The organism is Burkholderia sp. BE17, from assembly GCF_009362305.1.
Lineage (GTDB): Bacteria > Pseudomonadota > Gammaproteobacteria > Burkholderiales > Burkholderiaceae > Burkholderia > Burkholderia pyrrocinia_C.
Genome location: NZ_WHNU01000053.1, coordinates 1 through 56,769 on the forward strand (window position 1 = coordinate 1; position 56,769 = coordinate 56,769).

The following is a 56,769-nucleotide window of genomic DNA, read 5'->3' on the forward strand; positions in this document are numbered from 1 at the left end:
CAGCATCAGATCCTGAACCTCGGTCGGCGTCATCGGCCCCTTGACCAACTGGTCCAGCAGTTCCTTGGGCAACTCAGGCAGCGGCCCGCGGGCCGCTGCCTGACGCGCTACGGTTTGCCTCTTCTTCTTCATCGGCATATCCATGACTTTTATACCTCATGATATGCCCCGCCCACGAAATGACGGATAGGTCCGTGCACGACGACCAATTGGCTGCGGTATCGAAGCATCGTTACCTTACGGCTTGGGATCAATTGCAACGGTTCGTGTCGAGCACCGGGCGCTCGCCGATTCCGGTAGTGGAAGAGGTAACATAACCCTAATCAGCCGAGTGGCGACGTCTTTGCTACAGCTGACACCAGCAGAGAAGAAATTGAATCCCGCGTCGGTGGCTTGGTCTGCATCCTGAGTCACGCAAACCTCACTCGTCGGACGGGGTGTGTTGGGAATGTCAAGAAAGAGCCGGGAATCAAATGACTGAGCGGAAGTACCGATTCGAGAAGCCACGCAACCCTCGCCAACATTTGGAGGCGCTTTATGAAGAGCTTTCCTTTTCCAAGCGAGGGTACAACGATAGTCGACCGACCGAAACGTTGAAGGATTACGTTGCGGAACTCCTTAAAGAGGCCCGAGACGCTAAACGACAGAGAGAGTACGAAAAAGAGGCAGAGGAAAGAGACAAGTCGTGGGCAGTGGGTGCGTTGGCAGTATTGGCCTCCGTACTTATATTTGTCGGAATGAGCCGCCAAGGATCATGGCTTGATGACTACCTTTTCGCGATACGACTTTGGGCGATTGGGTTCGCGGCCGTCTTCGTGGGCGTATCCATTGAACGTAGTTCGTTCTTCACGCGGTTATGGGCGTACGGTTTTACTAAGCTTACGGCCTCAATTGCGGTATCTGCCTTGGTCGTATTCAGCACCGGCAAGGCCTCCTCGTTGATCAACGGAGTCTTCCCGGTAGATGCCTCGGCTTTGCCCTTCACAAGGGCGATCGTGGCCGGACTGCTAGCCTTCGAGTACGCGTATCCTCTTCTACTGGTTGTTGCTGTATTCGCAGCAATACACGCACTGGTCCTCTTCGGATGGGTAAAGCTAAAACTTTCAGGCGAAGAGAAATATAACGGACCGCCCATTCAGTCGGTCGCGTTTCTCTTGCTATCGGCCGTAGTGCTAGTGTCCTACGCGAAATGGGTGAACAAGGACTTCTCAAATGATGCGTGGCCGGCCAAGGTATATCGACTTGCACACTTGCTCGACTTCGACGCGAAGTACGAATGCACGAATATCCCCAAGGGATTCTCGGTAGTTTTTCTTGGGCCGGATCATGCTCGCGTGCTGCTTGATCAGAATAACCCACAGACCGAGAATATAGAATCATTTGTCGACGCAGGGACTAGCGGGCAGACTGATATTCCGCAGCGGTTCGATGTTCTTTCGTGCGAGATGCGGACTCAGCTCACTGACGGAGAAAACGGCACAGGTATGAGCGGAACTTCTCCGGCAGACGCGCCCGTTCGATAGCCGAGTGGCGGGGCGCATCAGTCACGTCGACCCCGGTCACGACTGGTTTCCGTGGCAATGTTTGAACTTCTTCCCCGAACCGCAGTAACAGCGTTCGTTGCGTCCAATTTTCCGTGCTGGTGCTGGAAATGCCCACTGCATAGGCGGCGCGTCTTGGCGTAGTCTGGAGATTAGGCGTCTCTGGTTGGCGAGTTCAGCTTGCCCCTCGAAACTAAGCCCAGCCTCGTAAGGCGCGAGCTTTGCCATCTCAGCGGCGGCTTGATCATGATCGCCGCAATATGCCAGCACGACGGCGTACTGGCTTCGCACGGGGACCATGTGCGAGACCAATTTTCGTCCAACCACTGTCGGAAGTAAGTTTCGCTCGAAAACCTCTCGGGCTCCAATGTAGTCGTTCCGGGCCACAAACTCATCGACAAGGTCTTGCCCGACGCGCACAAACGAATCGAGTGCGTTAGCCATGGAATAGAACTTCATCGCATGGATACGGGCGAACGGCGCGCGCCGATCCATCTTGTTCAGAGCGTGTGCTTGTAGATCAAGACAGTCGGCAAGGTGCTTGAGATCATCGGTGTGGTCAGCGTCTTTCCTTAACAGCGGAAAAATCTCTTCTGGATTGCGCAGCATTACATTCCCGAGCTCGAGGCCCAGCACATCGTAATATTCGGCGATCAGCTTCTCCGTAATCTGCGCACACGCGTCGTACTCTTTGAGGTTGTAGAGAGCGTGAGCTGTGTTGTACCGGAAGACTCTGACATGTGCCGGCTTCTCCGGCATCAGCTTGGACACCCGTTCGATTTCGTCGAATACTCGCCCCACGTCACCGAGACGCGCGGCGATATTCATGTTTTTCATCGCTACAGTAAGTCGGTGCTCGTCGTCGAGACCGTGCTGGCTTATTAGACGCTCCATCTCCGCGAGGCGTTCCATCGCCTTTGGGATGTCTTTCCGTTTGAAGTCACCGAATGCCAAGCCGTCGAGTGCTGCGAAGCGCTGCTTCGGATCGATTGAGTCCGAGGCGGCGGCCTTCTCGAGCATGCCGGAGATTTGTTCGATCAACCCCATCTCGTGAAAAATTTCGTCGGTTGCGAATTCGACGAGTGTTTTCACGTCACCAAGATCCGCGAGAATCTGCAAATACAGCGAGAGCTTGGCCAGATCCTTCTGTCTCAAAATAGAGGCAAGGAGCACATCTTTGAGCGCGGATTGTGCTGCGCGTTGGATTCGTTGGCCGAGCCCGTCAAGGTGTACCCGCCCCAGTACCCGCATCGCGTCGTGGACTTTTAGGCGGTCGCCGCCAAAGAGTTCAATTGCGCCGGTAGGCCGAAGGGCTCGAACTACCCTGGCGAACCCGCGCCGGTCAAGGCTGATGGCTCGTTCTAGGAATTTCTCAGCCTCAGCGCGTTCCAGAGGAATGTCCGCCAGGCAAAGAATCGCCAATGTATCTCGGCTCTCGGGAGCCAGACCGCCGAACACTCGCGCCAAAATAATCTCCTGCGCAGTCGGTGTGTCATGGGTCTGCGTTTCAAGGTCGTCGCAAAAGCGCTTGAGTTCTCCACCGTATTGGGTAGCGGTGATCTGTGCAGCGTTCTGTACGTAGAGCGGCAGCCCTGCGGTCAAGACGTGCAGCCGCTCGCATGTTGCGTAGTCCGCGCGGCAACCTTGAACTGCAGCCTCCGCAGCAATTGTATCTGTCGTCCAGCCAGACAAGGGCTCAGGTGTGATGGCAAGAGTGGCTTGCAGTTCTTGCACGGTTGCACCGGGCTGCGCCAGCAAGATGAAATGCGCCTGCGGGATCTGCTGGACGAGGGCACGTAGGCTTTCTGCCGGGATTCGATGTGCATTGTCAATGACAACAGTCGCATCGATCTTATCCGCCTGAAGACGAAGCCCGATAGCGCGCAGCATCTCGGCACCGGACGCGCCTGGCAGCAAAATTCGACCGAGCGCCCCACCACTTTTGCCAAAGAAGCGCCCCGCGAGTTCACGAGCGAGTGGTGTGGCAACCGCGGGCCCGGGTGTGTCGCCCACGTCGAAATAAGCGAGCGCGGCGGAGCTGTGCAGCGCCGTCTGCGCAGCCCACATGGTTTTTCCGGAACCAGAAAAGCCCATGATGACCCGCACGCGCGCATCGGATGCAAGCATGGGCTCCGCCTCCTGCGACCGATAGTGAGGGGGCGGAGCCGGAAAATCCTGAAGCTGCATGGCCAGTTGTTCAAAGAGGTCCGGTAGTTCCCTCGCCTGAAAAGTATGGTCGACTCGCGGCGGCATCCCTGCCGCAGCTGCCATCGCCAGTCCCGCCAATTTCCAAACGAGGGTTTCCGGAGTAAGCGAGCCGAACGGCAGCGCTGCTGCTATTGTGGCGCAAGCCGTGAGGCCCTCGGGTACGTCAATCCACGGCGAAGGGAGGGTGCTATCCGTTGGCGCACTTCCTGGCCAATGGATCGTTGTATCAACTGGCCAATTTTCACTTTTAATACGCCCGGCCAGCTTAGGGCCTGGTTGAACATTGGCAACGATTACGAACGACGCCCCGCCCGTCCGGCTTCCGTTCTCATGTTCTTGCCGGAGTTGCGTAAATCGTTGGATGGCCCCCGTGATGTCGCCTTCCGTCAGCGGTTCCGAGCGGGTTTTCACCTGCACGTAGATGTGTCGGTCGGGAAGAACAATTTCGATATCTTCGTCGGCTTCGACGATGACAGCAGAGGAGCCAGAGCCCGAAGCTAACAACAGACAGCCGGCTGCGTAGAGGTGCTGATAGAGAAATCCTCGGTGGACCGCTTCGATCCGTTTGAGTTGGAGCGAATCTAAGACGATGGGCTGACTAGTCATACGAGCGTCATGTAGGTAGGGTTCTCTCGATTTTTCGCCTTCCAGAGGCGCGCATTTATGTGGCCGTATTCTTCGAACATATCTTCCTTCCTTGCTTTGGGTCGAGTTTATATGCGACTTGCTGGAAGGCGAAATTCCAGGGGAAGCTCAAGAACCTATAACCGTCGCCAGGGTTTTCTGACGATGCCGAGAATTATGGGCACCGCGTGCTGCCGTAGCCCATGCCGCGCATCGATGCGACGGAAGGAAGGCCTCATCGCTTGCCGCAGACGTTCGATGTCCACCTTGAGGGCGGCCCGTGGCGAAATTCATGCGGCAGGCGGGGGCGTGGGTGGCGCTTGAGTGCCCCCTCGCCGCGTGGTGCTTCGTCGCGGTACTGCGGAGTTCGCCGATCCCACCGCATTGCGGGCAGGCTTGTAGTTTGCGGTTTTCAGGAAGTCAGGATCGATGTCGATGCGCGCGAGCGCGACTTGAAAGCCAAGCCCGTTCAAGCCAATGATTGCGTTTTTGAGGGTGATTTTTGAAAAGAACGGCAAGTCCTTCGGAAGCTCCTTCGTGGTTGCGATGGCGTAGACGATCCGATAGTTCTCCGCCTTTGGACGGGCGAGAGGGTCGTGGAGCTTAATCGTGGCAGGGAGCTTTTCGTTGAGCTTGACCCGAAACTGTTCGTGTCGCATGAACGTCTCCGCTGAGACGCTCCCCTGAGCGAAGAGGTGGCTGAGTGTTGCAGAACTCCGATACAACTTCACGTGGATCAGGTCGCGACCATCGTGCACGAGATCGCAAAATTCGATCTTGTCGTAGGCGTTGCCGAACGAGATATTTTTCTTGTCTAGCAGTTCATATCCAGCATTCTCTTTTGCTACGCTCTCGTTGTACAGACCCTCATTGGCATGTTGGTAATCAGGCATCTTCACTGGCTCGGCATCGAGGCGCTTAAAGTAGGAGTCGATTTCGTCGGCAAACTTCCTGCTGACTTCGTACCACAGCCCATTGCGCAGAATGAACGTTTCCTTACCCATCGGAAGTTCCGCATAGAGGCACCGATAGGCGGTCCAGCTCTTGATCGATTGATAATTCGCGTCATTCACGTGTACCGAGATGGACCGCAGTAGCGCCGCGCTTGGCTTTTCTCCTTGCTCGGCGATGTATTCGAGTAACTGGTCGACTTGCAGCGTACGGTGGCGCGCCGTCCTTGACCGCTGGTCGAACGAGTAGCCGGTCTGCATTTCCCAGTCCACGATCTCCGGCTCCCCAAGCCAGAGATTTTCCGGCCTGGGATCTGATCGCAAGGCGTCGGTGAGCGCGTCGTCAAGACATTCGATCATCGTCGAATCGCGGACTCGATGGACATTGTCGATCCAGGCGAATCGCTCGGGCAAAGGCCTGTTCCGGCGGGTGAGCGCCTCGGCTAATATCTTTGGAAGGTCGTCTAGGGTCGCCGGCGGATTGATTGTCAACGCGTCGCGGCCGCTGATGTGTTCGCCGAAAACTGCGACCTCTGATGTTCCGGTGACTGCATGGACCATGTCGAGTTCCGGGTCGATGTTCAAATCGAATATGTCGGCGTCTCGTGCGCTCTGGCTCCGTACGTGTAACGGATTTACTTCGTGGCTCGCTTTGTCGAGGCTGCGGAGTTTTAGTGGATCGATCGAATTGAGCGTTACGCGCAATCCGAAGTCGCGCTCGACCAAATCCAGGTTTATGAGGTGGTGTCCCATCCCGAACGACAGCGCGAAAAGCGCGCCGGCGTGCTGGACTAGCAGGACGGCCCCCTCGGAACGTGTACCTTCGAAAAGGTCGGGCGGCACGTCTTGGTTGAGAACGAGAAATGGAGCCCAGTCGGGCAATTTCGGGCGCGAGCTCTTCTTGGCGTAAAGGCGAGCGACTCCCTCGCTGATTTTTAGATCGTAGGGTGACTTCGCCCGGTCGATCTTAACGATCTGCTCATCAGGCAGTTTTGCGTCCTTGACGAGATATATCGTAAGGTGCTCCCGTCTGGCTTGATGCTCTCTCAACATCGTCCCCGCAATCATTTTGTTTTTCTCGGCATCGCGCCGAGCGGGCACGACGGTGAGGTTAAAAACAGTGCGCCCAGAATTAGGTGCTCGTCAACAACAAATTGCGCTCGCGGGCAGTCGATTTTTTCGCAACATGCAAGCCAAATAAATGAAAGGTTTTCGTAATTAATGGGGTTTGTTACACCCGGGTTTTTATGAGTCTTGCAGCCGAAGCGCAGGCTATGATTGAACGAAAATGCGAATTGCTGAGAACAGCGCGGGTGCCGATGCCTAACGCCAGGACTTTATGCGATCGCGAACGACTATTCGACGAGGTGTGAATCGCGCCGATCGTGTGTGTCCGTGAAATATAGGGAATTCTTGGCACCGACATTCGGAGAGCATGTGAGGTTCTTCAGGTGCCAGCGCCTACGCCAGGGCGTTGGACATGCGTTGAGATAGGGCTACTAGATGCTTAATCTGAGAAACGCAAAGGGTTGCGGGCCCACCCTGCCTGTAACCCTTTATCTCCTTCCATTTGGCAAGTTGATGTCAGCTGGAATAGACGTGCTGCGCCCACGCTTCCATGAGTGGACGTCGCTGTTCTAGCAGATCTGTTCGGTGGTACGCAGCTTCGACCTTGTTCGCAACGGTATGAGCGAGCGCGCGCTCGGCGAGGTCGCGTGCGTAACCGTGCTCGCTCGCCCAATCCCGAAAGCTGGAACGGAAACCATGAGCAGTGGCAAAGCGCTCAGGCGTGTCGCTTTCGGCTTTGACACGACGGAGAAGCGCAGTCAGCGTCATGTCGCTCAACACCTTTTCCCGAGGAGACGGAAAAACGAGGGTGTCGTGCACCTGACGTTCCTTGATGGCTTTGACGAGCAGCAGGGCGTGTTTCGACAGCGGAACCCGATGCGGTTCTTTGGACTTCATGCGGGCAGCCGGAATGTTCCAGATACCCGCATACAAATCGAACTCATCCCAAATCGCACCGCGGACTTCTCCACTGCGAGTCGCCGTCAGGATCAGGAATAGCAATGCGGCACGCGTGCTGTCGCCGGGCTTGTAGTCGACAAGATGAGCGGAGATGAATTTGGGCACTTGCTGCCATGGCATCGCAGGCTGGTGCTCCGGTTTGCTGGACTGTTTGGGGAGGAGGTGGTCCACGACGCTAATAGGGTTTGCCGTGATGTGACCGTGCGCCCACGCCCACTGCATTACTGCGTGCATTCGTTGCCGGGTACGGCTGGCTGTTTCCGCCTTCGTCAACCAGATTGGGCGAAGCACGTCTGCGCAGTCTCCGGGGGAGATTGCGTCAAGCTTGCGGTTCCCCAGTTTGGGAAAGACGTAGGTTTCGAGCGTGCTGATCCATTGCGCGGCATGTTTCTCGTTCTTCCAGCCTGGCTTGAGTTCTTCATGAACCTTTCGAGATGCTTTCTCGAACGTGAGCGCGGCTGCCGCGACCGTGGCCGCTTCGCGTTCCCGGTTGCGCTGGTCGATCGGATCTTCGCCGCTGTCGATGAGCTTGCGCATGGCGAGCGCCTTTTCGCGAGCTTCGGCAATTGGCGTTTCAGGATACGTGCCGAGACCGGCGTCTCGCCGCTTGCCGGTGATCGGACTAGTGAAGCGCAAGGTCCATTTGCAGCCAGATTTGGACGGTGTCAGCAACAGTCCCGTCACCTTTCCATCAAAAACCGGCTTGTCGCCCGGCTTCATTGCTTTTGCTTGTTTGTCGGTTAGCATCGTTCTTTTGGCCCATCATTTAGCCCATCAGCAAGCGCTGGATGGGGTTGGATGGCGATAGGGTAAATTGGATCGTTGGACGGCGCAATATATTGAAAATTAAAAGAATAGTTGGGTTGGGTTGGATGGCGTTGCATGCGGTTTTGGCGGTCTCCGTCTCCGCCAAAAGCGGTGACAAAGCCCCGCAAGTTCTTGGACTTGCGGGGCTTTTTCTTTTTCCGCTGCATCCACGCACAACACACGCGATGCAGCCGGATTTCATCCGCAGGCGGAATTGGCCGAGGCAGCCAGTCAGGCAATGCGTGCTCGACTTGAGCGGCGGTAACGCGCTACATATCGCGTATCGATTGGCGCGACTCAAGGTGACGCTCCTGGCCAGCCCGCATTTCGTTCTGACAGTCCTCTCTCATCGACCTGCCGACGGACTTGTCGACAACCACGAGCGTTACGCGCGGCTGCACGGCTACCGGCATGCGACGGTCGACGGTCGACGGCATGCACGTGTATGGCGAGCGCCGGCAGGTCCTGCACAAGTACCACGCGATCGTCGCGCAGCTCGTCGCGATGGAGCCGGGCGCATTGCTGCTGGTGCTCGACCCGTTCTCCGTCGTGTTCGACCTGCACGCGCTGCCGGATGTCGCATACGGTTTACGATGCGATCGTCACGACGCAGTCGTCGAAGTCGGCGCTGCCCGCCGCAAGTCGCATGATCGATGCGCACCATATCGTCGATGCGATGACGCTCGCGTCATCGCCGGTCTATGCCACGCGCGACAGCCGCTTCGTCCATTTTCCCGCACAACACAACCACTATCGCGCGGTGACGATGCGCGTATGGGATCGTCTGAGTCATCGGCGCTAGCGTGGCCGGGCACATGATCGACGCGGTGCCTGCCGCGACGCCGAAGGGTGGAGCGGCCATTTGCCCGACCTGCATCGAGCACGATCAATCGAAATAAAAATGAAAGCATCGGTGTAAGGCCGGAGGCACCGCGCGATCGCACTCCGGCACGGTTCCAACCATCGTGCTCCAGCGCTCGGAAATGATGCATCGGCGTCAAAATTGCGGCGCTGCGTCGATTTTCACGACATCCCCCAACGCGCAATACGAAAAATTACTCATAAAAATCAGCATTCTGCGCCTGCGCAGAAAATCGACGCGCTGCTGCGCTGCAAAAAATAATCGATCGCCTTATGCTGGTTAACCCGATTGCGCTTGAGCGGCGTCAAGTTTTCACGTGATACCGCTTTACATTTTGCCAACATTGGCGATTCACGAAATCTATCTGTCTATTCGATTTCGTTCCTTTCGTATCGCCTGTCCCCGACGCAGTGCGCGACCTCATCAAGGCCTTGTTGACATGCATTATTTCCCCTTCCTGAGCCTGGCCATCTGGGTTCCGATCCTGTTTGGCGCGTGCCTGCTGCGCGCCGGTTCCGACCGTCATCCACGCCGGACGCGACTGATCGCGCTCGCTGGCGCGCTGGCGGGGCTGGTCGCCGTCGTCCCGCTGGTTGCCGGTTTCGATGCGCATTCGGCCGCGATGCAGTTCGTCGAAAGCCGTAACTGGCTGGCGGCGTTCAATTCGGGATGGCGGGTCGGCATCGACGGCGCGTCGCTGTGGCTCGTCGTGCTGACCGCATTCACGACACTCGTGGTGGTGGTCGCGTCGTGGGAGTCGGTCACGGTGCGCGTCGCGCAGTACTACGCGTCGTTCCTGATCCTGTCGGGGCTGATGGTCGGCGTGTTCGTCGCACAGGACGGGCTGCTGTTCTTCATCTTCTTCGAGGCGACGCTGATCCCGCTTTACCTGCTGATCGGCACGTGGGGGCGCGAGCGCCGCGTGTACGCAGCCGTGAAGTTCTTCTTCATCTCGTTCGCCGGCTCGCTGTTGCTGCTGATGGCGATGCTGTACCTGTACGCGCAGTCGCATACGTTCGACATGGCCGTGTGGCGCACGCTGCAGCTCGGTTTCGCACCGCAGTTGCTGGTGTTCCTCGGCTTCTTCGCCGCGTTCGCGGTCAAGGTGCCGATGTGGCCGGTCCACACGTGGCTGAGCGACGTGTACACGGATGGGCCGACGGGCGCCGCGCTGATGCTCGCGATGCTCAAGCTCGGCGGCTACGGGTTCCTGCGCTTCGCGCTGCCGATCACGCCCGACGCGAGCCACTTCTTCGCACCGGCCGTGATCGCGCTGTCGCTGTTCGCGATCGTCTATGCGAGCCTGATCGCGCTCGCGCAGACCGATCTCGGCAAGCTGCTCGCGTACTCGACGGTCGCGCACATGGGCATCGTCACGCTCGGGCTGTTCCTGTTCAACCGGATCGGCGTCGAAGGCGCGATCGTGCAGCTCGTGTCGTACGGCTTCGTCGCGGGCGCGATGCTGCTGTGCGTGAACGTGCTCGTCGATCGCACGAAGCAGCGCGAGATCGCCGCGTACGGCGGTGTGGCGGGCGTGATGCCGCGTTTCGCGGCCTTCACGCTGCTGTTCGCGATGGCCAACGTCGGCCTGCCGGGCACGTCGGGGTTCGTCGGCGAGTTCATGGTCATCATGGGCGCGATCCGTTTCAACTTCTGGATCGGCGCAATCGCGGCGCTGACGCTGATCCTCAGCGCGTCGTACACGCTGTGGATGCTCAAGCGCGTCGTGTTCGGCAAGGTCGCGAGCCAGCGGATCGCGAAGCTCGCCGACCTGAACCGTCGCGAGATCGCGATGTTCGCGTCGCTCGCGTTGATCGTGCTGGCGATCGGCATCGATCCGAAACCGTTCACCGACGCGATCGATCCGACCGTCGGCAAGCTGATCGACGAAGCCAGCCATTCGAAGGTGCCGGCGTGGGACGGCCCCGCGCACGCGCAGCCGTCGTTCATGGCAGCGACGCACGGCTGATCGAGGCACGCCGCGAGGGCGGGGCGTATCGCACGGCGATGCGGTCGTTGCGCACACATCTATCGCGGTCCGGCGCATGCGGCGCCGGGCCCGCTTCCGGGTGCGTGAAATTGCCCCGCGACAATGTGTCTCACGGCAGATTTTGCAATGATGATTTGCCGCATCCACCGGTTTTTCATCGCACCCGCGCGACGTATGATTCGGCCACTTTCGTGAATCGAATGCGCATCGGGCATACGCAAACGGATTCAATGACCCTCGGGCTGTGTGATGAAAACAAGAGCTTCAAGAGGCTGGTCGGCGCTGATGTCAATCGGCGCGGCACTGAGCCTGTCAGGCTGTAATTTAGATGTACTAAATCCGAAAGGAAGCGTAGGTGCAGCCGAAAAGGCGCTGATCGCGACGTCCACCTGGGCGATGCTGATCGTCGTCGTGCCGGTGATCCTGCTCACGCTGTGGTTCGCGTGGCGTTACCGCGCATCGAATCGCAACGCAACGTACGCGCCGAACTGGTCGCACTCGACCGCGGTCGAAGTCGTGATCTGGACGGTGCCGACGCTGATCATCCTGTTCCTCGGCGTGCTCACGTGGAAGACCACGCACGAGCTCGACCCGTACAAGCCGCTCGAGTCGTCGGTGAAGCCGATCGACGTCGAGGTCGTCGCGCTCGACTGGAAGTGGCTGTTCATCTATCCGGAACTCGGCATCGCGTCGGTGAACCAGCTCGCGATTCCGGTGGGCACGCCGGTGAACTTCCGCATCACGTCGGATTCGGTGATGAACTCGTTCTTCATCCCGCAGCTCGGCGGCCAGGTCTACGCGATGGCCGGCATGCAGACGCGCCTGCACCTGATCGCCGACGAGCCCGGCAACTACGCGGGCACGTCCGCCAACTTCAGCGGCCGCGGTTTCTCCGACATGAAGTTCCGCACGCTCGCCGAGCCGCGCGAACAGTTCGACGCATGGGTGCAGAAGGTGAAGGCGTCGCCGGACCGGCTCGACGCGACCGTGTACGGAACCGTCGCACAGCCGAGCGAGAAGGCGCCCGTGCGCTACTTCTCGTCGGTCGATCCGCGGCTCTTCCACAACATCATCGCGAAATACAACGATGGCCACGTCCTCGACCTGAAGGACGCCGCCTGCGGCACGAAGGGGTAACGCATGTTCGGCAAACTCACACTATCGGCAATCCCGTTCGATCAGCCCATCATCATGGTGGCAGGCGCCTTCATGGGGCTGGCCGTGCTGGGCATTCTCGCCGCGCTGACGATCACCGGCCGGTGGAAATGGCTGTGGACGGAATGGCTGACGACAGTCGACCACAAGAAACTCGGCGTGATGTACATCATCGTCGCGCTGATCATGCTGCTGCGCGGCTTCGCGGACGCGATCATGATGCGCATGCAGCTCGCGCTCGCGTACAACGCGCCCGGCTACCTGCCGCCGCATCACTATGACCAGATCTTCACGGCACACGGCGTGATCATGATCTTCTTCATGGCGATGGTGTTCATGGTCGGCCTGATGAACCTGATCGTGCCGCTGCAGATCGGCGCGCGCGACGTCGCATTCCCGTTCATCAACTCGCTGAGCTTCTGGATGACGGCCGTCAGCGCGATCCTGATCAACATCTCGCTCGTGATCGGCGAATTCGCGCAGACGGGCTGGCTCGCATACCCGCCGCTGTCGGAGCTGCAGTTCAGCCCGGGGGTGGGGGTCGACTACTACCTGTGGGCGCTGCAGATCTCGGGCGTCGGCACGCTGCTGACCGGCGTGAACTTCTTCGTGACGATCATCAAGATGCGCGCGCCGGGCATGACGCTGCTGAAGATGCCGGTGTTCACGTGGACTGCGCTCTGCACGAACGTGCTGATCATGGCGTCGTTCCCGATCCTGACCGCGACGCTCGCGCTACTCGGCCTCGACCGTTACCTCGGCATGCACTTCTTCACGAACGAAGCCGGCGGCAACGCGATGCTGTACCTGAACCTGATCTGGGCGTGGGGCCACCCGGAGGTGTACATCCTGATCCTGCCGGCGTTCGGCATCTTCTCGGAAGTCATTGCGACGTTCGCGAAGAAGCCGTTGTTCGGCTACAAGACGATGGTGTACGCGACCTGCGCGATCATGGTGCTGTCGTTCCTCGTGTGGCTGCATCACTTCTTCACGATGGGCTCGGGTGCGAACGTGAACGCGTTCTTCGGCATCATGACCATGATCATCGCGATCCCGACCGGCGTGAAGGTGTTCAACTGGCTGTTTACGATGTATCGCGGCCGGATCGAATTCACGACGCCCGTGCTGTGGACGATCGGCTTCATGGTCACGTTCACGCTCGGCGGCATGACCGGCGTGATGATGGCGATTCCCGGCGCGGACTTCGTGCTGCACAATAGCCTGTTCCTGATCGCGCACTTCCATAACGTGATCATCGGCGGCGTGCTGTTCGGCTATCTCGCGGGCTTCAACTACTGGTTCCCCAAGGCGTTCGGCTTCAAGCTGAACGAGAAGCTCGGCAAGGCGGCGTTCTGGTTCTGGCAGGTCGGCTTCTACGTCGCGTTCGTGCCGCTCTACGTGCTCGGCTTCATGGGCATGACGCGCCGGCTCAACCACTACGACAACCCGGCCTGGCATCCGTGGCTGCTGGTCGCCGCGTTCGGCGCCGTGCTGATCGCGATCGGCATTGCGTGCCAGCTGCTGCAACTGGTGGTCAGCATCCGCAACCGCAACCTGCCCGAGTACCGCGACACGACGGGCGACCCGTGGGGCGGCCGCACGCTGGAGTGGGCGACCTCGTCGCCGCCGGCCGACTACAACTTCGCGGTGATCCCGCAGGTGCGCACGCTCGACGCGTATGCGGACATGAAGACGCGCGGCGAAGGCCGGCCGAACCCGGCGTCGATCCGCGACATTCACATGCCGTCGAATACCTGCGCGGGCCTCGTGGTCGCGATTTTCAGCCTGGTGCTCGGCTTCGCGCTGGTGTGGCACATCTGGTGGCTCGCGATCGCCGGGCTCGTCGGGATCGTCGCGACGCTGGTGATCTACAGCTCGCGCGATAACGACGGCTATTACATCCCCGCGTCGACGGTGCGGAAGATCGAAGACAAGCAGCCGACCAAGCGCGTGCCTGCGCGTGTCGACGATGTGGAACTGGAGGCCAACTGATGTTGCAGAAAACCTTGAGCGCAACCCTGCTTGAGCACGACGACCATCCGCCGTCGCATTCGGTGTTCGGTTTCTGGCTGTACCTGATGACCGACTGCGTGATCTTCGCGGCGCTGTTCGCGACGTTCGCGGTGCTTGGTCAACAGTATGCGGGCGGGCCGACCGCGAAAGACCTGTTCGACATTCCGGGCGTCGCGGTGGAAACCGCCGCGCTGCTGCTGTCGAGCATCACGTACGGGTTCGCGATGCTCGCCGCGTACAAGCAGAGGCGCGGTGCGCTGCTCGCGTGGCTGGCGGTGACGTTCGTGCTCGGCGCGGCGTTTCTCGCGATGGAGTTGCGCGAGTTCTCGCACCTGATCGCGGAGGGCGCCGGCCCGCAGCGCAGCGCGTTCCTGTCGGCGTTCTTCACGCTGGTGGGCACGCACGGGCTGCACGTGACGGCCGGCCTGCTGTGGATGATCGTGCTCCCAGGGCAGATCGTGTTCCGCGGCGGCGACCTGACCGATCGCGACCTGCGGCGCCTGACGTGCCTGAGCCTCTTCTGGCACTTCCTCGACATCGTGTGGATCTGCGTGTTTTCCTTTGTCTATCTCGCGAGCGTGATCTAAATGGCCCATTCGCATTCGTCTCAACTCGAAGAAGGGCACGGCAGTGTCGGCGGCTACGTCGCCGGCTTCGTCCTGTCGGTGCTGCTCACGGCCGCGTCGTTCGGCCTCGTGATGGGCGGCGTGCTGTCGCCGCATGCGTCGCTGATCGCGCTCGCCGTGCTCGCGTTCGTGCAGATCGTCGTGCACCTCGTGTACTTCCTGCACATGAACGGTTCGTCGGGCCAGCGCTGGAACGTGATGGCATTCAGCTACACGGTGCTGACCGCGGCGATCCTGATCGTCGGCACGCTGTGGGTGATGCACAACGTCAGCATGAACATGATGTCGCGCTGAGCGGCGGCGCGGCGCCGGGTTCGATATCCGCGCGCGTTGATGAAGAAAAGGCGGCACGCAAGTGCCGCCTTTTTGCTTTGTTGCAGCCGCGCCGCGCAAGACGCTCAATGGCGAGACGACGATGGACGCGCCGGGGCGCACAAGCGCGAGCCGGACGGGGTTCGGCAGCCGGCTGGACGAGGGCGGGCCCGGGCAGGCGTCGATTGTTACAAGACGTTAGCGCACGCTTCCCGTTGCGATGCCGCGCATCAGTTCTTACAAACTTGAAATATGCGGGGAAGGTGCTTGCCGCTATAGTCGAATCACACATGACACAACCAGAAGAGGAATCCATGAAGACCTTGCGTGTTGCCTCGCTCTTGACCGGTATGACGGCCTTGCTCGTGTCGGGCGCAGCAATGGCGGGAGTCAATGTCGGGATCAACGTCGGCGTGCCGGCACCGGTTTACGTCGCGCCCGCGCCCGTGTATGCGCCGCCGCCGCCGGTCATCTATCAGCCGGCGCCCGTGTATGCACCTGCGCCCGTCTATGCGCCGGCGCCGGCGATCGTGCTCGGCTGGCACGGCGATCGCTACTGGGACGGCCGCCGCTACTGGGGCCGCGACGAGTGGTATCGCCACCATGGCCGCGGCTGGGGTGGCGACCGCGATCGTGGTCACTGGGATCATGGCCGCCACAACGGCTGGCGCTGATCGACACGCTGCGCCCGCGTGACGCGGGCGCGCTGTCCGTTCGTGAAGAAACCGCCCGCGTGGCGGTTTTCTTTGGGCTCGAAGGATTGAATGGGTAGAATCGTCACACGTTACTACCCTCATTCGACCGACAGGGCCTCTATGACGAAGGGTTCGCCCCGGGCCGCCACCGCGCGCGTCCGCTTCGCCGCGCTGCGTGCCGCACGGGCCGCCGGCCGCGTTGCCGCGGTGTTTGCGATGCAGGCGGCGCTGGCCGCGACGGCCGCGCACGCGGCCTACGCCATCGCGCAGTACGGCGAGCCGAAGTATCCGCCAGGCTTCAAGCATTTCGACTACGTCAACCCCAATGCGCCGAAGGGCGGCACGCTCGTGCTCGCGAACCCGAACCGGCTGACGTCGTTCGACAAGTTCAATCCGTTCACGATGCGCGGCAACCCCGCGCCGGGCATCGACATGCTGTTCGAGAGCCTGGCGACGGGCAGCTCGGACGAACCGGCGTCGGCGTACGGGCTGCTTGCCGACGATATCGACATCGCGCCCGATCGCCGCTCCGTCACGTTCCACCTGAATCCTCGCGCACGCTTCTCGAACGGCGACGTCGTTACGGCCGACGACGTCAAGTTTTCGTTCGACACGCTGAAGAGCAAGCTGGCCGCGCCGCAGTTCGGCGCGTATTTCGCTGAGATCGCGAAGGCCGTGGTCGTGGATCCGGCCACCGTGCGCTTCGAGTTCCGCAGCGCGAATCGCGAACTGCCGCTGATCGCCGGCGGCGTGCCCGTGTTCTCGCGCAAGTGGGGATTGCGCGCGGACGGCTCGCGCATCCCGTTCGACCAGCTCGCGTTCGAGCGGCCGATCGGCAGCGGCCCGTACCTGATGGAGCACTACGACAACGGTCGCACGATCACTTACCGGCGCAACCCTGACTACTGGGGGCGCGACCTGCCGGTGCGGGTCGGCACTCACAACTTCGAGCGAATCGTCTACAAGCTGTACGGCGACGGCGTCGCGAGGCTCGAGGCGTTCAAGGCCGGCGAATACGATGTGCTCGTCGAGTACATCGCGCGCAACTGGGTGCGACGCGACGTCGGCAAGCGTTTCGACAGCGGCGAGCTCGTCAAGCGCGAATTCCGCCAGCACAACGGCGCGGGCATGCAGGGCTTCTTCATGAACCTGCGCCGGCCGCTGTTTCGCGACGCGCGCGTGCGCCAGGCGCTCGATCTCGCATTCGACTTCGAATGGCTGAACCGGCAGCTGTTCTACAGCGCCTACGCGCGTCTCGACAGCTATTTCGCCGACACCGACCTGCAGGCGACCGGCACGCCGGGCGCAGGCGAGCTGAAGCTGCTGGAGCCGCTGCGCGCGCAGCTCGACCCGGCGGTGTTCGGCCCGATGGTCACGCAGCCGGACACGGACCCGCCGGGCTCGCTGCGCGCGAACCTGCTGAAGGCGCGCGCGCTGCTCGCGCAAGCAGGGTGGACCTATCGCGACGGCGCGCTGCGCAATGCGAAGGGCGAGCCGTTCACGTTCGAGATCCTCGACGATGCGGGCGGCGCGATGGAAGGCGTCGTGACCGCGTACCAGCGCAATCTTGCAAAGCTCGGCATCGACGCACGCTTTCGCACGGCCGACTATGCGCTGCTGCAAAAGCGCCTCGATGCGTTCGACTACGACATGACGACGGTCCGCTTGCCGGGCGTGCAGGTGCCGGGCGCCGAGCAGTTCTCGCGCTACGGCAGCAAGTTCGCCGACGAACCGGGCTCCGACAACATCATCGGGCTGAAGTCGCCGGCCGTCGATGCGCTGCTGCACGCGCTCGGCACCGCGCAGACGCGCGACGAGCTGCTCGACGCGACGCACGCGCTCGACCGCGTGCTGATGCACGGCTACTACGCGGTCCCGCAGTGGTACAGCACGACGCACCGGATCGCGTACAAGCGCACGCTCGCCTATCCGCAGACGCTGCCGCTGTACTATTCGGCCGAGGGCTGGGTCGTGTCGACCTGGTGGGCGAAGCCCGCTCACTGACGCGCGCCGGCCCTTCGTCCAACCCAGCCTACCGATCACGAGTCGACGCCCTATGTGGAGCTACATCCTCAAACGCCTGCTGCTGATGATCCCGACGCTCGTCGGCGTGCTGACCCTCACGTTCGCGGTGATCCAGTTCGTGCCGGGCGGCCCGGTCGAGCAGGCCGTGCAGGAACTGCGCAAGGGCGCGACGGAGCAGGGCGCGGTGCCGTTCGGGATGCGTGCGCACACCGGCGTCGACGCGCAGCAGCTCGCGCAGCTCAAGGCGCTGTACGGTTTCGACAAGCCGCCGCTCGAGCGCTACTGGCTGATGCTGAAGCGCTTTGCGCGCTTCGATCTCGGCGACAGCTACTTCCGCCACCAGAGCGTGTGGTCGCTGATCGTGCAGAAGCTGCCCGTGTCGATCAGCATCGGGCTCTGGACGTTCTTCCTCACATACCTCATATCGGTGCCGCTCGGCATCGCGAAGGCCGTGCGCAACGGTTCGCCGTTCGACGTCGCGACGAGCCTCGTCGTGCTCGTCGGTTATGCGATCCCGGGCTTCGTGCTCGGCGTGCTGCTGCTCGTGCTGTTCGGCGGCGGCTCGTTCTGGCAGCTCTTTCCGCTGCGCGGGCTCACGTCGGACAACTTCGCCGAGCTGTCGCTCGCCGGCAAGGTGCTCGACTACCTGTGGCACATCGCGCTGCCGATCACGGCGTCGGTCGTCGGCAGCTTCGCGGTCATCACGATGCTCACGAAGAATGCATTTCTCGACCAGATCCGCCGGCAATACGTGCTGACCGCGCGCGCGAAGGGGCTCTCCGAGCGCAGCGTGCTATGGAAGCACGTGTTCCGCAATGCGATGCTGCCGCTGATCGTCGGTTTCCCGGCCGCGTTCATCGGCGCGTTCTTCACGGGCAGCCTGCTGATCGAGACACTGTTCTCGCTCGACGGCCTCGGGCTGCTGTCGTACGAGTCGGTCGTGCGGCGCGATTACCCGGTCGTGCTCGGCACGCTGTACCTGTTCACGCTGATCGGGCTCGCGACCAAGCTGATTTCCGACCTTTGTTATGTGTGGGTCGATCCGCGCATTCAATTCGACAACCTGGAGCGCTGACATGAAACCGTCCGTCTGCATGCCCGGCGTCACCGGGCGAGGTGCGCGATGAACCGGGCCGTCGTGTCGTCCCGCATCGACGTGGCGCGCGCGCGTGTGTCGCCGTCGCCCGCGCGCCGTGTATGGCAGCGCTTCCGGCAGCAGCGCCTCGGCTACTGGAGCTTCGTGATCTTCGTCGTCGCGTTCGCCGCGAGCCTCGCGGCGCCGCTGTGGTCGAACGACAAGCCGCTCGTCGTGCGCTATGACGGTCAATATTATTTCCCGCTGTTCCATGCGTACCCGGAGACGACCTTCGGCGGCGATTTCCCGACGCCGGCCGACTATCTCGATCCGTATGTCCGCAAGCGGCTCGAGGCGCCCGGTAACTTCGTCGTCTACCCGCCGAACCGCTATTACTACGACACGCTGAACTACTTCTCGAACGTGCCGAACCCGGCGCCGCCGTCGCGCCAGAATTGGCTCGGCACCGATGCGCAGGGGCGCGACCTGCTCGCGCGGCTCGTGTACGGGTTCCGCGTGTCGGTCGAGTTCGGGCTGATCCTGACCGTGATCGGCACGCTGCTCGGGATCGCCGCCGGCGCCGTCCAGGGCTTCTTCGGCGGTCGCATCGACATCGTCGGGCAGCGGCTGATCGAGATCTGGAGTTCGCTGCCCGAGCTGTACCTGCTGATCATCTTCGCGTCGATCTTCGAGCCGAGCTTCCTGTTGCTGATCGTGCTGCTGTCGCTGTTCGGCTGGATCGGGCTGGCCGATTACGTGCGCGCGGAATTCCTGCGCAACCGCACGCAGGACTACGTGCGCGCGGCGCGCGCGATGGGGCTCACGAACTGGCAGATCATCTGGCGCCACGTGCTGCCGAACAGTCTCACGCCGGTGATCACGTTCCTGCCGTTCCGGATGAGCGGCGCGATCCTCGCGCTGACGAGCCTCGATTTCCTCGGGCTCGGCGTGCCGCCGCCGACGCCGAGCCTCGGCGAGCTGCTCGCGCAGGGCAAGGGCAACCTCGACGCATGGTGGATCTCGCTGTCGACGTTCGGCGTGCTGGTCACGACGCTGCTGCTGCTGACCTTCATGGGCGACGCGCTGCGCAACGCGCTCGACACGCGGATTGCCGATTCGGTGCGCGCGGCGGGAGGCCAGCGATGAGCGAAACGGTCGTATCGACGCACGACGAGCCGCTGCTGTCGCTCGAACGTCTGCATGTGCGCTTCGGCGACACGGTCGCGGTGGACGACGTGACGCTTGCGATCGGCCGCGGCGAGCGCGTCGCGCTCGTCGGCGAGTCGGGTTCGGGCAAGAGCGTGACCGCGCTGTCGATCCTGCGGCTGCTGAGCGACGCCGACGTGAGCGGCGCGATCCGCTTCGCGGGGCAGGATCTTGCGGCCAAGAGCGAGCGCGAGATGCGCGGGCTGCGCGGCTCGGACATCGCGATGATCTTCCAGGAGCCGATGACGGCGCTCAACCCGCTGTATACGATCGGCGTGCAGATCGGCGAGACGATCGTGCTGCACGACGGCGTCTCGGCCGTCGAGGCGCGCAAGCGCGCGATCGCGCTGCTCGCGCGTACGGGCATCGCGGAACCCGACAAGCGTGTCGACAGCTACCCGCACCAGTTATCGGGCGGCCAGCGGCAGCGCGCGATGATCGCGATGGCGCTCGCGTGCCGGCCGCGGCTGTTGCTGGCCGACGAGCCGACCACCGCGCTCGACGTGACGATCCGTGCGCAGATCGTCGACCTGCTGCTGGAACTGCAGCGCGAGGAAGCGGAAAAGCGCGGGATGGCGATCCTGCTGATCACGCACGACCTGAATCTGGTGCGGCACTTCGCCGACCGCATCGCGGTGATGGAGCACGGCCGGCTCGTCGAGAGCGGGCCGGTCGAGCGGATCTTCGCGGAACCCGAGCATCCGTATACACAACGGCTGCTGAACAGCCGGCCGCAACGCACGGTCGCGCCGGTGATGCCGATCGCGCCCGTCGTGCTCGACGCGCGCCATGTGAGCGTGCAGTTCGCGCGCAAGCGGCCGGGCTTCGCCGGCTGGTTCGGCACGGTGCCCGTGACGGCCGTCGCGGACGTGTCGGTGTCGGTGCGGCAGGGCGAGACGCTCGGCATCGTCGGCGAATCGGGGTCCGGGAAATCGACGCTCGCGATGGCGCTGCTCGGGCTGCAGAAGACGGCCGGCGGCGAGATCGAATTCCAGGGGCGCGCGCTGTCGACCTATCGCGGCCGCGAACGGACGGCGCTGCGCTCGAACATGCAGGTCGTCTTTCAGGATCCGTTCAGTTCGCTTTCTCCGCGTCACACGATCGAACGGATCGTCGGCGAGGGGCTCGAACTGCATCGCCCGGAAATGACACCCGATGCGCGCCGCGCGAAGTCGCTCGCGGTGCTGCGCGAAGTCGGCCTCGATCGCACGGTGCTGCACCGTTACCCGCACGAGTTCTCGGGCGGGCAGCGCCAGCGGATCGCGATCGCACGCGCGCTGGTGCTGGAGCCGCGCATCCTGATCCTCGACGAGCCGACTTCCGCGCTCGACGTGTCGATCCAGCAGCAGGTGCTGAAACTGCTCGCGAATTTGCAACAGAAATACAACCTCGGCTATGTATTCATCAGCCACGACCTCGAGGTGATCGGCGCGATGGCGCACCGCGTCGCGGTGATGCAGGACGGCGCCGTCGTCGAGTCGGGAGACGTGACCGACATCTTCACCAGACCGTCACATCCTTACACACAAAAGCTGTTGAAAGCGGTCTGGAAAGCGTGATAGGCGTCCAATGGTCTGACCATCTCGATTGTATTTTTTAATTTGTTTTGACAAACGATTACGCGCTGGCTAGTATCGACCGAAATTTTCCGCCAATCAGCTGATTTTTAAGCACATTCCATCGACCAATGCAGCATCGATCCCTGACCCAGGCATGCGCGCGCACCATCGCCGGGCTGTTCATCGGCGCCCTGTTCGCAGCAGCTCCCGGCGCGTTCGCCGACGAAGTCAGCAGTTTTAACCAGAATGTCACGAATTCGACTCAAATCGGGTCGAGTTCCTCCGCCCAGCAGACCAGCGCGCAGCCGTCGGGCGGCGGCGCGAAGTCGTTCCTCGCCGGCATGGCGGGCAAGGCAGGCGACGTCGTCGTCGGCGCGCTGAACATGATCGGCGTGCGCTATCGCTGGGGCGGCAACTCGCCGGATTCGGGCCTCGACTGCAGCGGCTTCGTCCGCTACGTGTTCCAGGACACGCTCGGCATGTCGCTGCCGCGTCGCGCGGAAGAGATGAGCCGGGTCGGCGAGAAGGTAAGCATGAGTAACCTCAAGCCGGGCGACCTCGTGTTCTTCAACACGATGCGCCGCACGTTCTCGCACGTCGGCATCTATATCGGCGACAACAAGTTCGTGCATTCGCCGTCGACGGGCAGCACCGTTCGCGTCGACGATCTCGACAGCGGCTACTGGGAAAAGCGTTTCACCGGCGCGCGCCGTCTCGAGTCGGAGTTCCCGATGAAGGCAGAAGATCTGCGCCAGCGCGTGCGCGCGACGATCGGCGACGATTCGGCGAACGGCAACAACTGACGTTCGCCGGTCAGCTGGACCGGATTGAAAAAAACCCTGTCACCGAAAGGTGGCAGGGTTTTTTGTTTTGGAGCCGGCGCAGGCAGCGAGGCGAAAGTCGTTCCGGCGGCAGCGGGGCGGCGGCGCGTGCCGTCCCCCGTCCCGTCCCGCGAATGGCGTGCTTCTTACGCGGCGGCGGCCAAGCCGCGCGCCGTCGCGAGCTTGCGCTGCAGTTCCGGCATGATGCGCGCGACCGCTTCCTCGCCCGCGAGAATCGCCGCGTTGCGCTGGTTGAAGTCGCTGCCGCCCATGGCCGCGAGGTTCGGGCGGATCACGACGTCCGCGTATTTGTCGAGCTCGTAGGTCTTGATCGTCTGGCCCATGATCGTGAAGGTCTGCAGCAGCATCTCGATCGGGTTGCTGGTCGCCGCGCCGTCCGGCCGGGCCGAGATGTCGACCGCGATCACGAAGCTCGCGCCCATCTTGCGCGCGTACGACGCGGGCACCGGGCTCACGAGGCCGCCGTCGACGTATTCGCGGTTGCCGATCTTCACCGGTTCGAACACCGACGGCACGCTGCACGACGCGCGCACCGCGAGCCCCGCATTGCCTTGCTGGAACAGGATCGGCTGGCCGCTCTGCAGATCCGTCGCGACGATGCCGAGCGGCTTCGCCATCTTCTCGATCGGCCGGTTGTTGAGCGTCTTGTTCAGGAAGTTCTGCAGTGCGACACCCTGCAAGAGGCCGCGCGAGCGGAACGGCAGCGCCCAGTCGCTGATCGCCGCCTGATCCATGTCGAGCGCGATCTTGTTGATCTGCAGCGCGCTCATGCCGGACGCATAGAGTGCGCCGACCACCGAGCCCGCGCTCGTGCCCGCGACGATCTCGATCGGGATGCCGCGCGCCTCGAGCGCCTTCAGCACGCCGATGTGCGAGAAGCCGCGCGCGGCGCCGCCGCCGAGCGCGATGCCGATCTTCACGGGCTTCTCGTTCGGCTGCGCGAGGTTGGATCCGTTGTCGGGACGGGACTTGCCGCCGAATGACGTACAGGCGGCGAGGCTGGCGGACGCGCACGCGATCGTGAAGTGGCGGCGCGACAGGCGAGGGGACGACATCGAATGGTTCTCCGGCGGCTTGGCGGCGGGTTACACGGCCCGCGGCGGCGATAGGTTCCGAGCGGCCGCGCGGCAGGTTCCGTGCGACCGGCGCCGCGCCGGTTGGCGGCCGCGGCGCGCACATCATAAAGCAAGCGGTGCGCTTGGCGCGATGTCAGGCGCGAGTATAATTCCGGCTTCTTTCCCGTTCCGGGCGTCGCCGGCCCCGTTGCTGTCCGGGCTGCCGCGTCGATCCCGCGTCGAATCATTCATGCGCCCCAGGCGTTCGAGTTACCGTTTATGACCCGTCCTGTCCGTACCCGCTTCGCGCCGAGTCCCACCGGCTTCATCCACCTCGGCAACATCCGCTCCGCACTCTATCCGTGGGCGTTCGCCCGCAAGATGAACGGCACGTTCGTGCTGCGCATCGAGGATACCGACGTCGAGCGCTCGTCGCAGGAAGCGGTCGATGCGATCCTCGAGGGGATGCAGTGGCTCGGCCTGGATTTCGATGAAGGCCCGATCTACCAGATGCAGCGGATGGACCGCTATCGCGAGGTGCTCGCGCAGATGCTCGAGAAGGGCCTCGCGTACCCGTGCTACATGTCGGCCGAGGAACTCGACGCGCTGCGCGAACGCCAGCGTGAGGCCGGCCTGAAGCCGCGCTACGACGGCACGTGGCGTCCGGAGCCCGGCAAGGTGCTGCCCGAGCCGCCGGCAGGCGTGAAGCCCGTGCTGCGCTTCCGCAATCCGCTGACCGGCACGGTCGTGTGGGACGACGCCGTGAAGGGGCGCGTCGAGATCTCGAACGAGGAGCTCGACGACCTCGTGATCGCGCGCCCGGACGGCACGCCGATCTACAACTTCTGCGTAGTGGTGGACGACATGGACATGGGCATCACGCACGTGATCCGTGGCGACGACCACGTGAACAACACGCCGCGCCAGATCAACATCCTGAATGCGCTCGGCGGCGAGGCGCCCGTCTATGCGCACCTGCCGACCGTGCTGAACGAGCAGGGCGAGAAGATGAGCAAGCGGCATGGCGCGATGAGCGTGATGGCGTATCGCGATGCGGGCTTCCTGCCCGAAGCGGTCGTCAACTATCTCGCGCGCCTCGGCTGGTCGCACGGCGACGCGGAGATCTTCTCGCGCGAGCAGTTCGTCGAATGGTTCGATCTCGAGCATCTCGGCAAGTCGCCCGCGCAGTACGACCACAGCAAGCTGAGCTGGCTGAACGCGCATTACATCAAGGAAGCCGACAACGCGCGCCTCGCCGCGCTCGCGAAGCCGTTCCTCGACGCGCTCGGCATCGACGACGCGGTGATCGCGACGGGCCCGGCGCTCGACGCCGTGGTCGGCCTGATGAAGGATCGCGCGACGACGGTCAAGGAGATCGCGGAAGGCGCCGCGATGTTCTACCGCGTGCCGGCACCGGAAGCCGATGCGCTCGCGCAGCACGTGACCGATGCGGTGCGGCCCGCGCTGGCCGATCTCGTCGTCGCGCTGAAGGCGGCCGACTGGACGAAGGAGGCGGTGTCCGCTGCGCTGAAGGCGACGCTCGGCACGCACAAGCTGAAGATGCCGCAACTCGCGATGCCGGTGCGCCTGCTGGTGGCTGGTACGACGCACACGCCGTCGATCGATGCGGTGCTCGTGCTGTTCGGTCGCGACGTCGTGGTGTCGCGCATCGAGGCCGCGCTGGCCTGAGGTTCGTGCGTGAGCGAAGCTGTCCGCGCGTGAGATCGCGGTAGCTTCGCAAAAAATTTCGCTCGAATCGCAAAAAGGGTATTTACAAGTTCAAAGTCGGTCCATATAATCTCATTTCTGTTCTGCAAGGGGGTATAGCTCAGCTGGGAGAGCGCTTGCATGGCATGCAAGAGGTCAGCGGTTCGATCCCGCTTACCTCCACCAACAGAACAAATTGGATTGGTTTGCGAAGCAGTAGTGGTAGTAATAAATGCTTCACAGAATGATCTAAAGCAGTTAGAATTTCGGCCTTCGCTGTTGATGAGAAGTGAATAGCGAAAGTCAGACAGATCTGAAAAGATTATGTCCCCTTCGTCTAGAGGCCTAGGACATCACCCTTTCACGGTGAGTACAGGGGTTCGAATCCCCTAGGGGACGCCAGATTCAGCGGCGTTTCGTAGAAGTGTCGCGAGGCTTGCAGGAACGTAACCGACGTCCTGCAGGTTGGGTAAGGAAGTTGGAGCGGTAGTTCAGTCGGTTAGAATACCGGCCTGTCACGCCGGGGGTCGCGGGTTCGAGTCCCGTCCGCTCCGCCAGAACGAAGCCCGTTCAAGACGTTTTTGAGCGGGCTTTTGTATTAAAGATGTAAGCAGTACGTTGTCCCCTTCGTCTAGAGGCCTAGGACATCACCCTTTCACGGTGAGTACAGGGGTTCGAATCCCCTAGGGGACGCCAGATTCAGCGGCGTTTCATAAGAAGTGCCGCAACGCTTGCAGGAACGTGAACGATGTCCTGCAAGTGGGGTGAAGAAAGCTGGAGCGGTAGTTCAGTTGGTTAGAATACCGGCCTGTCACGCCGGGGGTCGCGGGTTCGAGCCCCGTCCGCTCCGCCAGAACGAAGCCCGTTCAAAGAACGTTTTTGAACGGGCTTTTGCATTAAGGATGTAAGCAGTACGTTGTCCCCTTCGTCTAGAGGCCTAGGACATCACCCTTTCACGGTGAGTACAGGGGTTCGAATCCCCTAGGGGACGCCAGATTTCGGCGTCGTTCGAACAAACGATGCGCCGGCAGGAAGCAACCGACGCCTGCCAGGCAAGCAGCAAGACTGGAGCGGTAGTTCAGTCGGTTAGAATACCGGCCTGTCACGCCGGGGGTCGCGGGTTCGAGTCCCGTCCGCTCCGCCAAACAAACGAAAGTGCCCGCCTTGTGCGGGCATTTTCGTTTGTGCGTTCGGTTGTTGCGCCCGTTCTCGGGCGCGTGGCCGCAGATCGGAGGAAGCCGCCTGCGCGGCTTCCGGCGGGACTCGAAGGGCTGCGCTTGCAAGCGCAGCCGCGGCCTGCGGGATGCAGGCGAGTCCCGTCCGCTCCGCCAGGAAATTGAAGAAGCCCGCCCTTGTGCGGGCTTCTTCATTTGCGTTTCCGGTTGCGTCCGTCGGGCACTCCGATCCGGGTATCGGGCGCCATATCGCTACGAGAAATTCGCGATTGCATCCGTGCGCGACTGCGCTATCGTGGCGGGATGCGTTCTTGACCCCTGCGCGATGCTCGATCCGACCGACCTGCGACTCCTGTATCAGCTCCGGCCCGCGGAGCCCGACGATTTCCCGTTTGCCGAAGCGCTGACGCACGGCAACATGGGCGGCTACTACAAGCGCCATGGGCTCGTGTGGCGCAGCGATCTGTTCTATGCGAGCTGGCGCGAATCCGAGAACTTCATCCTCGAAGCCGACGGCGAGCGCATCGGCGTGCTGCGCGTGACCGAGGAAGGCGACTCGCTGCATATCCGCGATGTCCAGATCGCGGCCGGCCATCGCGGGCAGGGCGCCGGCACCTACATGCTCGACATGTCGCACCGCTGGGCGCGTGCGCGCGGGCTGCACGAACTGCAGTTGCGCGTGTTCGTCGACAATCCCGCCGCGCGTCTCTACCTGCGCATGGGCTACCAGGTAGCCAGCCCGCGGCTCGCGCAACTCGGTGCGATCCGCCACATGGTGCGGCCGGTCTGAAGACCTGATGATCCGGAGCGCAGCGCTCAGCGGAAGGCGTCGATCGCGTCGTCGTCCGGCGTTTCATCGTCCGCAATGGGACCTTCCGCGCCGCGGTGCTCGTAGCCGCGCAGCATGAACGCGCGCGGGCTTTCGCCGAATGCACGGCGGAACATCGCCGAGAACGCGCTTTGGCTCTGGTAGCCGAGTTCGCGCGCGATATGCGACAGCGGGCGCCCCTGGTTCAGCAACGGGATCGCCCGCGCCAGCAGCGCCTGCTGGCGCCACTGCGAAAAGCTCACGCCCAGTTCCTGCTTGAAGAGCCGCGAAATCGTGCGCGTGCTCGCACCGACCTCGCTTGCCCAGTGTTCGAGCGATTCCGCATGCGCCGGTTGCGCGAGTACCGATTCGCACAGCGTGCGCAGCCGTTTCTCGTCGGGCATCGGCACCGCAAGCGGCAACGGCTCGGCATGGCTCAGCTCGTCGAGCACGAGCCCGCACAGCAGCCGCTCGCGCGCGGCGCTTAGGTCGCGCGCGTCGAGTGCGACGATCAGTTCACGCAGCAATCCCGTCACTTCGACGACGCGGCACGCGTCGAGCCCGTCCGGTACGATCGACTCGTCGATATACAGCGTGCGCAAATACGCTTCCTCGACGATCACGACCTCGTGCGTCACGTGCGGCGGCACCCAGATCGCGCGGGACGGCGGCACCATCCACGTCGTGCCGGTCGTCGCGACGCGCAGCACGCCGCGCGACGCGTACGCGAGCTGCGCCCACGCATGCGTGTGCAGCGGGATGCGGCGGCCGGCGTCGACTTGCCGCGCGCGCACGCGCATCGGATGGACGGCGGTCGGCGCGAATTCGGGCGGGATGTCGATGACGTCGTACGGGTTCGATGCGTCGGCTTGGGCGGGCGGATTCATGGACGGTTCGGGCGGCGCGGCGGCGATGTCGTTATTTTAGAAGGCGCCGCGCGAGCGCATGCGGCGGTTTGTCGGGCGATCATGCCGTGTTCAAATGAACTTTGTATGGGGCCGGGCGAATTCGGCGCGGCTGCCCGGGGCCGTGCGCTTGCCGGTCAGAACCATCGGGTCGATCCGGTGGTCTATCGATGCGTGCGCAATTTCGCACGAATCGCGCGCGAACACGGCAACACACGAATCGAAGAGGAGAACCACGATGCGCTACGTATTCGTCTACGGCACCCTGAGAGCCGGAGAAACCAACGACATCGGCCATGCGGCCGCACGGCATGGGATCGCCGCGCCGACGCTGCTTGGCGCGGTCGCGCTGCCGGGCGAACTGTACGATTTCGGCACCTATCCGGGGATGGTTGCCGGGCCGGCCGGCAAGTCGCTGGTCTGGGGCGACGTCTACGAGGTCGATGAGCGGCTCGTTCCCGTGCTCGACGAGATCGAGCGCGTCTATCCGGGCGTCGACACGCTGTTCAGGCAGGAAGAAGTGACCGTCGAACTCGGCGGACGCCAGTATGCATGCCTGTATTATCCGGTCGCCGCCCATGCGGCAGCCGGGCGTCCGCGCATCGCGTCGGGCGACTGGGTCCAGCACCGGCGCGAGCGGGAAGCCGCCTGAGCGTCCGCGCGGCAGTCGGTTTCGCCGCAAAGGAAAAGCGCCCCGCGGGGCGCTTTTTTCGTGCGGTCGTCGCGTGCGACCGGCGACGGCACGTGGCCGGCCGACGGTCGCGGCGGGCCGCTTCGTCAGATTTCCTCGTACAGCGGCAGCGTCAGGAATTCGGTGAAGCCTTCCGACGTCGACATCTGCTCGAAGATCGCCGCGGCGCGCTCGTACGGCTGCGTGTTGCCGCCGACCGAACGCTTCACGTTGTCGAGCTCGACCTTCGTGTATTCGCGCACGAGTTCGGCCGTGACCTTGCGGCCGTCGTCGAGCACGCCCTTCGGCGAGCGGATCCACTGCCACACCTGCGAGCGGGAAATCTCGGCGGTGGCCGCGTCTTCCATCAGGTTGTGGATCGGCACGCAGCCGTTGCCGTCGAGCCATGCACCGAGGTAGTGGATGCCGACGTTGATGTTGTTGCGCAGGCCGGCTTCGGTGATCGGCGCTTCAGGCTGGAAGTCGAGCAGGTTCTTGCCTTCGACCTGAACGTCGTCGCGCTGCTTCGCGATCTGGTTCGGCTGGTCGCCGAGCACCTTGACGAACTCTTCCATCGCGATCGGCACGAGGCCCGGGTGCGCAACCCAGCCGCCGTCGTAGCCGTCGGTCGCGTCGCGCTGCTTGTCCGAGCGCACGCCGCCCATCGCCTTGTCGTTCGCTTCCGGATCATTCTTGATCGGGATCAGCGCGCTCATCCCGCCGATCGCCGGCGCGTTGCGCTTGTGGCAGGTCTTCAGCAGCAGCAGCGCGTACGCGCGCATGAACGGCACCGTCATCGTGATCTTCGAACGGTCGGCGAGGCAGAAATCGCGGTCGCTCTTGAACTTCTTGATCGCCGAGAAGATGTAGTCCCAGCGGCCGGCGTTCAGGCCCGAGCTGTGCTCGCGCAGTTCGTACAGGATCTCGTCCATCTCGAACGCGGCGAGGATCGTCTCGATCAGCACCGTCGCGCGGATCGTGCCGCGCGGCACGCCGACCGCTTCCTGCGCGGCGACGAAGATATCGTTCCACAGGCGCGCCTCGAGATGGCTTTCCATCTTCGGCAGGTAGAAGTACGGGCCCGAGCCGCGCGCGAGCAGCTCCTTCGCGTTGTGGAACAGGAACAGCGCGAAATCGAAGATGCCGCCGGACACACGCTGGCCGTCGACCGTCACGTGCTTCTCGTCGAGGTGCCAGCCGCGCGGCCGCACGATCAGCGTCGCGACCTTGTCGTTCAACCGGTACGACTTGCCGTTCTGCTCGAGCGAGATCGTGCGGCGAATCGCGTCCTTCAGGTTGATCTGGCCGTCGATCTGGTTCGTCCAGCTCGGCGCATTCGAATCCTCGAAGTCCGTCATGTACGAATCGGCGCCCGAGTTCAGCGCGTTGATGATCATCTTGCGCTCGACGGGGCCTGTGATCTCGACGCGGCGGCATTGCAGGTCGGCCGGCAGCGGCGCGACCTTCCAGTCGCCTTCGCGGATCGCGCTGGTATCGGCCAGGAAGTCCGGGCGCTCGCCCGCGTCGAGGCGTTTCGTGCGCTCGGCGCGCGCCTGCAGCAGCGCCTGGCGGCGCGGTTCGAACGCGCGGTGCAGCGCTGCGACGAGTGCGAGCGCATCGGGCGTCAGGATCGCTTCGTAACCCGGCTTGATTTCGCCGGTGATCGTCATGCCTTGCGGCAGCGTGATCGGGGTGCTCATGAGTCTCATCTCCTTGGTCGGTCAGTTGCGGTTTCGGTGAAGGGGGAAGGCGGCAGCTGCGAGCGTCATGCACCCGGGCCGGGGCGCGTGCGGTTTGCGTGTCTGCCGGACGGAGCCGGGGTGGCGAGGAATGCGAGCAGGTCGGCCATGCCGGTGCCCGTGCCGTCGGGCGGCGCGCCGAGTTCCTCGGCGGGCGCGCCGGTGCGGTTGAGCCAGAACGTCGTGTAGCCGAACCAGGCGGCACCGGCGACGTCCCACGCGTTAGACGACACGAACACGATGCCGCGCGGGCTCGGCCCGAACGCGGCGGTGCCGAGCGCGTAGACGGCCGGACTCGGCTTGTAGGCGCGCACGGTGTCGGCCGACAGCACGCGATCGAACAGCCCGGACATGCCGGCGCTCTTGATCGCGATGTCGAGCATCTGCGGGTTGCCGTTCGACAGGATCGCGAGCGGCGGGCGCGGCTCGAGCCCGCGCAGCTTGCGCAGCGCGGGCACCGTATCGGGATAGGTGGACAGGCACGCGTATTCGTCCATCAGCCGTTTCTCGGCCGCGCTGTTCAGCGCGAGGCCAAGCGCGCGCGCGGCGAACCGCAGCGCGTCGAGCGTGATGTCCCGGAACGGGCGATAGCGGGCGCCGGCCGGATCGGCGAGCGTGCGCAGTTGCGAGTATTCGATTTGCTTGCGTCGCCACAGCTGCGACAACCGTTCCCCGTGACCGGGAAACATCTGCTCTGCCGCGGCCACGACCGCATGCACGTCAAACAACGTGCCGAATGCGTCGAAGAGGATTGCGTCGGGAGAGGAGAGTGTCGTTGTGGCCGACATAGCCTTGCGCTCCAGTTTCAGAGGTCGGGTCGATTCTATTCGTGATCGTAGATACTTAAAAAGACGCTAATCATCACTTGATCTTTTACTTTCATATACCTAATCTTGAGCGGCTTAAGCTATTTGAAGGGCGGCGGTGCCGTCCCTGCGAGTCATGGACCGGTTCAAACAGATCGAAACGTTCGCCGCGGTCGCGGCGAAGGGCAGCCTGTCGGCGGCCGCGCACGCGGAAGGCGTCGCGCCGGCGATCATCGGCCGCCGCCTCGACGCGCTCGAGGAGCGGCTCGGCGTCAAGCTGCTGGTGCGCACGACGCGCAAGCTGACGCTGACGTTCGAGGGGTCGGCATTCCTCGAGGATTGCCAGCGGGTCATCAACGACATGCAGAACGCCGAGGCGAGCGTGTCCGCCGGCGGCGTCAAGGCGAGCGGCCACCTGCGCATTTCCGCGCCGGCCGGCTTTGGCCGGCGGCACGTCGCGCCGCTCGTGCCCGAGTTCAGCGGCGGGCATCCGGACGTGTCGGTCACGCTCGACCTGTCCGACCGGATGGTCGACCTCGTCAACGAGGGGTTCGATTGCGCGGTGCGGCTCGGCGAGCTGCCCGACTCGTCGCTGGTGTCGCTGAAGCTTGGCGAGAATCGCCGCGTGTGCGTCGCGTCTCCCGCGTATCTCGCGCGGCGCGGCACGCCGGCCACGCTCGCGGAACTGGCGCGGCACAACTGTCTCGCGCTTGCGGCGAACGCTAACCAGCAACGCGGCTGGGCGTTCCAGGAGGACGACAAGGTCGTGTCGATCCGCGTGAACGGCACGATGGAATGCTCGGACGGCGCGGTGCTGCACGAGTGGTGTCTCGCCGGCCACGGCCTGGCATGGCGCTCGTGGTGGGAGGTCGGCGAGGACATCGCGGCCGGCCGGCTCGTCAGCGTGCTCGACGCATTCGCCGCGCCGCCGATCGGCATCCACGCGGTGTTTCCGCAGCGCCGCCACCTGCCGCTGCGCGTGCGCCTGTTTCTCGATTACCTGAAGCACACGTACGAGCGGCCCGGTTATTGGGGCGCGTAGACCGCGCGTGCCCGCGCGTTTCCGATATGAGGACGAACCCGCTGCCGGTGCCGGTTGCGCGGTTTCGCACACTACAATCGTAGGAGACATGACCGACGCGTGGCGGCCGGCTCGGACGGGATCGCGGCGCGCGGAGTGCGATTGACGAAGGAGGGCGCGATGTTCCGGCACATCCTCGTTCCAACCGACGGTTCCGAACTGTCGCAAAAGGCGATCGACGGCGCGATCGACCTGGCTCGCGCGGTCGGCGCGCGCGTGACGGCCTACGCGTGCCTGCCGCAGTATCCGTACTCGCCGTTTTCCGAAGTGATCATCGAGCCGCCCGCCGATTTCCGTGCGCGCAGCGAGCGCGAGGCGCGCGCGCACCTCGACGAGGTCGAATCGGCCGCGAAGGCGGCCGGCGTCGTATGCGACACGTGGACCAGCGTGCATCCGTCGCCGTATCTCGGCATCATCGAGGCGGCCGAACGCGGTGGCTGCGACGTGATCTTCATGGCGTCCCACGGACGCCGCGGGCTCGGCAGCCTGCTGATCGGCAGCGAGACGCAGCGTGTGCTGACCCATACGAAAATTCCGGTGATCGTCTATCGATAGAGCGGTGCCTGCTGTTGCGGCCGAGCGGGCGGCAGCAGGATCGGCACCGCAGAAAAAGGGCGCGCCGGACGAAAGCCGGCGCGCGTCGTTGCGGCGGCCGGTCGCGCGATTTGCATCGCGCGCCTGCCGTCTCCTCCCTGATTTTTGTCTTGTTGCCGAAGTCGTGGCGCCTGCGCGCGTTACGCGACCTTCTTGCCGTCGAAGAACTGTTCGTCTTCGGTCGAGCCGTGCAGCGCGGTCGTCGATGCTTCGCGCTCGACCGTCTGCGTCACCGCGTCGAAGTAGCCGGTGCCGACTTCACGCTGATGCTTGACGGCCGTGAAGCCCTTGTCGGCTGCCGCGAACTCGGCCTGCTGCAGTTCGACGAACGCGCTCATCTGCGTGCGGGCATAGCCGTGCGCGAGGTTGAACATCGAGTAGTTCAGCGCATGGAAGCCGGCCAGCGTGATGAACTGGAACTTGTAGCCCATCGCGCCGAGTTCCTTCTGGAACTTCGCGATCGTCGCGTCGTCGAGGTTCTTCTTCCAGTTGAACGACGGCGAGCAGTTGTACGACAGCAGCTTGCCCGGGAACTGCTTGTGGATCGCTTCCGCGAACTTCTTCGCGTACTCGAGATCCGGCTTGCCCGTTTCGCACCAGATCAGGTCGGCATGCGGCGCGTACGCGAGACCGCGCGAGATCGCCTGCTCGAGGCCCGGCTTCGTGCGGAAGAAGCCTTCCACCGTGCGCTCGCCCGTCAGGAACGGCTTGTCGTTGTCGTCGACGTCGGACGTGATCAGGTCGGCCGCTTCCGCGTCGGTACGTGCGACCAGCACCGTCGGCGTGCCCATCACGTCGGCCGCGAGACGTGCGGCCGACAGCTTCGCGACGGCTTCGCGCGTCGGCACGAGCACCTTGCCGCCCATGTGGCCGCACTTCTTCACCGAAGCGAGCTGGTCCTCGAAGTGAACGCCCGATGCGCCTGCCTCGATCATCGCCTTCATCAGTTCGAACGCGTTCAGCACACCGCCGAAACCGGCTTCCGCGTCGGCCACGATCGGCGCGAAGAAGTCGACATAACCTTCGTCGCCCGGGTTCTTGCCTTCCGACCACTGGATCTGGTCGGCGCGCGTCAGCGTGTTGTTGATGCGCTTCACGACGAGCGGCACCGAGTTCGCCGGGTACAGCGACTGGTCCGGGTACATTTCGCCCGCGACGTTCGCGTCGCCGGCCACTTGCCAGCCGGACAGGTAGATGGCCTTCAGGCCGGCCTTCACCTGCTGCATCGCCTGGTTGCCGGTCAGCGCGCCGAGTGCGTTGACGAACGGCTCGTTGTTGATGAGGCTCCACAGCTTTTCCGCGCCGCGCTTGGCCAGCGTGTGCTCGATCGGGATCGAGCCGCGCAGGCGAACGACGTCCTCGGCCGAGTAGCCGCGCTTGATGCCCTTCCAGCGCGGATCAGTTTCCCATTGCTTTTGCAGTTCCTGTGCCTGTTGCTGACGCGACATGATGAGCTCCTTGATGCGGTGTGTTGCCTAATGGGTCGAATCTGACGGTGCGGATGCTGTTCTCGAAGCGGGAAGCGGTGCGTTCCGTTTCGTGAAGTCTTGTATAAGAGTCTAGGCAAATCGACGGGAACGAAACAGGGGCAGTCTCAGGAAGTGTGTAAATTTTTAGTTGTTTTAAATCAATGATTTGAATTTGTTATTTCGGGATAAGAAATGCTCTTTCCCATCCTGCAATCGTATGGGTTGTGCCACGCAACATGATTTTTTACGACGCAAAAAAATTTTCCGCATCGTGAAATGTGTGTCGGGGCGAAAAAAACCGGCGCAGGTGCGCCGGTCGGCTGGATTGGCGGGACGGCCATCCGTGGGGCGGCCAGCGGCCGCCCGTGCGTGCTTACGACGCGGAATTGCTGCGGCGCGGGCCGCTGCTGCGCTGGCCGTCGCGACGCGGGCCGCCGTCGCGGCTGCCGCTCGGCTTGCCGCTCCAGCCGCCGCCATTGCCGCCGCCGTAGCTGCGGCCGTTGCCGCCATTGCCGCTGCCCGGCTTGCCGCCGAAACGCCGGCCGCCGCCGTTACCGCCGCCCGGACGGCCGCGGCCGCCGTTGCCGCCGCGCGGGGGCGCCGACTTGCGCGGCTCGAAGCCTTCGATCACGTTGACCGGCAGCGGCGAGCGCACGAAACGCTCGATGCGCTTGAGCGCGCCCTGTTCCGCGTGGTGCACGAGGCTCACCGCGGTACCCGAACGGCCCGCACGGCCCGTACGGCCGATGCGGTGCACGTAGTCTTCCGCGAACTTCGGCAGGTCGTAGTTGAACACGTGCGTGATGCCCGGGATGTCGATACCGCGTGCCGCGACGTCGGTCGCGACCAGCACGCGCACGCGGCGCTCGCGCAGCGCACGGATCGTGCGGTTACGCGCGCCCTGCGGCAGGTCGCCGTGCAGCGCGGCCGATTCGAAGCCTGCGTCGGCGAGACGGCCGGCGAGCTGGTCGGCGTCGATCTTGGTCGCCGTGAAGATGATCGCCTGGTCGAGCGCGTCGTCGCGCAGCAGGTGATCGAGCAGGCGATCCTTGTGGTCGCGGTCGTCGACGTAGTGCACGGTCTGCGCGATGTTCGCGCGCGACTCGAGGCGCTGCTGGATCTCGATGCGCTCGGGATCCTTCAGCAGGCGGCTCGTCAGCGAACCGATCTTGCCGTCGAGCGTGGCCGAGAACAGCATCGTCTGGCGCGTCGCGGGCGTCGCGGCGACGATCGTTTCGATATCGTCGATGAAGCCCATGTCGAGCATGCGGTCGGCTTCGTCGAGCACGAGCATCTTCAGCTCGGACAGGTCGATGCGGCCGCGCTCGAGGTGGTCGAGCAGGCGGCCCGGCGTGGCGACCAGGATTTCGGGGTTCTTCGCGAGCAGCATCAGCTGCTGGCCGTAGGCGACGCCGCCGAGGATGCTGACGGTGCGCAGGCGCTTCAGGTGCTTGCCGTAGGTCGATGCGGCCGTGGTGACCTGCATCGCGAGTTCACGGGTCGGCGTCAGCACGAGCAGGCCCGGGCGCGCGACGGGTTGCGGGCGGCGCGCGCGGCGGTCGCCCTGGTTCGGTTCGCGCGGCGCGCGCGGTTGCTGCGCCAGCGTCTTCTGGAGCTGCGCGAAGCGTTCGATCGCGGGCAGCATGAAGGCGGCCGTCTTGCCCGAACCGGTCGGGCTCGACACCAGCAGGTCGCGGCCGGCGATGCCGGCCGGAATCGCGCGCTGCTGGACCGGCGTCGGCTTCACATAGCCGGCGGCCTGCAGCGCGGAGACGATCTCCGGCGACAACCCGAGCGACGCGAAGCTCGGCTCGTCCGACGCCGGTTCGACCGCGGCCGGTACGGCGGCGTCGTCGAGACCGAGCGCCTGGTCGGCGATCGCGTTGAGCGGGCTGGAGTTGATGCTCGAAGTCATAACAATCCTTGAAACACAGTGGGTGAAACGTCGGCGCCAATCGCGCATACCCAAGTCGTCGGATTCAGCGAGCAAATCGGGAAACGGGTGCAATCCGCCGAACAGTCGGCGGATGAGGCATTAGAAGCTGTTTTGGGTGCGGCGCGCTTCAGGAGCGGGGCCGCCAGCCTGATAAGTGACGACCGCGAGGGTCGAAGCAGGAGGGGACAGGTTCTAAACCGGATTGGAGCTTAACGCTACGAGGCGTCGGGCCGGAACGGCATGCGAGCCGAGCGCGGGGGTGACGCAGGCCGTATTATAAAGAGATTTGCTGCGCTGCGCCACTGATTTGATTGCCTATTGCGAAGGGCGTGGTTCGGTCAGGAAGCCGTGCCGTTTTTCAGCGATTCGACGAGTTCGATGTATTGCTGCTTCGCGGCATCCTGCGACGTGCCCTTCAGTGCATCCCATGCGTCGTACTTGTATTTGCCGACGATGTCGGTGAAGCCCGGCTTGTCGCCGTGCGCGTCGCCGTCGGTCGCCTGCTTGAAGAGCGCGTACAGGCGCAGCAGGGTCAGGTTGCCCGGCCGTTCCGTCAGTTGCTTGACGTCGATCTGGGCCTGGTCGAATTGGGCGGTGAGTTCGCTCATCGGGTGTCTCCGTAAGGGTTTCAGGTCGGGCGATCTTAACAAGCGGACCGCCGCGCGGGGTCGAGCGATCCTTCCAAACCGCCACCGGCGCCGCGCGCGTGCACGGATCGGGCCTGATCGCCCGTGGGAGCGGGGCGCCGCATTACAATGTCGGCCATGACGCAAACAGTGCTCCTCGCCATCGATACGTCGACCGAATACTGCTCGGTCGCGCTGCTGCGCTCGGCTCATGCCGATGACGCCGTTTCCACCCCGCAAACCTGGGTCCGCCACGAACAGACGGGCGCCGTGTCGAGCACACGCGTGCTGCCGGCGATCCAGGAGCTTTTCGCCGAATCCGGGCTGACGCTCGCCGATTGCGACGCGATCGCGTTCGGCGCCGGCCCCGGCTCGTTCACGGGCCTGCGCACCGCGACCGGCATTACCCAGGGCCTCGCGTTCGGGGGCGGGCTGCCGGTCGTGCCGATCGGCACGCTGCTCGCGTGCGCGGAGCACGCGCGGCTGCGCGCGCCCGGCACGACCCGCGTGCTTGCCGCGCTGGACGCGCGGATGGACGAAGCCTACTGGGCGGACTTCGCGTGGGATGACAGCGCCGGCGACTGGCGCACGCTGCATCCGGCGTCGCTCGATGCGCCGGGCGCCGTCGGCGTGCCCGACGCGCCGTTCACGCTCGCGGGCAATGCGGCTGCCGCGTTCGGCGCGCAATTGCCGGCCGCGGCGCGCGCGGCCGTGATCGACGGCGAAGCATTGCCTCATGCGCTGGCGGTCGCGCATGCCGCGCTGCGCGCGTTCCGCGCCGGGCGCACGGTGCCGGCCGACCAGGCAGCGCCCGAATACGTGCGCGACAAGGTCGCGCAGACGACTGCCGAGCGGATCGCGGCACGGACCGCGCAGACGGGCGGGGCGAAGGGATGACGGGTGTACTGCTGAGCGACCGCTATCTGGCGCCGATGACGGATGCCGATCTCGACGAGGTCGTCGCGATCGAGCAGGTCGCGTACGAATTCCCGTGGAGCCGCGGCAATTTCGAGGATTCGTTGCGCAACGGCTATCTGGGCGTGTGCCTGCGGCACGTGACGGGTTCACTGATCGGCTATTGCGTGCTGATGCCGGTGATCGACGAGATGCATCTGCTCAACCTGTGTGTCGCGCCGGACGCGCAGCGCGCGGGCGCGGGCCTCGCGCTGCTGCGCGAGGCCGTGCGCATTTCGCGCGCGGAGCGGCTCGACGGTGTGCTGCTCGAGGTGCGGCCGTCCAATCCGCGCGCGATTCATCTGTACGAGCGTTTCGGCTTCGTGACGATCGGCCGGCGCAAGAACTACTATCCGGCGAAGCATCGCAGCCGGGAGGACGCGATCGTGATGCGTCTGACGCTGAACAAGGACGAGGGGGACGCACATGGCGTGGGCTGAAGCGGCGCTCGAGGAAATGGGCCTCGCGCAGATCTGGGTGCGGCGCGGGCAGCGCGAGGACGAAGGCGCGGCAGCCGAGGCGCCCGCCGTGGCGCAAACCGGTACGGCGGACGACGTCTCCGCCGCGGCCGCGGCCGATCGGCCGGCGCGCGCGGTGCGTGCCCCGGTGCAAGACGATGCGCCGCCGGCTGCCGCGCGTGCCGCCGCGGCGTCGCCGGCTCGCGAGCCGGGCGTACCGGCATCGGGCATACAGGCATCGGGCGTACCGGCTCCGGGCATACCGGCTCCGGATGCACCGGCGCGTCGTGTCGTCGATGGTGATCGCACGCTCGCGCCGGCGGCTTCAGCCGATGCAATGCCGCCGATGGACGACGCGCCGCCTGTCGGAGAAGACGATTTCGCGTGGTTCGACGCAGCGCCGCCGGGCGAGCCCATGCCGGCAGCCGAACCGCGTCCCGCCGGAACGCCGGTTGCGATGCTCGACTGGGATGCGCTGGCCGCGCGCGTGCGCGACTGCACCCACTGCCGGCTGTGCGAGAAGCGGACCAACACCGTGTTCGGCGTCGGCGACCGTGAAGCGGACTGGATGCTGATCGGTGAAGCGCCGGGCGAGAACGAGGACAAGCAAGGCGAACCGTTCGTCGGCCAGGCCGGCAAGCTGCTCGACAACATGCTGCAGTCGCTGGCGCTCAAGCGCGGCGACAACGTGTACATCGCGAACGTGATCAAGTGCCGGCCGCCCGGCAACCGCAACCCGGAACCGGACGAGGTCGCAAGCTGCGAGCCTTATCTGCAGCGCCAGGTCGCGCTCGTGAAGCCGAAGCTGATCGTCGCGCTCGGGCGCTTCGCCGCGCAGACGTTGCTGAAGACGGACGCCAGCATCGCGTCGCTGCGCGGCCGCGTGCATGAGTACGAAGGCGTGCCGGTGATCGTCACCTACCACCCGGCGTACCTGCTGCGCAGCCTGCAGGACAAGTCGAAGGCGTGGGCCGACTTGTGCCTCGCACGCGACACGTTCCGGCGCGCAGAGGGTGGCGACGCGAACGGGCCGGCCGGGCAATGACGACCGGCGCGGCGTTCGCATTCGTCGATACGCTGCGTGACGCCGCGGTTCGCGATCTGGGCTGGCTGCTCGCGAGCCCGAGCCTGCTGACCGCGGCACCCGGCGCGCCGCTCGCGCAACCGTGGCCGGATGCGGTCGGACGGTCGGCCGTCGAGGCATGGCTCGCCGCGCTCGATGCGGCGCCCGAGCCGCTGCACCTCGCGCTCGCCGGGGTGCGGCCCACCCGGCTCGGCCGCTATGCCGAATGCCTGCTCGAGTATTTCCTCACGCACGGGCCGTCGCTGCGGCTCGTCGCGGCCAATCTTCCGCTGCGCAGCAACGGCCTGACGCTCGGCGAAGTCGATTTTCTCGTCGACGCGCCGGGCGGGCAGCGCCTGCACTGGGAACTCGCGGTGAAGTGTTATCTGTGCGCGCCGGTGTGCGACGGCGCGTCGCTCGCCGACTTCGTCGGGCCCAATCTCGTCGACCGGTTCGACCGCAAGCGCAGCCGGCTGCTCGACCACCAGTTGCGGCTCGGCGATCGCGCCGGGTTTGCGCTGCTCGGCTACGGCGCGCCGTCCGACGCACAGATGTTCATCAGGGGCTGGCTGTTCTATCCGCACGGCACGCCGCTGCCGTCGGTGTCCGCCGAAATCTCGCCGGATCACCCGCGCGGTTTCTGGCTGACGCATGCGCAGTGGCCGGCGTGGGCGGCCGCGCAGCGTGCCGGCGTTGCGTGGAGCGTGTTGCCTCGGCTCGCTTGGCTTGCGCCGCGCCGCGTTGCCGCCGGCGCGGGCTTCGAGCCCGAACCGCTCGCGGCCGCACTCGAGCTGCCGCCCGTGCTGGCGGCGCGTCAGGCCCCCGACTTGATCGGCATTTATGAGAAGGGCGGCGATGGCACGTGGCGCGAGACGGCGCGCGGCTTCGTCGTGCCGGACGACTGGCCGGCGCGTGCGCAGGCGTTCGCGGCGCAGGACGACTGACGCCGCGTCAGGCGACGCTTACCACCAGCGATGGAAGTGATGAACCGGGCCGACGCCGTGGCCGACGTCGAGGCGGCCGCTCGCGGCGATCGCGCCGGTCAGGTAGGTCTTCGCTTCGTGCACCGCGCTTTCGAGGTCGGGCTGCTGCGGCAGCAGCGCGGCGATCGCCGACGACAGCGTGCAGCCCGTGCCGTGCGTGTTGCTGACCGGCACGCGCGGGCCGTCGAGCCGCACGGTGTGCGCCGCATCGACGAGCCAGTCGGGGCTCGCGGCCGCGTCGGGCAGGTGGCCGCCTTTCATCAGCACGGCGCGCGCGCCCGTCTGCAGCAACGCGCGGCCTTGCCGGACCATGTCGTCTTCGGTGGTCGCGGCTGCGTCGCCGAGCAGCGCGGCCGCTTCGGGCAGGTTCGGCGTGACGACCGTCGCCAGCGGCAGCAACGCATCGCGCAGCGCGTCGACCGCGTCGGGCGCGAGCAGCGCATGCGAACTCTTCGAGATCATCACCGTGTCGAGCACGACGAAGCGCGGCGCGTAACGGCGCAGCGCGTCGGCCACCGCGTGCACGATCGCCGCGTTCGCGAGCATCCCGATCTTGACCGCGTCGATGCGGATATCGCTGAACACCGCGTCGAGTTGCGCGGTTACGAACGCGGCGTCCGGCGCGTGCACGCCCGTCACGCCGCGCGTGTTCTGCGCGGTCAGCGCGGTGATCACGCTGGCGCCGTACGTACCGAGCGCGGAAAACGTCTTCAGGTCGGCCTGGATGCCAGCGCCGCCGCCCGAATCGGAGCCGGCGATCGTCAGGATGTTGGGTATCGGGTGCGTCATGATGGCAACGCGCCGGTTCGAGGACCGGCGCTGGCGGGCGGAAACGGAAAGTGTAGCGTCAGTGCCGCGCTTCGCCGATCAGCGCGACCGAGTCGAACTGACGCTGGTTCGCCTGGTGGCGGCGCATCACGAGCCACATCGTCAGGCAGACGAACGTGCCGAACAGCACGATCACGACGCCGACCGGCACGTCGAGCCACACGAGCACCGCATACAGGCACAGCATCACGAGCACCGACAGGTTCTCGTTGAAGTTCTGCACCGCGATCGAATGGCCGGCCGACAGCAGCACGTGGCCGCGATGCTGCAGCAGCGCGTTCATCGGCACGACGAAGTAGCCCGACAGCGCGCCGACGCACATCAGGAAGATGTACGCGACGATCAGGTAGACGGGCATGCGCAGGTGGCCGAAGTGCACGGCCCAGTTCGACGGGAACAGGTCGCGCGTGTAGAACGCCATCAGCATCACCGCGATGCCCATGATGATGCCGACGGGCAGCACGGTCAGCGACTTCTTCAGCGGGATCCGGGCGGCGGCGGCGATCGCGCCGGCCGCGACGCCGACCGCGACCACGGCCTGCAGGATCGCGCCTTCCGACAGAGACATGCCGAGCGACACCTCGGCCCATTTCAGCACGATGAACTGCAGCGTCGCGCCGGCGCCCCAGAACAGCGTCGTGACCGCCAGCGAGATCTGGCCGAGCTTGTCGCGCCACAGCACCATGAAGCAGTCGGCGAAATCCGTAAGGAGCTTGACCGGGCCGCGTTCCTGCTTCGGATAGCGGGCGCCCGTATCGGGAATGCGCAGGTTGAACAGCGCGGCGATCACGTAGATCGCCATGATGATCGCCATCGCCGCTTCGGCGGGCGTGCCGATCCAGCCGGGCGTGTGCGCGATCACGTGCGACGCGATGTGCGGGCTGATCAGCGCGCCGCCGAGCACGGTGCCGAGAATGATCGAGCTGACGGTCGTGCCTTCGATCCAGCCGTTCGCGGCGACGAGCCGATCGGCCGGCAGCAGCTCGGTGAGAATCCCGTATTTGGCGGGCGAGTAGGCCGCCGCGCCAAACCCGACGATCCCGTACGCGATCAGCGGGTGGGCGCCGAACAGCATGATCATGCAGCCGACCACCTTGATCGAGTTGGTGATGAACATCACGCGCCCCTTCGGGCGCGAATCCGCGAAAGCACCGACATACGCCGCCAACACCACATAGGACAACACGAAGAACAGCTTCAGCAGCGGTGTCATCCAGTTGGGGGCGTGGAGGTCTTTCAGCAGGGCGATGGCGGCGATGAGAAGCGCATTGTCGGCCAGCGACGAGAAAAACTGCGCGGCCATGATGGTGTAAAAACCTTTTTTCATCTGATGCGATGCTTTCGTCGCTGCGGCAGGGCCGCGTAGGCCGCCTGATATGCGATCGGCTTATTCCGTTCGAAATGGGTTGTGCGCACGGCTTTATAACATGAAAATACGCCAATTCGGACTAGCAAGATTCCCCGATCGTTCCGCAAGTTGTCGGCTTCGGTGCTCAAAAGGCGCGGTAAGCTGCTGATTCGCAAGCGTCTTTACGTAAATTTCCCATGCCGCGCCCGATCTCCGCCACCATCCACACCGCCGCTCTCGCGAACAATCTCTCCGTCGTCCGCCGCTTTGCCGGCCCGTCCAAGGTCTGGGCGGTCGTCAAGGCCAACGCGTACGGCCACGGTCTCGCCCGCGCGTTTCCCGGCCTGCGCGGCACCGACGGCTTCGGCCTGCTCGACCTCGACGAGGCCGTGAAGCTGCGCGAACTCGGCTGGGCCGGCCCGATCCTGCTGCTCGAAGGCTTCTTCCGGTCGACCGACATCGACGTGATCGACCGCTACAGCCTGACGACGACCGTCCACAACGACGAGCAGATGCGGATGCTGGAAACCGCGCGGCTGTCGAAGCCCGTCAACGTGCAGCTCAAGATGAACAGCGGGATGAACCGGCTCGGCTACGTGCCGGAAAAATACCGCGCGGCCTGGGAGCGCGCCCGCGCGTGCCCCGGCATCGGCCAGATCACGTTGATGACCCATTTTTCGGACGCGGACAACGAGCGCGGCGTCGCCGAGCAGCTCGCGACGTTCGAGCGCGGCGCGGAAAACATCGCCGGCGCGCGCAGTCTCGCGAATTCGGCCGCCGTGCTGTGGCATCCGGATACGCATTTCGACTGGGTGCGGCCGGGGATCGTGCTGTATGGCGCGTCGCCGTCCGGGCTGTCGTCCGATATCGCCGACACGGGGCTGAAACCCGCGATGACGCTCGCGTCCGAACTGATCGCGGTGCAAACGATCGGGAAAGGCCAGGCCATCGGCTATGGCTCGACGTTCTCCGCGCAGGCGCCGATGCGGATCGGCGTCGTCGCGTGCGGCTACGCGGACGGCTACCCGCGCGTCGCGCCCGAAGGCACGCCCGTGATCGTCGACGGCATCCGCACGCGGATCGTCGGCCGCGTGTCGATGGACATGATCACCGTCGACCTGACGCCGTGCCCGCAGGCCGGCGTCGGCGCGCGCGTCGAGCTGTGGGGCAATACACTGCCGATCGACGACGTCGCCCGTCATTGCGGCACGATCGGCTACGAGCTGATGTGCGCGGTCGCCGGCCGCGTGCCCGTGCGCGCGGAATAAGGGCGTTGCGCGTGGCCAAACAGAAAACCGTCTATGTCTGCAGCGAGTGCGGCGGACAGACCCCGAAGTGGCAGGGGCAGTGTCCGTCGTGCCAGGCCTGGAACACGCTGGTCGAATCGGTCGCCGAGTCGCCGTCGGCCCACCGTTTCCAGTCGCTCGCGAAGCGGGCGCCCGTCCAGCGCCTCGTCGACATCGAAGCGGCCGACGTGCCGCGCTTCTCGACCGGCATCGGCGAATTCGACCGCGTGCTCGGCGGCGGGCTGGTCCCCGGCGGTGTCGTGCTGATCGGCGGCGACCCGGGCATCGGCAAGTCGACGCTGCTGCTGCAGTCGCTCGCCGACATCGCGAGCGAGCGGCGCGCGCTCTATATCAGCGGCGAGGAGTCGGCCGCGCAGATCGCGTTGCGGGCGCAACGGCTTGCGCTGCTCGACGGCGGTACGCCGGCGGCCGAACTGCAGTTGCTCGCCGAGATCCAGCTCGAAAAGATCCAGGCCGCGATCGACGCGGAGCGGCCGGACGTGGCCGTGATCGACTCGATCCAGACCGTCTATTCGGAGGCGCTCACGTCGGCGCCGGGCTCGGTCGCGCAGGTGCGCGAATGCGCGGCGCAGCTCACGCGCATCGCGAAACAGTCGGGCACCGCGATCATCATGGTCGGGCACGTGACGAAGGAGGGCAACCTTGCCGGCCCGCGCGTGCTCGAGCACATCGTCGACACGGTGCTGTATTTCGAGGGCGACACGCATTCGTCGTTCCGGCTCGTGCGCGCGTTCAAGAACCGCTTCGGCGCGGTCAACGAACTCGGCGTGTTCGCGATGACCGAGCGCGGGCTGCGCGGCGTCGCGAATCCGTCCGCGCTGTTCCTGTCGCAGCACGAGCAGGTCGTGCCCGGCTCGTGCGTGCTCGTCACGCAGGAAGGCACGCGTCCGCTGCTCGTCGAAATCCAGGCGCTGGTCGATACCGCGCACGTGCCGAACCCGCGCCGGCTCGCGGTCGGGCTCGAACAGAACCGGCTCGCGATGCTGCTCGCGGTGCTGCACCGGCACGCGGGCATCGCGTGCTTCGACCAGGACGTGTTCCTCAATGCAGTGGGCGGCGTGAAGATCACCGAGCCGGCCGCCGATCTCGCGGTGCTGCTCGCGATCCATTCGTCGATGCGCAACAAGGCGCTGCCGAAGGGGTTGTTCGTGTTCGGCGAAGTGGGGCTGGCGGGCGAGATCCGGCCGTCTCCGCGCGGGCAGGAGCGGCTGCGCGAGGCGGCGAAGCTCGGCTTCACGGCCGCGCTGATCCCGAAGGCGAACGCGCCGAAACAGCCGATCGAAGGGCTGAACGTGATGGCCGTCGAGCGGCTCGAGCAGGCGATCGACCGCGTGCGCGATCTCGAGTGATCGGCCCGGCAGCTGCGCGGGCCGTGGCTGTCGGCGATCTGTCGCGTAATTCTCTGTAAAGAATATGTAGGCTGCTGTAACCCGCCGGACATCGCTTTTCCCTATCCTTTGCCGGATTGTCGAACCGCGCAATGCGAAGGGAACCTATGTTGAAATCGTATGGGGAAGCGCCGGGCGGACGCCTTTACAACCTGCGCGGCTGCCGCGTGTCGGAGCCGATTCGCCAGCCCTGGGGCGGTGGATGCCGGATCGTCGAATGGATCGACGAGGAAGGGCGCCTGGCGCGCAAGGTCGTGTCCGAGGACGTGACCGAAGCGGAGGTCGCCGCGGCGATCCGGCGGCCGACCGAAGGGCGCCGGTACCTGATGGGCGACGACGAGCAACTGCCGCGCGACACGCTGCCGCGGCGCTGAGCCGGCAGGCGGCCTGCGAATCGACGAACAAGGGCAGTAACAAGGCCGGGCCAGTGCGCCCGGCCTTGTCGTATCCGGGCCCGGCAAGGGCCCGATGGTCGGTCGAAGAGCCCGTGCCGCCAGCGGGCCGGGCTGGCGGCGCCGGCCGGCTGCACTGCAGTCGCGTTCAGCCGATCTGTTCGAGCTCTTCGTGCGCGGCGAGCCAGTCGGCCTCGATCGTTTCGAGACGCGTGTTGACGTCCCCGAGCTTGCGGATCGCGTCGGTCAGCTCCGTCTTGCGCGCGGCCTCGTAGCTCGCCGGATCGGCGACGAACGCGTCGAGGCGCGCCTTCTCCGCGTGCAGCGTCTCCATTTCCTTTTCGAGCTTCGTGATGCGCGACTGCAGCGGTTTTTTCAACACCGACAGGCGCTGCCGCTCCTCGGCGGCCTGACGCTTCTGGTCCTTGCGGTTCGCCGCGGCGCCCGCGCCCGACGCAGCCGCACTGTCGGCCTTTGCGGCCGCGCGCTGCTCGGCCGCATGCTGCAGCAGCCAGTCGCGGTAGTCGTCGAGGTCGCCGTCGAACGGCTGCAGCCGGTGCTTCGCGACCAGCATGAACTGGTCGGTCGTCGCGCGCAGCAGGTGGCGGTCGTGCGATACGAGGATCAGCGTGCCTTCGAACTGCGCGAGCGCCATCGTCAGCGCGTGGCGCGTTTCGAGATCGAGGTGGTTCGTCGGTTCGTCGAGCAGCAGCAGGTTCGGCTTCTGCCAGATGATCAGCGCGAGCGCGAGGCGCGCTTTCTCGCCGCCCGAGAACGGGCCGACGGCGCTGGTCGCCATGTCGCCCGAGAAATTGAAGCCGCCGAGGAAGTCGCGCAGCTCCTGTTCGCGCGTATCGGGTGCGAGCCGCGCGAGATGCGCGAGCGGCGAATCGTCCTCGCGCAGCGTTTCGAGCTGGTGCTGCGCGAAATAGCCGATCGTCAGCCCCTTGCCCTCGCGGACGTCGCCCGACAGCGGCGCGAGCGTGCCGGCCAGCGTCTTGATCAGCGTCGACTTGCCCTGGCCGTTCGCGCCGAGCAGGCCGATGCGCTGCCCGTTCTGGATCGACAGCGCCACGCGTTCGACGATCGGGATGTCCGTGCCGTTGTCGGCATGGTAGCCGCAGCGGACGTCTTCCATCACCATCATCGGGTTCGGCGCGGCGTCGGGCGTGCGGAATTCGAACGTGAACGGCGACGCGATGTGCGCAGGCGCGATCAGCTCCATCTTCTCGAGCGCCTTCATCCGGCTTTGCGCCTGCTTCGCCTTGGTGGCCTTGGCCTTGAAACGGTCGACGAAGCTCTGCAGGTGTTCGATCGTCTTCTGCTGCTTTTCGTATGCGCTTTGCTGCAGCGCCAGTTGCTGCGCGCGCAGCACTTCGAATTGCGAGTAGTTGCCGCCGTAGCGCTTCACCTGGCGGTTTTCCAGGTGCAGCGTGACGTTGCAGATCGAATCGAGGAATTCGCGGTCGTGCGAGATCACGACGAGCGTGCCGGGGTAGCGGTGCAGCCAGTCTTCGAGCCAGACGATCGCGTCGAGGTCGAGGTGGTTGGTCGGTTCGTCGAGCAGTAGCAGGTCGGAGCGGCACATCAGCGCCTGCGCGAGGTTCAGGCGCATGCGCCAGCCGCCGGAGAAGCTGGCGACGGGCTCGCGTGTCTGGGCGAGCGTGAAGCCGAGGCCGAGCAGCAGCGCTTCGGCGCGGGCGGGCGCGGTGTAGCCGTCGGCATCGGCGAAGGCCGCGTGCGCGTCGGCTTCGGCGGCGCCGTCATGCGCGGCGGAAGCGGCGGCGATGCGCGCCTCGATCTCGCGCAGTGCGGCGTCGCCGTCGAGCGTGTAGTCGAGCGCCGAGCGGTCGACCGCGGGCGTTTCCTGCGACACATGGGCGATCCGCCACGACGGCGGCATCGAGAAATCGCCGGCGTCCGAGTGCAGCTCGCCGCGCAGGACCGCGAACAGCGTCGACTTGCCGGCGCCGTTCGCGCCGATCAGGCCGGCTTTCTCGCCGGGATTGAGCACGAACGAGGTCGACTCGAACAGCGGCTTGGTGCCTCGCGCAAGGCTGAACTGATTGAAACGGATCACGGCGGAAATGACTGGCCAAAACCGCTATTCTAGACTGCGCGCCGCTCTTGCCGGACATCGGCCGCTCGGCGGATGTCGCAACGGCCCGATTTCGCCTAGACTCCACGTCGATCCGGTTTCGTAAAAGGAGTGCCCGATGTCCACCCTGTATTCGTTCAGCGCAGAGACGCTCGCCGGCGCGCCGGTTTCGCTCGACGCGTATCGCGGCAAGGTGCTGCTGATCGTCAACACCGCGAGCGAGTGCGGTTTCACGCCGCAATACGCGGGCCTGCAGAAACTGTACGACCAGTACGCCGCGCGCGGCTTCTTCGTGCTCGGCTTCCCGTGCAACCAGTTCGGCAAGCAGGAGCCCGGCGACGCCGCGCAGATCGGCGCGTTCTGCGAACGCAATTACGGCGTCACGTTCCCGATGTTCGCGAAGATCGACGTGAAGGGCGATCATGCTCATCCGCTGTACCGCTACCTGACCGACGAGGCGCCCGGCATTCTCGGCCTCAAGGCGATCAAGTGGAATTTCACGAAATTCCTGGTCGACCGCGAAGGGCACATCGTCAAGCGCTACGCGCCGTCGACCAAGCCCGACGAAATCGCCGCGGATATCGACAAGCTGCTGTAACGGCGGAGGGGCGGCGTGCGCCGCGCCGGTGCGGATCGCGCGGAGGCTGCCGTCCGCCCGGCGGCTACAGGATCGGCGCGAACAGCCGCGCGACGTGCATCGCGATCCGCCGCCATGCGGGCGACTGGCGGTATTCGTTCGCATCGACCTCGTATGCCTGCGCGAAGTCGGCATCGAGCATCGTCTCGACCTCGTCGGCGAATGCGCGGTCGACGGTCAGCACCATGATCTCGAAGTTGAGTCGGAACGAGCGATTGTCGAGATTCGCGCTGCCGATCGCCGCCGCGATGCGGTCGATCAGCACGACCTTCTGGTGCAGGAAGCCGGGCCGGTAGCGGAACACCTTGACGCCCGCGTCGATCAGGTCGCGCGCGTACAGCTTCGATGCCTCGAACACCACGTAGTGATCGCGCCGGCTCGGGATCAGGATGCGCACGTCGACGCCGCGCATCACCGCGAGCTTCAGCGCGGAGATCACGGCTTCGTCGGGGACGAGGTACGGCGTGGTGATCCAGATCCGCTCGCGCGCCGCATTGATTGCCTCGACGAAGAACAGCGAGCCGGTTTCCTGCTTGTCGGCCGGCCCCATCGGCACCGCGAGGCAATGCATGCCGTCGCCGGGCTGCGCGGGCGGCGGCAGCGCGAGCGGCGGCAGCTTCTGTGTCGCCCAGTGCCAATCTTCGGCGAACACGTACTGGATGCTTGCGACCACGGGGCCGCGAATCTCGATGTGCGTGTCGCGCCACGGCGACAGGCGCGGCTTCGCGCCGAGATATTCGACGCCGACGTTGTGGCCGCCGACGAATGCGCGATTGCCGTCGACCACGACGATCTTGCGATGGTTGCGGAAGTTGAGCTGGAAGCGGTTGACGAACTTGCGATTGGTCGCGAACGGATGGACCTCGACGCCGCCACGGCGCAATGTGTCGACGTAGCTGTGCGGCAGGTCGAAGCTGCCGATGCTGTCGTACAGCAGGCAGCAGCGCACGCCGGCCGCCGCACGCGCCAGCAGCGAGTCGCGCAGCATCTGGCCGAGCGCATCGTCGCGCACGATGAAGAACTGGACGACCACGTAGTCGCGCGCGCCATCGATCGCCGACAGGATCGCCGAGAACGTCGCGTCGCCGTTCACGAGCGTGCGCACCGAATTGCCGCCGAGGAACGGCATGCCGCCGAGCCGCGTGAGCGCGAGCACGGCGGCCTGGCCGAGCGCGTCGGCGGCCGGCCCGTCGGTCGCGTTGGCAGCATCGGTACTGAGCCACGGCGAGCGCGGTGTGTGCGTGCGCAACAGTTCCAGCTCGTGGCGCCGGGCGTCGACGTAGCCGGAGAACTTGCTGCGGCCGAGGAACAGGTACGGAATGAGCGTCAGGTACGGCATCGCGGCGAGCGACACGGCCCACGCGATCGCGCCTTGCGACGTGCGCGTGTTCATGATCGCGTGGCACGCCGCGACGATCCCGAGCACGTGGATGGTCAGGATCAGGGTGCCGAGATGTAGCCAGTCGAGGGTCATGGGCGCGTGACGGACTCCTGAGGTCGTGCGGCGCGGCGGCCGCTTACGCGCATCTTACCCAACCGTGCGGCGCAGCGGTGCGCCTTGTCGCACGGAAGGGGAGCCGGGAGGCTCAGGCCTTGCGCGGCAGGTCCGACGCCTGGATCAGGAACACGGTGTCGTCGCCCGCGCTGGTGGGCAGCCACGTGAGTTCGAGGCCGCCGAACGCGGCTTCGACGTTCTCGCGCTCGTTGCCGATCTCGACGACGAGCACGCCGTCGTCGTGCAGCCAGCGGTGCGCTTCGGCGACGATGCGTCGCACGATGTCCATCCCGTCGTCGCCGCCCGCGAGCGCCATCTCCGGCTCGTGCCGGTATTCGGGCGGCAGCGCGGCCATCGACGACGCGTTCACGTACGGCGGGTTCGTCAGGATCACGTCGTAACGTGTGCCGGGGTCGGTGCGGAATGCCGGCAGCGGCGCGTAGAGGTCGCCGCGATGCAGCGCGATGCGGTCTTCGAGGCCGTAGTCGCGCACGTTGATCTCCGCGACTTCGAGTGCCTTGTCGGACAGGTCGACCGCATCGATCTCGGCGTTCGGGAACGCGCTTGCCGCGAGGATCGCGAGGCAGCCGGAGCCCGTGCACAGTTCGAGCACCGCGCCGACCTGCTCGGGATCGGCCACATACGGTTGCAGCCCGTCGTCGAGCAGTTCGCCGATGAACGAGCGCGGCACGATCACGCGTTCGTCGACGTAGAAGCGGTGGCCTTGCATCCAGGCTTCGTGCGTGAGATACGCGGCCGGCACGCGGTCGGTCGCGCGCCGTTCGATCACAGCGAGCACGGCCGCGATTTCGTCGGGCAGCAGCCGCGCGTCGAGGAACGGCTCCAGCGTGTCGAGCGGCAGGTCGAGCGTGTGCAGCACGAGGTAGGCCGCTTCGTCATACGCATTGTCGGAACCGTGGCCGAATGCGAGCTTCGCCTTCGAGAAACGTGTGACCGCGTAGCGCAGCAGGTCGCGAACAGTTGCAAAAGGTGTCGTCATGCGAGGCTCCATCAGGCGATCAGTTGTTCGAGCACGCGGCGGTACACGTTCTTCAGCGGGTCGACGAAGCGCACTTCGATGTGCTCGTCGATCTTGTGGATGCTGCCGTTCGGCGGGCCGAATTCGATCACCTGCGGGCAGATGCGCGCGATGAAACGGCCGTCCGACGTGCCGCCGGTGGTCGACAGTTCGGTCGTGATGCCGGTCTCGGTGCGGATCGCATTCTCCAGCGCATTCGACAGTTCGCCGCGCGGCGTCAGGAACGGCAGGCCGCTCACCGACCACTTCAGCGTGTATTCGAGGCCGTGCTTGTCGAGGATCGCGTGCACGCGTGCCTGCAGGCCCTCGACGGTGCTCGCGGTCGAGAACCGGAAGTTGAACAGCAGGTCGGCATGGCCGGGGATCACGTTGGTCGCGCCGGTGCCTGCGTGCAGGTTCGACACCTGCCAGGTGGTCGGCGGGAAATATTCGTTGCCTTCGTCCCACTGCTCGGCAGCGAGTTCGGCGAGCGCCGGCGCGAGCAGGTGGATCGGGTTCTTCGCGAGGTGCGGATACGCGATGTGGCCCTGCACGCCCTTGACGACCAGCTCGCCCGACATCGACCCGCGGCGGCCGTTCTTGACGACGTCGCCGAGTTCGGCGGTCGACGTCGGCTCGCCGACGATGCAGTAGTCGAGGCGTTCGCCGCGCGCCTGCAGCAGCTCGACGACCTTGACGGTGCCGTCGGTGGCCGGGCCTTCCTCGTCGCTCGTGATCAGGAACGCGATCGCGCCGCGGTGGCCGGGATGGGCCGCGACGAATTCCTCGGACGCGACGACGAACGCCGCGAGGGATGTCTTCATGTCGGCCGCGCCGCGACCGTACAGCTTGCCGTCTCGATGGGCGGGAATGAACGGCGGCGAGGTCCACTGCTCGAGCGGGCCGGTCGGCACGACGTCGGTGTGGCCCGCGAACGCGAGCAGCTTGCCGTCGCGGCCGTCGGCGCCGCGCTTGACGGCCCACAGGTTGGTCACGCCGTGCGACGCGATGGTCTCGCATTCGAAGCCGAGCGCGGCGAGGCGACCGGTCATGATCTGCTGGCAATGCTGGTCGTCGGGCGTCACGGACGCGCGGGCGATCAATTGTTCGGTAAGGGCTAGGGTGGCGGACATGGTTCGGACCACTTTCGATAAAAAATGCCGGCACGGGGGCCGGCAGCGACAAGACGTCGGGCTGCGCCTTCAGGCGCAGCGCGGGCAGCCCTATGCGGCAAACAGCGCCGCGTATTGATCGGCCACGAAGCCGAGCGATTTCACGCGGCCGTTGACGACGAGCACGGGGCGCTTGATGACCGACGGCTTGTGGATCATCAGCGCGACCGCGCCGGTCTTCGTTTCGGCGGCCGCCTTCATCGCGTCGTCCAGGCCGCGCCACGTGGTGCCGCGCTTGTTCACGAGCGCGTCGAGCGACACGTCCTTCAGCCAGTCTTCAACCAGCGGCGCGCTGACGCCGAGCTTCTTGAAATCGTGGAACTCGAATTCGACGCCGTGATCGTCGAGCCACACGCGGGCCTTCTTCACGGTGTCGCAGTTCGGAATGCCGTAGACGACCACGGTGTGCGGCTTCGCCATCAGTCGCCCCGCAGCAGCTCGTTCAGGCCGACCTTCGCGCGGGTCTTCGCGTCGACCTTCTTGACGATCACCGCGCAGTACAGGCTGTGCGAGCCGTCCTTCGACGGCAGGTTGCCGGCGACCACGACCGAGCCGGCCGGGATGCGGCCGTAGCTGACTTCGCCCGTCTCGCGGTCGTAGATCTTCGTGCTCTGGCCGAGGTACACGCCCATCGAGATCACCGAGTTTTCCTCGACGATCACGCCTTCGACGACTTCCGAGCGCGCGCCGATGAAGCAGTTGTCTTCGATGATGACGGGGTTCGCCTGCAGCGGCTCGAGCACGCCGCCGATGCCGACGCCGCCCGACAGGTGCACGTTCTTGCCGATCTGCGCGCACGAACCGACCGTTGCCCACGTGTCGACCATCGTGCCTTCGTCGACGTAGGCGCCGATGTTGGTGTACGACGGCATCAGCACGACGTTCTTCGCGATGAACGAGCCGCGGCGCGCGATGGCCGGCGGGACGACGCGGAAGCCGCCCGCGGCGAAGTCCTCGGCCGTGTAGTTCGCGAACTTCGACGGCACCTTGTCGTAGAACTGCGAGTAGCCGCCGGCGGGCATCGGCGCGTTGTCCTCCAGGCGGAACGACAGCAGCACGGCCTTCTTCAGCCACTGGTGCACGGTCCAGTTGCCGTCGATTTTCTCGGCGACGCGCAGCGTACCCTTGTCGAGTTGCTCGATCGCGTGCGCGACGGCCTCGCGGACTTCGGCGGGCGCGGCCTTCGGCGACAGCTCGGCGCGGTTTTCCCAGGCGGTATCGATGATTTGCTGAAGTTGTTGCGACATGTTCGTTTTCGCAGGAGATGGATGGAATTGATCGGGATGGACGATTACCGCGCGAGAGAACGGCAGAAATCGACGATGCGTTGCGCGCCCTCGACGCATTCGGGGGTGCCCGCGACGAGCGCGATCCGGATGAAATCGCGGCCCGGATTCGACCCGTGCGCATCGCGCGCCAGGTACGAGCCGGGCAGAACCGTCACATTATAGTCGGCGTACAGGCGGCGGGCGAACTCGGTGTCCGACAGCCCGGTGCGCGACACGTCGGCCCACAGGTAGAACGCCGCGTCGGGCAGCTTCACGTCGATCACGTCGGCGAGCATCGGCGTGACCGTATTGAACTTCTGCAGGTACAGCGTGCGGTTCTCGCGCACGTGCGCCTCGTCGTTCCACGCGGCGATGCTGGCGTGCTGCCAGACCGGCGACAGCGCCGCGCCGTGGTACGTGCGGTACAGCAGGAATTTCTTCAGCAGTGCCGCATCGCCGGCAACGAAGCCCGAGCGCATGCCCGGCACGTTCGAGCGCTTCGACAGGCTCGACAGCATCACGAGCCGCTCGAAGCCGCGGCCGAGGCGGTGCGCGGCCTCGAGGCCGCCGAGCGGCGGCGCCGCTTCGTCGAAATAGATTTCCGAATAGCACTCGTCGGACGCAATCACGAAACCGTGGCGGTCGGACAGCGCGAACAGCTCGCGCCAGTCGTCGAGCGTCAGCACGGCGCCCGTCGGGTTGCCCGGCGAGCACACGTACAGCAGTTGCGTGCGCGCCCAGACGTCGTCGGGCACGGCCGCGTAGTCGCACCCGAAGTTGCGGGCCGGGTCGCTGTTCGCGAAATAGGGCTCGGCACCGGCCAGCAGCGCCGCGCCTTCGTAAATTTGATAGAAAGGATTCGGACAGAGTACGATCGCCTTCTCGCCGTGCCCGGACGGGCGCGCGTCGATCACGGTCTGCGCGAGCGAAAACAGCGCCTCGCGCGACCCCGACACGGGCAGCACCTGCGTGGCCGGATCGATCGCCGGCAGCCCGTAGCGGCGCTCGAGCCAGTGCGCGATCGACGTGCGCAGCGCGTCCGAGCCGGCGGTGGCCGGGTACGACGCGAGGCCGTCGAGCGCGGCCACCACGGCGTCGCGGATCAGCGCCGGGGTCGGGTGCTTGGGCTCGCCGATGCCGAAGCTGATCGGTTTGAGGTCGCCGGAGGGCGTCACGTCCTTGAACAGGGCGCGCAGCTTTTCGAAGGGATAGGGCTGGAGCGAGTCGAGTCGAGGATTCACGGGCGAAGCGGCCATCGCGGCCGGTTGGAGCGAAAGAAGCGGCGGGCGTGCCGCGCGGCTGCGAACGGGCGCCGACGGCGCGCGGGTCGCAACGAACGATTATAGCGTGACGGAATGCGGTCACGGCCCGCCGGAACGGCGGCCGGGCCGGTCGAATAAAGGGTATCGAACCAAATGAACAACGCGGTACGCGGCAGCCTGCCGGCGCTGGCCATCCTGATCGGCGCGTCGGTATGGGGCCTGATCTGGTATCCGCTGCGGATCCTCGCGTCGCTCGGCGTGACGGGCACGCTGGCGAGTGCGCTGACGAGCCTCGTCGCATTCCTGTTCGTGATCGTCGCACGGCACCGCACGATCGCGACGCTGCGCTGGCACTGGGTGCTGCCGGGCATCGCGGTCACGGCCGGCGTGACGAACCTCGGTTTCGTGTGGGGCACGATCCACGGCGAGGTGCTGCGCGTGATGCTGCTGTTCTACCTGACCCCCGCATGGACCGCGATCTACGCGCACTTCCTGCTGCGCGAGCGGCTGACCTGGGCGGGCGCAGGGCTGGCAGCGCTGTCGATCGGCGGCGCGATGCTGATGCTGTGGTCGCCGAAGCTCGGCTTGCCGCTGCCGGCCAACCCGGCCGAATGGGCCGGTCTCGCGGCCGGGCTGAGTTTCGCGATGAGCAACGTGCTCGTGATCAAGGCGAGCCGCGAGCTGCCCGGGATGTGCGCGGAGATGCGCACCGCGACGCTGTTCGGCGGCGCGGCCGTGTTCGGCGCGATCGCGTCGTTGTTCGAAGGGCTGCCGGCCGCGCCGGCGGGCGGCCAGCTCGGCGTCGCCGCGCTGATCATCGCCGCGATCGGCGTGACGATGGCGGCGAACAACCTGCTCGTGCAATACGGCCTCGCGCGGGTGCCGGCGAACCGCGCGTCGATCATCATGCTGTTCGAGATCGTGATCACCGCGCTGTCGGCGTGGGTGTTCGCGAACGAGCTGCCGACCGCGCGCGAGTGGGCGGGCGGCGTGTGCATCGTGCTGGCGACGCTGCTGTCGAGCCGGGTCCATCGTGCAGCTCCAGCACCGGGCAAACCCGGCGACGGTCGGGACGGCGCACGCGCGATGGTATGATGGAAGCCGTTTGCGGGGCCAACGCTGTATGCGCGCGGCCCCGCTTTTGAATTCCGGGGCGCATCGCGCGCATGGGCCGTTCGGCCCCGCACAGCACGGCCCCGTCCGTTTCACACCTTCTTCACATCCGATACCGCCGTGCGTCTGAGCTCGATCAAACTCGCTGGCTTCAAATCCTTCGTCGATCCCACGCATTTCCAGGTTCCGGGCCAGCTCGTCGGCGTGGTGGGCCCGAACGGGTGCGGCAAGTCCAACATCATCGACGCCGTGCGCTGGGTGCTCGGCGAGTCGCGCGCCTCCGAGCTGCGCGGCGAATCGATGCAGGACGTGATCTTCAACGGCTCGACCGCCCGCAAGCCTGGCAGCCGGGCAAGCGTCGAGCTGATCTTCGACAACTCCGACGGCCGCGCGGCCGGGCAGTGGGGCCAGTACGGCGAAATCGCCGTGAAGCGCGTGCTGACGCGCGACGGCACGTCGAGCTACTACATCAACAACCTGCCGGCACGCCGCCGCGACATCCAGGACATCTTCCTCGGCACCGGCCTCGGGCCGCGTGCGTACGCGATCATCGGGCAGGGCATGATCGCGCGGATCATCGAGGCGAAGCCGGAAGAGTTGCGCGTGTTCCTCGAGGAAGCCGCGGGCGTGTCGAAGTACAAGGAGCGCCGCCGCGAAACCGAGAACCGCCTGCACGACACGCGCGAGAACCTGACGCGCGTCGAGGACATCGTCCGCGAACTCGGCGCGAACCTCGAGAAGCTCGAGGCGCAGGCCGTCGTCGCGAACAAGTACAAGGAACTCGTCGCCGACGGCGAGGAGAAGCAGCGCCTGTTGTGGCTGCTGCGCAAGAACGAGGCTGCCGGCGAGCAGCAGAAGCAGTTGCGCGCGATCGAACAGGCGCAGATCGACCTCGA

48 protein-coding genes, 7 tRNA genes and 1 pseudogene (1 of these 56 only partly in view) are annotated in these 56,769 nt (G+C 65.1%); 35 read left to right on the forward strand and 21 right to left on the reverse strand.

Annotated elements, in window-relative coordinates; translation table 11 throughout:
• Window positions 1-132: pseudogene (locus GD429_RS34305) on the reverse strand (IS256 family transposase); the annotation flags it as partial.
• A gap of 461 nt (window positions 133-593) precedes the next feature.
• Between GD429_RS34305 and GD429_RS34310 the strand changes: the two are divergent.
• The gene (locus GD429_RS34310; protein ID WP_152863888.1) at window positions 594-1,523 is read left to right on the forward strand and encodes a hypothetical protein; all 930 of its coding nucleotides are present in this window, start codon (window positions 594-596) and stop codon (window positions 1,521-1,523) included.
• A 36-nt stretch (window positions 1,524-1,559) separates the two neighbouring features.
• Here the strand turns inward: GD429_RS34310 and GD429_RS34315 are convergent, their stop codons facing one another.
• The 4 genes from GD429_RS34315 to GD429_RS40765 all read right to left on the reverse strand — a co-directional run bounded on the left by GD429_RS34315 (window position 1,560) and on the right by GD429_RS40765 (window position 8,397).
• Window positions 1,560-4,355 (reverse strand): dsDNA nuclease domain-containing protein, encoded by a 2,796-nt coding sequence (locus tag GD429_RS34315; RefSeq protein ID WP_152863890.1) that lies wholly within the window; start codon window positions 4,353-4,355, stop codon window positions 1,560-1,562.
• A gap of 308 nt (window positions 4,356-4,663) precedes the next feature.
• Window positions 4,664-6,391, reverse strand: coding sequence for a TIGR04141 family sporadically distributed protein (locus GD429_RS34320; protein ID WP_152863892.1), 1,728 nt, complete (start codon window positions 6,389-6,391; stop codon window positions 4,664-4,666).
• Between the two features lie 516 nt (window positions 6,392-6,907).
• Window positions 6,908-8,098 (reverse strand): tyrosine-type recombinase/integrase, encoded by a 1,191-nt coding sequence (locus GD429_RS34325; protein WP_152863894.1) that lies wholly within the window; start codon window positions 8,096-8,098, stop codon window positions 6,908-6,910.
• Window positions 8,092-8,397, reverse strand: a complete 306-nt coding sequence (locus GD429_RS40765) for a hypothetical protein (RefSeq protein WP_193727276.1) — start codon at window positions 8,395-8,397, stop codon at window positions 8,092-8,094. Before GD429_RS40765 ends, GD429_RS34325 begins: the two co-directional genes overlap by 7 nt.
• Window positions 8,398-8,732: 335 nt before the next feature.
• Between GD429_RS40765 and GD429_RS41405 the strand changes: the two genes are divergently transcribed.
• The 12 genes from GD429_RS41405 (at window position 8,733) to GD429_RS34385 (ending at window position 22,479) form a co-directional block, all read left to right on the forward strand.
• Window positions 8,733-8,960, forward strand: a complete 228-nt coding sequence (locus tag GD429_RS41405; RefSeq protein WP_227791953.1) for a hypothetical protein — start codon at window positions 8,733-8,735, stop codon at window positions 8,958-8,960.
• Window positions 8,961-9,459: 499 nt separating this feature from the next.
• Window positions 9,460-10,989, forward strand: coding sequence for a complex I subunit 4 family protein (locus tag GD429_RS34335; RefSeq protein ID WP_152863896.1), 1,530 nt, complete (start codon window positions 9,460-9,462; stop codon window positions 10,987-10,989).
• 270 nt (window positions 10,990-11,259) lie between these two features.
• Window positions 11,260-12,147: a ubiquinol oxidase subunit II gene (cyoA, locus tag GD429_RS34340; RefSeq protein WP_152863898.1), complete on the forward strand. Its 888-nt coding sequence runs from the start codon at window positions 11,260-11,262 to the stop codon at window positions 12,145-12,147.
• A 3-nt stretch (window positions 12,148-12,150) separates the two neighbouring features.
• A complete protein-coding gene (gene cyoB, locus GD429_RS34345; RefSeq protein WP_152863900.1) occupies window positions 12,151-14,157 on the forward strand; it encodes a cytochrome o ubiquinol oxidase subunit I in 2,007 nt (668 codons plus the stop codon).
• Entirely contained in the window at window positions 14,157-14,765 is a 609-nt protein-coding gene (gene cyoC / locus GD429_RS34350; protein ID WP_152863902.1) for a cytochrome o ubiquinol oxidase subunit III, read from the forward strand. The genes cyoB and cyoC overlap by 1 nt, the downstream gene beginning before the upstream one ends.
• On the forward strand, window positions 14,766-15,098 hold the full coding sequence (cyoD, locus tag GD429_RS34355) for a cytochrome o ubiquinol oxidase subunit IV (protein ID WP_059450405.1): 333 nt from the start codon (window positions 14,766-14,768) through the stop codon (window positions 15,096-15,098).
• 332 nt (window positions 15,099-15,430) lie between these two features.
• Window positions 15,431-15,790 (forward strand): hypothetical protein, encoded by a 360-nt coding sequence (locus tag GD429_RS34360; protein ID WP_152863904.1) that lies wholly within the window; start codon window positions 15,431-15,433, stop codon window positions 15,788-15,790.
• A 141-nt stretch (window positions 15,791-15,931) separates the two neighbouring features.
• Window positions 15,932-17,815, forward strand: a complete 1,884-nt coding sequence (locus GD429_RS34365; protein WP_152863906.1) for an extracellular solute-binding protein — start codon at window positions 15,932-15,934, stop codon at window positions 17,813-17,815.
• A gap of 52 nt (window positions 17,816-17,867) precedes the next feature.
• Window positions 17,868-18,911: a microcin C ABC transporter permease YejB gene (locus GD429_RS34370; protein ID WP_152863908.1), complete on the forward strand. Its 1,044-nt coding sequence runs from the start codon at window positions 17,868-17,870 to the stop codon at window positions 18,909-18,911.
• Between the two features lie 48 nt (window positions 18,912-18,959).
• Entirely contained in the window at window positions 18,960-20,057 is a 1,098-nt protein-coding gene (locus GD429_RS34375) for an ABC transporter permease (RefSeq protein ID WP_152863910.1), read from the forward strand.
• A complete protein-coding gene (locus tag GD429_RS34380) occupies window positions 20,054-21,676 on the forward strand; it encodes an ABC transporter ATP-binding protein (RefSeq protein WP_152863912.1) in 1,623 nt (540 codons plus the stop codon). The genes GD429_RS34375 and GD429_RS34380 overlap by 4 nt, the downstream gene beginning before the upstream one ends.
• Before the next feature lie 128 nt (window positions 21,677-21,804).
• The gene (locus GD429_RS34385; RefSeq protein WP_152863914.1) at window positions 21,805-22,479 is read left to right on the forward strand and encodes a C40 family peptidase; all 675 of its coding nucleotides are present in this window, start codon (window positions 21,805-21,807) and stop codon (window positions 22,477-22,479) included.
• Window positions 22,480-22,643: 164 nt separating this feature from the next.
• Here the strand turns inward: GD429_RS34385 and GD429_RS34390 are convergent, their stop codons facing one another.
• Window positions 22,644-23,573, reverse strand: coding sequence for a patatin-like phospholipase family protein (locus GD429_RS34390; RefSeq protein ID WP_152863916.1), 930 nt, complete (start codon window positions 23,571-23,573; stop codon window positions 22,644-22,646).
• A 279-nt stretch (window positions 23,574-23,852) separates the two neighbouring features.
• Between GD429_RS34390 and gltX the strand changes: the two genes are divergently transcribed.
• The 9 genes from gltX (at window position 23,853) to GD429_RS34435 (ending at window position 27,245) form a co-directional block, all read left to right on the forward strand.
• Entirely contained in the window at window positions 23,853-25,262 is a 1,410-nt protein-coding gene (gene gltX, locus GD429_RS34395) for a glutamate--tRNA ligase (RefSeq protein WP_152863918.1), read from the forward strand.
• Window positions 25,263-25,390: 128 nt separating this feature from the next.
• Window positions 25,391-25,466 (forward strand) — tRNA-Ala (locus tag GD429_RS34400).
• Between the two features lie 140 nt (window positions 25,467-25,606).
• A tRNA-Glu gene (locus tag GD429_RS34405) sits at window positions 25,607-25,682 on the forward strand.
• A 78-nt stretch (window positions 25,683-25,760) separates the two neighbouring features.
• A tRNA-Asp gene (locus tag GD429_RS34410) sits at window positions 25,761-25,837 on the forward strand.
• Window positions 25,838-25,900: 63 nt separating this feature from the next.
• A tRNA-Glu gene (locus GD429_RS34415) sits at window positions 25,901-25,976 on the forward strand.
• A gap of 80 nt (window positions 25,977-26,056) precedes the next feature.
• Window positions 26,057-26,133: transfer RNA gene (locus GD429_RS34420), tRNA-Asp, on the forward strand.
• A gap of 65 nt (window positions 26,134-26,198) precedes the next feature.
• Window positions 26,199-26,274, forward strand: a tRNA-Glu gene (locus GD429_RS34425).
• Window positions 26,275-26,347: 73 nt separating this feature from the next.
• Window positions 26,348-26,424 (forward strand) — tRNA-Asp (locus GD429_RS34430).
• A 356-nt stretch (window positions 26,425-26,780) separates the two neighbouring features.
• Entirely contained in the window at window positions 26,781-27,245 is a 465-nt protein-coding gene (locus tag GD429_RS34435; RefSeq protein WP_152863920.1) for a GNAT family N-acetyltransferase, read from the forward strand.
• 26 nt (window positions 27,246-27,271) lie between these two features.
• On the opposite strand, the gene GD429_RS34440 is transcribed toward GD429_RS34435, so the two are convergent.
• Window positions 27,272-28,150: an AraC family transcriptional regulator gene (locus GD429_RS34440; RefSeq protein ID WP_152863922.1), complete on the reverse strand. Its 879-nt coding sequence runs from the start codon at window positions 28,148-28,150 to the stop codon at window positions 27,272-27,274.
• 256 nt (window positions 28,151-28,406) lie between these two features.
• On the opposite strand from GD429_RS34440, the gene GD429_RS34445 reads away from it, so the two are divergent.
• Complete coding sequence (locus tag GD429_RS34445) at window positions 28,407-28,820, forward strand: gamma-glutamylcyclotransferase (RefSeq protein ID WP_152863924.1); 414 nt, start codon at window positions 28,407-28,409, stop codon at window positions 28,818-28,820.
• A 125-nt stretch (window positions 28,821-28,945) separates the two neighbouring features.
• Here GD429_RS34445 and aceB read toward each other — a convergent pair whose 3' ends face one another.
• Window positions 28,946-30,538, reverse strand: coding sequence for a malate synthase A (gene aceB / locus GD429_RS34450; RefSeq protein ID WP_152863926.1), 1,593 nt, complete (start codon window positions 30,536-30,538; stop codon window positions 28,946-28,948).
• Window positions 30,539-30,603: 65 nt separating this feature from the next.
• Window positions 30,604-31,365, reverse strand: a complete 762-nt coding sequence (locus GD429_RS34455) for a haloacid dehalogenase type II (protein WP_152863928.1) — start codon at window positions 31,363-31,365, stop codon at window positions 30,604-30,606.
• Between the two features lie 154 nt (window positions 31,366-31,519).
• On the opposite strand from GD429_RS34455, the gene GD429_RS34460 reads away from it, so the two are divergent.
• A complete protein-coding gene (locus tag GD429_RS34460) occupies window positions 31,520-32,425 on the forward strand; it encodes a LysR family transcriptional regulator (RefSeq protein WP_152863930.1) in 906 nt (301 codons plus the stop codon).
• A gap of 159 nt (window positions 32,426-32,584) precedes the next feature.
• On the forward strand, window positions 32,585-33,019 hold the full coding sequence (locus tag GD429_RS34465) for a universal stress protein (protein WP_152863932.1): 435 nt from the start codon (window positions 32,585-32,587) through the stop codon (window positions 33,017-33,019).
• A gap of 179 nt (window positions 33,020-33,198) precedes the next feature.
• Here the strand turns inward: GD429_RS34465 and aceA are convergent, their stop codons facing one another.
• The 3 genes from aceA to GD429_RS34485 form a co-directional block, all read right to left on the reverse strand.
• Complete coding sequence (aceA, locus tag GD429_RS34470; protein WP_152863933.1) at window positions 33,199-34,506, reverse strand: isocitrate lyase; 1,308 nt, start codon at window positions 34,504-34,506, stop codon at window positions 33,199-33,201.
• Between the two features lie 394 nt (window positions 34,507-34,900).
• On the reverse strand, window positions 34,901-36,442 hold the full coding sequence (locus GD429_RS34480; protein WP_152863937.1) for a DEAD/DEAH box helicase: 1,542 nt from the start codon (window positions 36,440-36,442) through the stop codon (window positions 34,901-34,903).
• 359 nt (window positions 36,443-36,801) lie between these two features.
• Window positions 36,802-37,071, reverse strand: a complete 270-nt coding sequence (locus GD429_RS34485; protein ID WP_011352486.1) for an acyl-CoA-binding protein — start codon at window positions 37,069-37,071, stop codon at window positions 36,802-36,804.
• Window positions 37,072-37,218: 147 nt separating this feature from the next.
• Here GD429_RS34485 and tsaB point away from each other — a divergent pair, with 147 nt between their 5' ends.
• Genes tsaB through GD429_RS34505 form a run of 4 tightly spaced genes read left to right on the forward strand, consistent with a single transcriptional unit; the run spans window position 37,219 to window position 40,508 of the window.
• Window positions 37,219-37,986 (forward strand): tRNA (adenosine(37)-N6)-threonylcarbamoyltransferase complex dimerization subunit type 1 TsaB, encoded by a 768-nt coding sequence (gene tsaB, locus GD429_RS34490; protein ID WP_152863939.1) that lies wholly within the window; start codon window positions 37,219-37,221, stop codon window positions 37,984-37,986.
• On the forward strand, window positions 37,983-38,483 hold the full coding sequence (gene rimI, locus GD429_RS34495) for a ribosomal protein S18-alanine N-acetyltransferase (protein WP_152863941.1): 501 nt from the start codon (window positions 37,983-37,985) through the stop codon (window positions 38,481-38,483). The genes tsaB and rimI overlap by 4 nt, the downstream gene beginning before the upstream one ends.
• Window positions 38,470-39,546 carry a uracil-DNA glycosylase gene (locus GD429_RS34500; protein WP_152863943.1) on the forward strand — a complete coding sequence of 359 codons (1,077 nt, stop codon included), beginning with the start codon at window positions 38,470-38,472 and terminating at the stop codon, window positions 39,544-39,546. The genes rimI and GD429_RS34500 overlap by 14 nt, the downstream gene beginning before the upstream one ends.
• Window positions 39,543-40,508 (forward strand): DUF1853 family protein, encoded by a 966-nt coding sequence (locus GD429_RS34505; protein WP_152863945.1) that lies wholly within the window; start codon window positions 39,543-39,545, stop codon window positions 40,506-40,508. The genes GD429_RS34500 and GD429_RS34505 overlap by 4 nt, the downstream gene beginning before the upstream one ends.
• Before the next feature lie 18 nt (window positions 40,509-40,526).
• Here the strand turns inward: GD429_RS34505 and thiD are convergent, their stop codons facing one another.
• Together thiD and lplT are read right to left on the reverse strand one after the other, a co-directional pair.
• Entirely contained in the window at window positions 40,527-41,336 is an 810-nt protein-coding gene (gene thiD / locus GD429_RS34510) for a bifunctional hydroxymethylpyrimidine kinase/phosphomethylpyrimidine kinase (protein WP_152863947.1), read from the reverse strand.
• Between the two features lie 58 nt (window positions 41,337-41,394).
• A complete protein-coding gene (gene lplT / locus GD429_RS34515; protein ID WP_152863949.1) occupies window positions 41,395-42,702 on the reverse strand; it encodes a lysophospholipid transporter LplT in 1,308 nt (435 codons plus the stop codon).
• Window positions 42,703-42,920: 218 nt separating this feature from the next.
• Here lplT and alr point away from each other — a divergent pair, with 218 nt between their 5' ends.
• From alr to GD429_RS34530, 3 genes are all read left to right on the forward strand, one after another.
• Window positions 42,921-43,991, forward strand: a complete 1,071-nt coding sequence (gene alr, locus GD429_RS34520; protein ID WP_152863951.1) for an alanine racemase — start codon at window positions 42,921-42,923, stop codon at window positions 43,989-43,991.
• 11 nt (window positions 43,992-44,002) lie between these two features.
• The gene (gene radA / locus GD429_RS34525) at window positions 44,003-45,379 is read left to right on the forward strand and encodes a DNA repair protein RadA (RefSeq protein ID WP_321575088.1); all 1,377 of its coding nucleotides are present in this window, start codon (window positions 44,003-44,005) and stop codon (window positions 45,377-45,379) included.
• A gap of 146 nt (window positions 45,380-45,525) precedes the next feature.
• A complete protein-coding gene (locus tag GD429_RS34530; protein ID WP_034184728.1) occupies window positions 45,526-45,792 on the forward strand; it encodes a DUF2866 domain-containing protein in 267 nt (88 codons plus the stop codon).
• A 166-nt stretch (window positions 45,793-45,958) separates the two neighbouring features.
• On the opposite strand, the gene abc-f is transcribed toward GD429_RS34530, so the two are convergent.
• On the reverse strand, window positions 45,959-47,890 hold the full coding sequence (gene abc-f, locus GD429_RS34535; protein ID WP_258281528.1) for a ribosomal protection-like ABC-F family protein: 1,932 nt from the start codon (window positions 47,888-47,890) through the stop codon (window positions 45,959-45,961).
• Between the two features lie 136 nt (window positions 47,891-48,026).
• Here abc-f and GD429_RS34540 point away from each other — a divergent pair, with 136 nt between their 5' ends.
• Entirely contained in the window at window positions 48,027-48,506 is a 480-nt protein-coding gene (locus tag GD429_RS34540; protein WP_152863955.1) for a glutathione peroxidase, read from the forward strand.
• A 64-nt stretch (window positions 48,507-48,570) separates the two neighbouring features.
• On the opposite strand, the gene cls is transcribed toward GD429_RS34540, so the two are convergent.
• The 6 genes from cls to dapC form a co-directional block, all read right to left on the reverse strand.
• Entirely contained in the window at window positions 48,571-50,019 is a 1,449-nt protein-coding gene (gene cls / locus GD429_RS34545) for a cardiolipin synthase (protein ID WP_152863957.1), read from the reverse strand.
• A 112-nt stretch (window positions 50,020-50,131) separates the two neighbouring features.
• Window positions 50,132-51,040 (reverse strand): 50S ribosomal protein L3 N(5)-glutamine methyltransferase, encoded by a 909-nt coding sequence (gene prmB, locus GD429_RS34550; protein WP_152863959.1) that lies wholly within the window; start codon window positions 51,038-51,040, stop codon window positions 50,132-50,134.
• Between the two features lie 11 nt (window positions 51,041-51,051).
• Complete coding sequence (gene dapE, locus GD429_RS34555) at window positions 51,052-52,191, reverse strand: succinyl-diaminopimelate desuccinylase (protein ID WP_152863962.1); 1,140 nt, start codon at window positions 52,189-52,191, stop codon at window positions 51,052-51,054.
• Between the two features lie 90 nt (window positions 52,192-52,281).
• Window positions 52,282-52,650, reverse strand: coding sequence for an ArsC family reductase (locus tag GD429_RS34560; protein WP_014896722.1), 369 nt, complete (start codon window positions 52,648-52,650; stop codon window positions 52,282-52,284).
• Window positions 52,650-53,477 carry a 2,3,4,5-tetrahydropyridine-2,6-dicarboxylate N-succinyltransferase gene (dapD, locus tag GD429_RS34565; protein WP_152863964.1) on the reverse strand — a complete coding sequence of 276 codons (828 nt, stop codon included), beginning with the start codon at window positions 53,475-53,477 and terminating at the stop codon, window positions 52,650-52,652. Before dapD ends, GD429_RS34560 begins: the two co-directional genes overlap by 1 nt.
• A gap of 44 nt (window positions 53,478-53,521) precedes the next feature.
• On the reverse strand, window positions 53,522-54,754 hold the full coding sequence (gene dapC / locus GD429_RS34570) for a succinyldiaminopimelate transaminase (protein WP_152863966.1): 1,233 nt from the start codon (window positions 54,752-54,754) through the stop codon (window positions 53,522-53,524).
• 159 nt (window positions 54,755-54,913) lie between these two features.
• Here dapC and GD429_RS34575 point away from each other — a divergent pair, with 159 nt between their 5' ends.
• Complete coding sequence (locus tag GD429_RS34575) at window positions 54,914-55,855, forward strand: DMT family transporter (protein ID WP_152863968.1); 942 nt, start codon at window positions 54,914-54,916, stop codon at window positions 55,853-55,855.
• Between the two features lie 138 nt (window positions 55,856-55,993).
• On the forward strand, window positions 55,994-56,769 hold the beginning of the coding sequence (gene smc, locus GD429_RS34580) for a chromosome segregation protein SMC (protein WP_321575089.1). The gene runs 2,737 nt beyond the window's last position; the window shows 776 of its 3,513 coding nt (coding positions 1-776); its start codon is at window positions 55,994-55,996; its stop codon lies beyond the right edge, outside the window.

Bases quoted from the DNA above. Each gene is read 5' to 3' on its own strand.
- GD429_RS34315 (WP_152863890.1), bottom strand. From the start codon at position 4,355: ATGACTAGTCAGCCCATCGTCTTAGATTCGCTCCAACTCAAACGGATC.
- GD429_RS34320 (WP_152863892.1), bottom strand. From the start codon at position 6,391: ATGATTGCGGGGACGATGTTGAGAGAGCATCAAGCCAGACGGGAGCAC.
- GD429_RS34325 (WP_152863894.1), bottom strand. From the start codon at position 8,098: ATGCTAACCGACAAACAAGCAAAAGCAATGAAGCCGGGCGACAAGCCG.
- GD429_RS41405 (WP_227791953.1), top strand. From the start codon at position 8,733: ATGTCGCATACGGTTTACGATGCGATCGTCACGACGCAGTCGTCGAAG.
- GD429_RS34335 (WP_152863896.1), top strand. From the start codon at position 9,460: ATGCATTATTTCCCCTTCCTGAGCCTGGCCATCTGGGTTCCGATCCTG.
- cyoA (WP_152863898.1), top strand. From the start codon at position 11,260: ATGAAAACAAGAGCTTCAAGAGGCTGGTCGGCGCTGATGTCAATCGGC.
- cyoB (WP_152863900.1), top strand. From the start codon at position 12,151: ATGTTCGGCAAACTCACACTATCGGCAATCCCGTTCGATCAGCCCATC.
- cyoC (WP_152863902.1), top strand. From the start codon at position 14,157: ATGTTGCAGAAAACCTTGAGCGCAACCCTGCTTGAGCACGACGACCAT.
- cyoD (WP_059450405.1), top strand. From the start codon at position 14,766: ATGGCCCATTCGCATTCGTCTCAACTCGAAGAAGGGCACGGCAGTGTC.
- GD429_RS34360 (WP_152863904.1), top strand. From the start codon at position 15,431: ATGAAGACCTTGCGTGTTGCCTCGCTCTTGACCGGTATGACGGCCTTG.
- GD429_RS34365 (WP_152863906.1), top strand. From the start codon at position 15,932: ATGACGAAGGGTTCGCCCCGGGCCGCCACCGCGCGCGTCCGCTTCGCC.
- GD429_RS34370 (WP_152863908.1), top strand. From the start codon at position 17,868: ATGTGGAGCTACATCCTCAAACGCCTGCTGCTGATGATCCCGACGCTC.
- GD429_RS34375 (WP_152863910.1), top strand. From the start codon at position 18,960: ATGAACCGGGCCGTCGTGTCGTCCCGCATCGACGTGGCGCGCGCGCGT.
- GD429_RS34380 (WP_152863912.1), top strand. From the start codon at position 20,054: ATGAGCGAAACGGTCGTATCGACGCACGACGAGCCGCTGCTGTCGCTC.
- GD429_RS34385 (WP_152863914.1), top strand. From the start codon at position 21,805: ATGCAGCATCGATCCCTGACCCAGGCATGCGCGCGCACCATCGCCGGG.
- GD429_RS34390 (WP_152863916.1), bottom strand. From the start codon at position 23,573: ATGTCGTCCCCTCGCCTGTCGCGCCGCCACTTCACGATCGCGTGCGCG.
- gltX (WP_152863918.1), top strand. From the start codon at position 23,853: ATGACCCGTCCTGTCCGTACCCGCTTCGCGCCGAGTCCCACCGGCTTC.
- GD429_RS34435 (WP_152863920.1), top strand. From the start codon at position 26,781: ATGCTCGATCCGACCGACCTGCGACTCCTGTATCAGCTCCGGCCCGCG.
- GD429_RS34440 (WP_152863922.1), bottom strand. From the start codon at position 28,150: ATGAATCCGCCCGCCCAAGCCGACGCATCGAACCCGTACGACGTCATC.
- GD429_RS34445 (WP_152863924.1), top strand. From the start codon at position 28,407: ATGCGCTACGTATTCGTCTACGGCACCCTGAGAGCCGGAGAAACCAAC.
- aceB (WP_152863926.1), bottom strand. From the start codon at position 30,538: ATGAGCACCCCGATCACGCTGCCGCAAGGCATGACGATCACCGGCGAA.
- GD429_RS34455 (WP_152863928.1), bottom strand. From the start codon at position 31,365: ATGTCGGCCACAACGACACTCTCCTCTCCCGACGCAATCCTCTTCGAC.
- GD429_RS34460 (WP_152863930.1), top strand. From the start codon at position 31,520: ATGGACCGGTTCAAACAGATCGAAACGTTCGCCGCGGTCGCGGCGAAG.
- GD429_RS34465 (WP_152863932.1), top strand. From the start codon at position 32,585: ATGTTCCGGCACATCCTCGTTCCAACCGACGGTTCCGAACTGTCGCAA.
- aceA (WP_152863933.1), bottom strand. From the start codon at position 34,506: ATGTCGCGTCAGCAACAGGCACAGGAACTGCAAAAGCAATGGGAAACT.
- GD429_RS34480 (WP_152863937.1), bottom strand. From the start codon at position 36,442: ATGACTTCGAGCATCAACTCCAGCCCGCTCAACGCGATCGCCGACCAG.
- GD429_RS34485 (WP_011352486.1), bottom strand. From the start codon at position 37,071: ATGAGCGAACTCACCGCCCAATTCGACCAGGCCCAGATCGACGTCAAG.
- tsaB (WP_152863939.1), top strand. From the start codon at position 37,219: ATGTCGGCCATGACGCAAACAGTGCTCCTCGCCATCGATACGTCGACC.
- rimI (WP_152863941.1), top strand. From the start codon at position 37,983: ATGACGGGTGTACTGCTGAGCGACCGCTATCTGGCGCCGATGACGGAT.
- GD429_RS34500 (WP_152863943.1), top strand. From the start codon at position 38,470: ATGGCGTGGGCTGAAGCGGCGCTCGAGGAAATGGGCCTCGCGCAGATC.
- GD429_RS34505 (WP_152863945.1), top strand. From the start codon at position 39,543: ATGACGACCGGCGCGGCGTTCGCATTCGTCGATACGCTGCGTGACGCC.
- thiD (WP_152863947.1), bottom strand. From the start codon at position 41,336: ATGACGCACCCGATACCCAACATCCTGACGATCGCCGGCTCCGATTCG.
- lplT (WP_152863949.1), bottom strand. From the start codon at position 42,702: ATGAAAAAAGGTTTTTACACCATCATGGCCGCGCAGTTTTTCTCGTCG.
- alr (WP_152863951.1), top strand. From the start codon at position 42,921: ATGCCGCGCCCGATCTCCGCCACCATCCACACCGCCGCTCTCGCGAAC.
- GD429_RS34530 (WP_034184728.1), top strand. From the start codon at position 45,526: ATGTTGAAATCGTATGGGGAAGCGCCGGGCGGACGCCTTTACAACCTG.
- GD429_RS34540 (WP_152863955.1), top strand. From the start codon at position 48,027: ATGTCCACCCTGTATTCGTTCAGCGCAGAGACGCTCGCCGGCGCGCCG.
- cls (WP_152863957.1), bottom strand. From the start codon at position 50,019: ATGACCCTCGACTGGCTACATCTCGGCACCCTGATCCTGACCATCCAC.
- prmB (WP_152863959.1), bottom strand. From the start codon at position 51,040: ATGACGACACCTTTTGCAACTGTTCGCGACCTGCTGCGCTACGCGGTC.
- dapE (WP_152863962.1), bottom strand. From the start codon at position 52,191: ATGTCCGCCACCCTAGCCCTTACCGAACAATTGATCGCCCGCGCGTCC.
- GD429_RS34560 (WP_014896722.1), bottom strand. From the start codon at position 52,650: ATGGCGAAGCCGCACACCGTGGTCGTCTACGGCATTCCGAACTGCGAC.
- dapD (WP_152863964.1), bottom strand. From the start codon at position 53,477: ATGTCGCAACAACTTCAGCAAATCATCGATACCGCCTGGGAAAACCGC.
- dapC (WP_152863966.1), bottom strand. From the start codon at position 54,754: ATGGCCGCTTCGCCCGTGAATCCTCGACTCGACTCGCTCCAGCCCTAT.
- GD429_RS34575 (WP_152863968.1), top strand. From the start codon at position 54,914: ATGAACAACGCGGTACGCGGCAGCCTGCCGGCGCTGGCCATCCTGATC.